This is a genomic window from Kitasatospora phosalacinea (genome assembly GCF_000716545.1).
Taxonomy (GTDB): domain Bacteria; phylum Actinomycetota; class Actinomycetes; order Streptomycetales; family Streptomycetaceae; genus Kitasatospora; species Kitasatospora phosalacinea.
Window position 1 is genome coordinate 1 of sequence record NZ_JNWZ01000063.1, and the last position, 40,529, is coordinate 40,529.

34 protein-coding genes are annotated in these 40,529 nt (G+C 75.1%); 8 read left to right on the forward strand and 26 right to left on the reverse strand.

The features are described from left to right. Positions 1 to 14: 14 nt before the first annotated feature. The gene (locus OO48_RS26500; RefSeq protein ID WP_051732843.1) at positions 15 to 1,784 is read right to left on the reverse strand and encodes a S1 family serine peptidase; all 1,770 of its coding nucleotides are present in this window, start codon (positions 1,782 to 1,784) and stop codon (positions 15 to 17) included. Between the two features lie 348 nt (positions 1,785 to 2,132). On the opposite strand from OO48_RS26500, the gene OO48_RS26505 reads away from it, so the two are divergent. Then, positions 2,133 to 2,642 carry a GNAT family N-acetyltransferase gene (locus tag OO48_RS26505; RefSeq protein WP_033220662.1) on the forward strand — a complete coding sequence of 170 codons (510 nt, stop codon included), beginning with the start codon at positions 2,133 to 2,135 and terminating at the stop codon, positions 2,640 to 2,642. A gap of 44 nt (positions 2,643 to 2,686) precedes the next feature. On the opposite strand, the gene truB is transcribed toward OO48_RS26505, so the two are convergent. The 8 genes from truB to rimP form a co-directional block, all read right to left on the reverse strand. Next, on the reverse strand, positions 2,687 to 3,592 hold the full coding sequence (gene truB / locus OO48_RS26510) for a tRNA pseudouridine(55) synthase TruB (RefSeq protein ID WP_033220663.1): 906 nt from the start codon (positions 3,590 to 3,592) through the stop codon (positions 2,687 to 2,689). 78 nt (positions 3,593 to 3,670) lie between these two features. Continuing rightward, positions 3,671 to 4,864 (reverse strand): DHH family phosphoesterase, encoded by a 1,194-nt coding sequence (locus OO48_RS26515; RefSeq protein ID WP_245194814.1) that lies wholly within the window; start codon positions 4,862 to 4,864, stop codon positions 3,671 to 3,673. A 2-nt stretch (positions 4,865 to 4,866) separates the two neighbouring features. Then, positions 4,867 to 5,304, reverse strand: coding sequence for a 30S ribosome-binding factor RbfA (gene rbfA / locus OO48_RS26520; RefSeq protein WP_033220665.1), 438 nt, complete (start codon positions 5,302 to 5,304; stop codon positions 4,867 to 4,869). A gap of 139 nt (positions 5,305 to 5,443) precedes the next feature. Beyond that, positions 5,444 to 5,740 carry a DUF503 domain-containing protein gene (locus OO48_RS26525; protein WP_033220667.1) on the reverse strand — a complete coding sequence of 99 codons (297 nt, stop codon included), beginning with the start codon at positions 5,738 to 5,740 and terminating at the stop codon, positions 5,444 to 5,446. A 126-nt stretch (positions 5,741 to 5,866) separates the two neighbouring features. After that, positions 5,867 to 8,980: a translation initiation factor IF-2 gene (gene infB / locus OO48_RS36690; RefSeq protein ID WP_081952402.1), complete on the reverse strand. Its 3,114-nt coding sequence runs from the start codon at positions 8,978 to 8,980 to the stop codon at positions 5,867 to 5,869. 190 nt (positions 8,981 to 9,170) lie between these two features. Continuing rightward, on the reverse strand, positions 9,171 to 9,473 hold the full coding sequence (locus OO48_RS26535) for a YlxR family protein (protein ID WP_081952407.1): 303 nt from the start codon (positions 9,471 to 9,473) through the stop codon (positions 9,171 to 9,173). Positions 9,474 to 9,542: 69 nt separating this feature from the next. Then, positions 9,543 to 10,544 (reverse strand): transcription termination factor NusA, encoded by a 1,002-nt coding sequence (gene nusA / locus OO48_RS26540; protein WP_033220670.1) that lies wholly within the window; start codon positions 10,542 to 10,544, stop codon positions 9,543 to 9,545. A gap of 2 nt (positions 10,545 to 10,546) precedes the next feature. Next, complete coding sequence (gene rimP / locus OO48_RS26545; protein ID WP_033220672.1) at positions 10,547 to 11,089, reverse strand: ribosome maturation factor RimP; 543 nt, start codon at positions 11,087 to 11,089, stop codon at positions 10,547 to 10,549. A 225-nt stretch (positions 11,090 to 11,314) separates the two neighbouring features. On the opposite strand from rimP, the gene OO48_RS41075 reads away from it, so the two are divergent. The 3 genes from OO48_RS41075 to OO48_RS26560 all read left to right on the forward strand — a co-directional run bounded on the left by OO48_RS41075 (position 11,315) and on the right by OO48_RS26560 (position 13,878). Next, the gene (locus OO48_RS41075; protein ID WP_081952403.1) at positions 11,315 to 12,286 is read left to right on the forward strand and encodes a DUF4439 domain-containing protein; all 972 of its coding nucleotides are present in this window, start codon (positions 11,315 to 11,317) and stop codon (positions 12,284 to 12,286) included. Between the two features lie 91 nt (positions 12,287 to 12,377). Then, complete coding sequence (locus OO48_RS26555) at positions 12,378 to 13,277, forward strand: aminoglycoside phosphotransferase family protein (protein WP_081952404.1); 900 nt, start codon at positions 12,378 to 12,380, stop codon at positions 13,275 to 13,277. Positions 13,278 to 13,326: 49 nt separating this feature from the next. Beyond that, positions 13,327 to 13,878, forward strand: coding sequence for a GNAT family N-acetyltransferase (locus OO48_RS26560; protein WP_033220675.1), 552 nt, complete (start codon positions 13,327 to 13,329; stop codon positions 13,876 to 13,878). Between the two features lie 7 nt (positions 13,879 to 13,885). Here the strand turns inward: OO48_RS26560 and OO48_RS26565 are convergent, their stop codons facing one another. The 7 genes from OO48_RS26565 to OO48_RS26595 all read right to left on the reverse strand — a co-directional run bounded on the left by OO48_RS26565 (position 13,886) and on the right by OO48_RS26595 (position 24,097). After that, on the reverse strand, positions 13,886 to 14,761 hold the full coding sequence (locus OO48_RS26565; RefSeq protein WP_051732847.1) for a GNAT family N-acetyltransferase: 876 nt from the start codon (positions 14,759 to 14,761) through the stop codon (positions 13,886 to 13,888). An 81-nt stretch (positions 14,762 to 14,842) separates the two neighbouring features. Beyond that, positions 14,843 to 16,003 carry a flavodoxin-dependent (E)-4-hydroxy-3-methylbut-2-enyl-diphosphate synthase gene (ispG, locus tag OO48_RS26570; RefSeq protein WP_033220676.1) on the reverse strand — a complete coding sequence of 387 codons (1,161 nt, stop codon included), beginning with the start codon at positions 16,001 to 16,003 and terminating at the stop codon, positions 14,843 to 14,845. Positions 16,004 to 16,130: 127 nt separating this feature from the next. Next, positions 16,131 to 17,438 carry a M50 family metallopeptidase gene (locus OO48_RS26575; protein ID WP_106970420.1) on the reverse strand — a complete coding sequence of 436 codons (1,308 nt, stop codon included), beginning with the start codon at positions 17,436 to 17,438 and terminating at the stop codon, positions 16,131 to 16,133. Between the two features lie 19 nt (positions 17,439 to 17,457). Then, positions 17,458 to 18,687: a 1-deoxy-D-xylulose-5-phosphate reductoisomerase gene (gene dxr / locus OO48_RS26580; protein ID WP_033220677.1), complete on the reverse strand. Its 1,230-nt coding sequence runs from the start codon at positions 18,685 to 18,687 to the stop codon at positions 17,458 to 17,460. 104 nt (positions 18,688 to 18,791) lie between these two features. Continuing rightward, complete coding sequence (locus tag OO48_RS26585) at positions 18,792 to 20,234, reverse strand: aldehyde dehydrogenase family protein (protein WP_033220678.1); 1,443 nt, start codon at positions 20,232 to 20,234, stop codon at positions 18,792 to 18,794. Between the two features lie 125 nt (positions 20,235 to 20,359). Further along, entirely contained in the window at positions 20,360 to 21,925 is a 1,566-nt protein-coding gene (locus tag OO48_RS26590; RefSeq protein ID WP_033220679.1) for a PucR family transcriptional regulator, read from the reverse strand. 156 nt (positions 21,926 to 22,081) lie between these two features. After that, positions 22,082 to 24,097 (reverse strand): hypothetical protein, encoded by a 2,016-nt coding sequence (locus OO48_RS26595; protein WP_051732848.1) that lies wholly within the window; start codon positions 24,095 to 24,097, stop codon positions 22,082 to 22,084. A gap of 220 nt (positions 24,098 to 24,317) precedes the next feature. Here OO48_RS26595 and gabT point away from each other — a divergent pair, with 220 nt between their 5' ends. From gabT to OO48_RS26610, 3 genes are all read left to right on the forward strand, one after another. After that, positions 24,318 to 25,673 (forward strand): 4-aminobutyrate--2-oxoglutarate transaminase, encoded by a 1,356-nt coding sequence (gabT, locus tag OO48_RS26600; RefSeq protein WP_033220681.1) that lies wholly within the window; start codon positions 24,318 to 24,320, stop codon positions 25,671 to 25,673. A 363-nt stretch (positions 25,674 to 26,036) separates the two neighbouring features. Beyond that, positions 26,037 to 26,672: a phosphatase PAP2 family protein gene (locus OO48_RS26605; protein ID WP_033220687.1), complete on the forward strand. Its 636-nt coding sequence runs from the start codon at positions 26,037 to 26,039 to the stop codon at positions 26,670 to 26,672. A gap of 121 nt (positions 26,673 to 26,793) precedes the next feature. Beyond that, on the forward strand, positions 26,794 to 27,891 hold the full coding sequence (locus tag OO48_RS26610; protein WP_033220689.1) for a glycoside hydrolase family 18 protein: 1,098 nt from the start codon (positions 26,794 to 26,796) through the stop codon (positions 27,889 to 27,891). Positions 27,892 to 27,919: 28 nt separating this feature from the next. On the opposite strand, the gene OO48_RS26615 is transcribed toward OO48_RS26610, so the two are convergent. Further along, complete coding sequence (locus OO48_RS26615; RefSeq protein ID WP_033220691.1) at positions 27,920 to 28,252, reverse strand: DUF2218 domain-containing protein; 333 nt, start codon at positions 28,250 to 28,252, stop codon at positions 27,920 to 27,922. Positions 28,253 to 28,390: 138 nt separating this feature from the next. On the opposite strand from OO48_RS26615, the gene OO48_RS26620 reads away from it, so the two are divergent. Then, positions 28,391 to 28,864: a MarR family winged helix-turn-helix transcriptional regulator gene (locus OO48_RS26620; protein ID WP_033220693.1), complete on the forward strand. Its 474-nt coding sequence runs from the start codon at positions 28,391 to 28,393 to the stop codon at positions 28,862 to 28,864. Between the two features lie 13 nt (positions 28,865 to 28,877). On the opposite strand, the gene OO48_RS26625 is transcribed toward OO48_RS26620, so the two are convergent. The 9 genes from OO48_RS26625 to OO48_RS26665 all read right to left on the reverse strand — a co-directional run bounded on the left by OO48_RS26625 (position 28,878) and on the right by OO48_RS26665 (position 40,286). Continuing rightward, the gene (locus OO48_RS26625; protein ID WP_033220711.1) at positions 28,878 to 29,627 is read right to left on the reverse strand and encodes a ZIP family metal transporter; all 750 of its coding nucleotides are present in this window, start codon (positions 29,625 to 29,627) and stop codon (positions 28,878 to 28,880) included. Between the two features lie 213 nt (positions 29,628 to 29,840). Continuing rightward, positions 29,841 to 30,278, reverse strand: coding sequence for a DUF6278 family protein (locus OO48_RS26630; RefSeq protein WP_033220695.1), 438 nt, complete (start codon positions 30,276 to 30,278; stop codon positions 29,841 to 29,843). Positions 30,279 to 30,375: 97 nt separating this feature from the next. Continuing rightward, entirely contained in the window at positions 30,376 to 32,052 is a 1,677-nt protein-coding gene (locus OO48_RS26635) for a restriction endonuclease (protein WP_033220696.1), read from the reverse strand. Positions 32,053 to 32,247: 195 nt separating this feature from the next. Continuing rightward, positions 32,248 to 33,756 (reverse strand): hypothetical protein, encoded by a 1,509-nt coding sequence (locus OO48_RS35440; RefSeq protein WP_051732850.1) that lies wholly within the window; start codon positions 33,754 to 33,756, stop codon positions 32,248 to 32,250. Between the two features lie 253 nt (positions 33,757 to 34,009). Further along, the gene (locus OO48_RS26645; protein WP_051732852.1) at positions 34,010 to 34,657 is read right to left on the reverse strand and encodes a YigZ family protein; all 648 of its coding nucleotides are present in this window, start codon (positions 34,655 to 34,657) and stop codon (positions 34,010 to 34,012) included. A 156-nt stretch (positions 34,658 to 34,813) separates the two neighbouring features. Then, positions 34,814 to 36,097: a DUF6986 family protein gene (locus OO48_RS26650; protein ID WP_033220697.1), complete on the reverse strand. Its 1,284-nt coding sequence runs from the start codon at positions 36,095 to 36,097 to the stop codon at positions 34,814 to 34,816. A gap of 173 nt (positions 36,098 to 36,270) precedes the next feature. Further along, positions 36,271 to 37,941: a DUF2637 domain-containing protein gene (locus OO48_RS40230; protein ID WP_081952406.1), complete on the reverse strand. Its 1,671-nt coding sequence runs from the start codon at positions 37,939 to 37,941 to the stop codon at positions 36,271 to 36,273. A 315-nt stretch (positions 37,942 to 38,256) separates the two neighbouring features. Then, complete coding sequence (locus OO48_RS26660) at positions 38,257 to 38,925, reverse strand: response regulator transcription factor (protein WP_033220698.1); 669 nt, start codon at positions 38,923 to 38,925, stop codon at positions 38,257 to 38,259. Next, positions 38,877 to 40,286 carry a sensor histidine kinase gene (locus OO48_RS26665; protein ID WP_342449665.1) on the reverse strand — a complete coding sequence of 470 codons (1,410 nt, stop codon included), beginning with the start codon at positions 40,284 to 40,286 and terminating at the stop codon, positions 38,877 to 38,879. Before OO48_RS26665 ends, OO48_RS26660 begins: the two co-directional genes overlap by 49 nt. Between the last annotated feature and the right edge of the window lie 243 nt (positions 40,287 to 40,529).

The window sequence follows — 40,529 nt, forward strand, 5'->3', positions numbered from 1 at the left end:
TATCGTCGGCAGCGTCAGATGTGTATAAGAGACAGCTCCAGCACCAGTCGCAGCGCCGCGTCCAGGTCCAGGTGGAGGCTCTGCAGCCACTCCGCCCACTCCTCGTGCCCCGCCCGGTACCCCGTCCCCGCCGGCACCAGCAGCCGTTCCTCCCGGACGGCCCGCGCCCACCCGCCCGCGTCCGGGAACAGCCGCGCGAACTCCTCGGCGGGCAGCGCCCCGTCCCCCGCGCCGAGCATCAGCCGCGCGGCCTCGTGCAGCCGACCCGCCGCGACGGCCGCCAGCCGCCGCACCTGCCGGGCGTCCTCGCCGGGCGCGGCCGGCCCGCCGCGGCGGTGCCGGCGCGGGCCGCCGGGGGTGAGGGCGACCCGGCGGGCGACGGTGAGGCAGGCCAGGTCGAGCCAGCCGCCGAAGAGTTCGGCCCGGCTGCCGACGGGGCCGTGCACGCCCGCGCCGCGCAGTTCGCCGGCCAGCCGCAGGGCCAACGGGTGGCCGCGCTCGGCCGGGCCGAGGAACGCCTCGGGCAGCCCGTAGCGCCGCCCGGCCCGGGCCGCGGCGTCGTCGGTGAGCGGGCCGAGCCACAGCGCCCGGGCGGCGGAGCGCCAGGGGCCGAGCTGGTCCCAGCCGTCGGGCCGGCAGGCGACCAGGGCCCTGGCCCGGTGGGCGCGCAGCCACTCCAGGCCGGCGGTCAGCCAGCGCGCGGACAGCGCGAGCGGGGCCTCCTCGGGCCCGTCGAGCACCACCAGCAGCGGCCGTCCGGCGTCGGCGCACAGGGCCGCGAGCTCCCCCGGTTCGACCTCGGGCACGCCCGACTGCCGCGCGGCGGCGGCGAGTCGGCGGCGCAGCGGGTCGCCGAGCGTGCGGTCGCCGGGGGCGAGGTCGGCGCCGCGCAGCCACAGGGTGGGCAGCGGCCGGGCGGCGCCGGCCCGGCGGACGGCGAGGGCGGCGAGTTCGGTGGTGCGGCCGCTGCCGCTCTCGCCGAGCAGCACGGTGAGGACGTCCTGCGGTTCCTCGCCGCTGAGGCCGTCGGGGCGGTCGACCCGGTCGGCGGCGAGTTCGGCGATCCGGCCGGGCCCGGCGGCGGCGCCCTCCAGTTGGGCCCGGGCCAGGCGCAGCGCGCCGCCGAGGTTGAGCGCCCGCCCGTACGCGGGGGCGTCGGCGCCGTTGCGGGCCAGCAGCCGGCCGAGCGGGGAGTCCCCGGGGGGCGCGGTGTCGGCGGTGAGCGGGACGGCGGCCACGCCGGGGCCGGGGACGGCGCGCACCCGGGGGGCGATCACGGCGAGCACCGCGCCGGTCTCCGGGTCGAGGACGGGCGCCCCGGCGAGCGGGGTCGCCGACAGGTCGAGCAGCAGGACGCCGGGGACGGTGCGCACCAGGGCGCCGTCGCCGCAGCGGCCGTTCTCCCGGCCGATCGGGCCGCCCCGGGCCAGCGCGGGCGCGCCGTCCTCCCAGCGCTGGTGGGGCACCGCGAGGGGGCCGGTGGCCGGGCCGCGCCCGATCGGCAGGGCGGGGCCCGGCACGCCGCCGACGGCGGCGGTGCGCAGCAGGGCCAGGCCGCGGTCGGGGAGCAGGTCGACGCTCTCCGGGCCGAGCACCCGGGACTGCCCGCCGGGGGTGTGCAGCACCAGCCGGGGCAGTCCGGCCACCGCCTCGTGCGCGGTGACCACGGTGCCGTCGCGGTCGGCGACGAAGCCGAGGCCGCACAGCCGGCCCTGCTGGTCCCTGATCCGCAGCAGCGCCTGTGCCGGATCCCCCGCGAAGCCGGCGCCCGCACCCTCGCCCATCCGCCAGTCCTCCCGCCGGGCCGCGCCCGGCCCCGCGCGGGACCGGGGTACGGCCGCCGTACACGCCGCGGTCAGCCTGCCCCCCACCAGTCACACGGCACCCCGCACGCCCCTCTCACCACACCGCTTCACTCCGCGCGCCCCCCGCCACCCCGCCGGGCGCGCACCCCGCCCCGAACCACCCGGCCCACCCCCGACCGCCCCAACTCCCGCGCCGGCCGAAGCACTTGGCCGACGCACCTGGCCGGCGCACCTGGCCGATCCGCCCCACCGCCCCGGGCCACGGCCGGGACCGCCCGCCGGAAAACCGCTGGCGCCCCGCCCGCCCCGGGGGCCACCCTGCCCGTCATGGACGTCCGCCTGGAACCCTGGTCCGACTCCCGCCTCGGCCTGCTGCGCCGCATCAACACCCCGCTGATGCGCCGGCACGTCGGCGGCCCGGAGACCGAGGAGCAGGTGCTGCTGCGCCACCGCCGCTACCTCGCCCTCCCGTCCCTGGGCGGCGCGATGTACGCGGTGCTGGTCGACGGCGCCGAGGCCGGTTCGATCGCCCACCACCGGCGCGAGTGGCGGGGCGCCGAGGTGCACGAGACCGGGTGGAACGTGCTGCCGGAGTTCCAGGGCCGGGGCGTCGCGCTGGCGGCCGGCCGGGCGATGCTCACCGCGCTGCGCGCGCTGGTGGCCGCCGACCCGGCCGCCCCCGGCGTGCTGCACGCCTTCCCCGCCGTCGACAACGCCCCGTCCAACGCGCTGTGTTCGCGCCTGGGCTTCACCGACGGCGGCCCGTGCGACTTCGAGTACCCGCAGCGCTCGGGCCGCTTCCTGCGCAGCAACGACTGGCACCTGGCGCTGCGCTGACGCCGGGGCGGCGCCGGGAAGGCCCCGCCGCCGCCCGGCGGCCCTCAGCCGACGAAGACCGCCACCGGCTTGGCCTTGCCGCCGCTCTCCTCGATCAGCGCCAGGAACCGCCCGTCCGGGTCGAAGACCGCGACCGGCCCGTCCGCGCCCAGCCCGGGCGCGTCCAGCCGCATGCCGTTGGAGAGCAGCCGGGCCTGTTCGGCGTCCACGTCCCAGCGCGGGAAGGCGGCCGCCGCGGCCTCGGCGATCGGCAGCACCTCCAGCTTCTCCTCCAACTGCTCCAGGGTGCGCGCGGATTCGACCGAGTACGGCCCGACCCTGGTGCGCCGCAGCGCGGTCAGGTGCCCGCCGACGCCGAGCGCCGCGCCCAGGTCCCGGGCCAGCGCCCGGATGTACGTCCCGGAGGAGCACTCCACGGTGACGTCCAGGTCGAGCACCGGCGTGCCGTCCTCGGCGACGGCCGGGCGCACCTCGTGCACCGTGAAGGAGTGCACCGTGGTGGGCCGGGCGGCGAGCTCGAAGTCCTCGCCCTCGCGGACCCGCGCGTACGAGCGCTTGCCGTCGATCTTGATCGCGCTGACCTTGGACGGCACCTGCATGATCTCGCCGGTGAGGGCGGCGACCCCGGCGTCGACCGCCTCGCGCGCCACCCCGTCGGCCGGGACGGACGCGGTGACCTCGCCCTCCCGGTCGTCGGTGACCGTGGTCTGCCCGAGCCGGACCGTCGCCTCGTACGTCTTGGCGGTGAGCATCAGGTGGCCGAGCAGCCGGGTGGCCCGCTCGACGCCGATCACCAGCACGCCGGTGGCCATCGGGTCGAGGGTGCCCGCGTGCCCGACCTTCCTGGTGCCGGCCAGCCAGCGGAGCTTGGCGACCACGCCGTGCGAGGTGATGCCCTCCGGCTTGTCGACGATGACCAGCCCGTCGGGGCCCGTCCCTTTACGCTTCATCGCTTCATCATCATTTCGAAATCCCGCACGCATCCCTGCGCGGCCGCTCCGGCGGCCCGACCACCGAACCGCACGAGCCTAGCGCGCGCCCGGCCCCGCGGAGTCCGCCGCCGCCGCGACCTCGGCCAGCGCCGCCCGGAACCGCTCCACGACGGTCTCCACCGCCTCCCGCGCGCTGAACCCGGCCGCGTACACGTGCCCGCCACCGCCGAGCCGGGCGCAGACCGCCGCGACGTCGACCGCGCCGCGGGAGCGGCAGGAGCCGCGCAGCGTGCCGTCCGGGTCCTGCTTGAGCACCAGCGCGACGTCCGCCTCGGCGGGCTTGCGCAGCACGTCGATCAGGCCCTCGATCTCCTCGACGGTGACGCCGAACAGCGCCAGGTCCTGGTACGGCACCCAGGTCCACACCAGCCCGTGCCCGCGGGCCTCCTCGGGCTCGAACGCGGCCCGCTCCAGCGCCCCGGCGAGCACCTTGAGGTACCCGAAGGAGGTGGTGTCCCACAGCTGCCGGGAGATCAGGTCGTGCCGGATGCCGGTGGCCAGCATCCGCCCGGCCATCTCGTGGGTGGCGGGCGTGGTGGCCCGGTACTTGAACGAGCCGGTGTCGGTGGCGATGCCGGTGTACAGGCAGGTCGCGATGGACCGGTCGAGCGGCACCCGCAGCCGCCGCAGCAGCTCGTCCACCAGGACGGCGGTGGCGGGCGCGGACGGGTCGATCAGCCGGACGGTGCCGAAGCCGGGGTTGGAGGCGTGGTGGTCGAACACCACCAGCGCGCCCGCCGCGAACGCCTTGGCGCGCAGCAGGCCGAGCCGCTCCTCGGAGGCCGCGTCGAAGGCCAGCACCAGCGCGGGCGCGTCGGGCACCGCGGCGGCGGGGACGATCAGCTCCTGCCCGGGCAGGAAGGACAGCGACTCCGGGATGACCTGCGGGTCGTCGCCGAACGACACCCGCACCCGCTTGTCCAGGCCGCGCAGCGCCAGCGCGGCGGCCAGCGCGGAGCCCAGCGCGTCGCCGTCCGGGCAGATGTGGCAGACCAGGTCGATCTCGTCGGCGTCCGCGATCAGTTCGAGGGCGCGCCGCCACTCCTCCTCGAACCGGCCCCGGGCGTCCTGCTCGCCGTCCTCCGCCCCGGAGGCGTCCTGCTTGCCGTCCTCCGCCCCGGAGGCGGCCGGCGACCCGCTGCGAGGGCCCGGAAGCACCGCGAGGGCGGTCTCCACCGGTGTGGTGGAGACCGCCCTCGCGGTACCGGACTCGGCCGGCTCCCCGGCCACGGTCACTCGTCCTCGTCGTCGTCGCGGGCCGACCTGTAGGGGTCGGCCTCGCCCGCGAACGCGGCTCCGGCGGCGGCGGTGCGGACGGCGGCGTCGGAGAGCCGGGCCTTGTCCAGCAGGTCGTCGATGTTCCGGGCGTTGTCCGGCAGGGCGTCGGCGACGAAGGTCAGGGTCGGTGTGAACCGGACCCCGGTCTGCTTGCCGACCTCGGAGCGCAGGATGCCCTTGGCGCTCTCCAGCGCGGCCGCGCTGGACTCGCGCTCGGTCTCGTCACCGTAGACGGTGTAGAAGACGGTGGCCTCGCGCAGGTCCCCGGTGACCCGGGCGTCGGTGATGGTGACGTACCCCAGGCGGGGGTCCTTGATCCGGCGCTGCAGGGTCTCCGCCACGACCACCTGGATGCGGTCGGCGAGCTTGCGCGCCCTAGCGGTGTCGGTCACGTTGCCTCCTCGTGCAGTAGGCGCGTACCCCGGGTCATGACCTCACCCGGTGGGGCCCTCTCCCCAACGTACCCGCCCGCGCCCAGCCTTGTGGGCGCTCTCGGTCCTGTGCGGGTGTGACGGTGGTGACGCCCGCAGGTCATTCGTCGTCGTCGTGGTGGTGGCGCCTCCTCGCGGAGAGCAGCACCACCTCGGGGCGGCCGGCGACGAGCCGCTCACAGCTGTCCAGGATCTCGCTGACGTACCCGGCGTCGCCGGACACCACCGCGCAGCCGATCTCGGCCCTGCGGTGCAGCTCCTGGTTTCCTACCTCCGCGGCGCACACGCTGTACTTGCGCTGCAGTTCGGCCACGATGGGCCGCACGATCGACCGCTTCTCCTTGAGCGAGTGCACGTCGCCGAGGAGCAGGTCGAAGGTGAGTGTTCCTACGAACATGTGGGACAGGCCTGGGCCGGCCTGGGAGCCTCGAAGGAGTTCCGACAGTCCCCGACCCTAACAAGCGCGGCCGGGGCCGGTCGACGGGATAAGACACCCCGCCGGCCGGCCCCGGTCGGTCACCCGTTACGAGCGCGGCTTCTCCCGCATCTCGTAGGTCTCGATGACATCCTCGATCTTGATGTCGTTGAACGAGCCCAGGGTCACACCGGCCTCGAAGCCCTCGCGGACCTCGGTGGCGTCGTCCTTGAAGCGGCGCAGGCCCTCGATGTTGAGGTTCTCCGCCACGACCTTGCCGTCGCGCAGCAGGCGCGCCTTGGTGTTGCGGCGGATGATGCCCTCGCGGACGAGCACACCGGCGATGTTGCCGAACTTGGAGGAGCGGAACACCTCGCGGATCTCCGCGGAGCCGAGGCGCACCTCCTCGTACTCGGGCTTGAGCAGGCCCTTGAGCGCGGCCTCGATCTCCTCGATCGCCTGGTAGATGACCGAGTAGTACCGGATGTCGACGCCCTCGCGCTCGGCCGCGGTACGGGCACGCCCCTCGGCGCGCACGTTGAAGCCGATGATGATGGCGTCCGAGCCCATCGCCAGGTCCACGTCGGACTCGGTGATGGCACCCACACCGCGGTGCAGGACCCGCAGCTCGACCTCTTCGCCCACGTCCAGCTTGACGAGCGCGTCCTCGAGGGCTTCGACGGAACCGGAGACGTCACCCTTGATGATGAGGTTGAGCTTCTCGATGTTGCCGGCGGCCAGCGCGGCCTCGAAGCCCTCCAGCGAGACGCGGACGCGGCGCTGGGCCATCGAGGCGTTGCGGTCGCGGGCGGCGCGCTTCTCGGCGATCTGGCGGGCGGTGCGGTCCTCGTCGACGACGATGAAGCTGTCGCCGGCGCGGGGCACCGAGGTCAGACCGAGCAGCAGCACCGGACGGGACGGGCCGGCCTCGGAGAGGTTGTTGCCGTTCTCGTCCAGCATCGCGCGGACGCGGCCGTAGGAGTCGCCGACCACGATCGAGTCGCCGACCCGCAGGGTGCCGCGCTGGACGAGCAGCGTCGCCATGGCGCCGCGGCCCTTGTCCAGGTGGGCTTCGATCGCGATGCCCTGGGCGTCCTGCTCCGGGTTGGCGCGCAGGTCGAGGGAGGCGTCCGCGGTCAGGACCACGGCCTCCAGCAGCTCCTCGATGTTGAGGCCCTGGCGGGCGGAGATGTCGACGAACATGGTGTCGCCGCCGTACTCCTCGGCCACCAGGCCGAACTCGGTGAGCTGGCCGCGGACCTTGGTCGGGTCCGCGCCCTCGACGTCGATCTTGTTGACCGCGACCACGATCGGCACGCCGGCGGCCTTGGCGTGGTTCAACGCCTCGACCGTCTGCGGCATGACGCCGTCGTTGGCCGCGACCACCAGGATCGCGATGTCGGTGGACTTGGCACCACGGGCACGCATGGCGGAGAACGCCTCGTGACCCGGGGTGTCGAGGAAGGTGATCGGACGGAGTTCGCCGTTCACCTCGGTGGCCACCTGGTAGGCACCGATGTGCTGGGTGATGCCGCCGGCCTCGCCCGCGACCACGTTGGTCTTGCGGATCGCGTCGAGCAGGCGGGTCTTGCCGTGGTCGACGTGACCCATGACGGTGACCACCGGCGGACGCGGAGCCAGCTGCTCCTCGTCGCCCTCGTCGACACCGAAGTCGATGTCGAACGACTCCAGCAGCTCGCGGTCCTCGTCGTCCCGGCTGACGATCTCCAGCACGAAGCCCATCTCGTCCGCCAGCAGCTGCAGCGTGGCGTCGGAGACCGACTGGGTGGCGGTGACCATCTCACCGAGGTTGAACATCACCGAGACGAGCGCCGCCGGGTTGGCGTTGATCTTCTCCGCGAAGTCCGTCAGCGAAGCGCCGCGCGAGAGGCGAACGGTCGAGCCGTTGCCGCGCGGCAGCATCACGCCGCCGACGGACGGGGCCTGCATGGCCTCGTACTCCTGGCGCTTCGCGCGCTTCGACTTCCGGCCGCGGGCCGGACGGCCACCGGGGCCGCGACCGAACGCGCCCTGCGTGCCACCACGGGCACCCGGGCCGCCGGGACGACCGCCGAAGCCGCCGGGACGGGCACCGCCGCCACCGAAACCGCCGCCGCCACCGGCACCGCCACCCGGACGGGGGCCGCCGAAGCCGCCACCGGCCGGACGCGAGCCCGGACCGGCCGGACGGCCCTGGAAGCCGGGACGGGCACCGCCCGGAGCACCCGGACGCGCACCGGGGCCACCCGGACGCGCACCGGCACCCGGACCCGGGCGCGGGCCCGGACGCTGCGGCATCATGCCGGGGTTCGGACGGGGCATCCCGGACGGGCTGGGCGCACCGCCCGGACGCGGAGCGGCCGGACGCGGCATGCCGTCGGGACGCGGAGCACCGGCACCCGGACCACCGGGACGCGGGGCGCCACCGGGACGGGGGCCGCGCTCACCGGACGGCGCGCCGCCCGGACGCGGGGCACCGGCGCCCGGCGCACCGGCCGGACGGGGGCCGCGCTCGCCACCGGGACGGGGACCGCGCTCGCCACCCGGCGCACCGGCCGGACGGGGGCCGCGCTCGCCGGCGGGACGCGGACCGCGCTCACCGGCCGGGCCGCCCGCACGCGGGGCGGACGGACGGGCCATGCCCGACGCGCCGCCCGAGGTGAAGGGGTTGTTGCCCGGACGCGGACCGGCCGGACGCGGGCCCGGACGGGCCGCGGGGTTGGCCGCGGCCGGCCGCGGGGCGGCCGGACGCGCCGGAGCCTCGCCGGCCGGGGCCGGGGAGGAGAACTCCGCCGCCGGAGCCGCCGCGGGCGCCGGAGCGGCCGGGGCGGGCGTCGCCGGACGCGGACCCGGGGTGGGGCCGCCGGCCGGCTTGGGCGCGGAGGGACCCGCCGCGGGCGCGGGGGTCGCGGGGGTCGGACGGGGGCCCGGCGTCCCGGTGGGACGCGGGCCGGGGGTGGGGGCACCCGGCTTGGGTGCCGCCGAACCGGCACCGCCGGTCGGCTGGGGCGCCGCGGGCTTCCGCGGGCCAGGCTTCGCGGAGGACGCGCCGCCGGACGGCGGGGTCGCTCCCAAAGCGTCAGTCAGTTTGCGCACGACCGGCGCCTCGATCGTCGAGGACGCTGAACGCACGAACTCGCCCAGCTCGGTGAGCTTGGCCATGACGGCCTTGCTCTCCAAGCCAAGCTCCTTGGCGAGTTCGTATACCCGGACCTTAGCCACTTCGCTCCTGTCTATGCGTCCGGGGTATTCGTCCGCCGGACCGCTGTTACTTCATGGGCGTACTCATCGCGTACTCATCGAGTGCTCATCGCAATCTCGACCTACTTCCATCTCGCGAGGTACCTGACTGGGGCGCACGGCGGAGTTCGACGTGCCGTGCGCTGGTGCGTGTTGCCGGGCGCGGGGCCCGTCAGTGGGCCGACTGCCGATCGGCCGGACCTGCTCCCGCCCCGACGTGCTCCCGCAGGGCGCCGGGGTCGAGCGCGCCCTGGACCCGAAGGGCCCGGGGGAACGCCCGGCGGCGGACCGCGAGGTCGAGGCAGTTCGGGTCGGGGTGCAGGTACGCGCCCCGGCCCGGCAGAGTGCCGCGGGGATCGGGGACGCATCCGTCCTCGCCCGCCACGACACGCAGCAGCTCGTGCTTGGCCGCGCGCTTGCGGCAGCCCACGCAGGTGCGTTCAGGGCATGCCCGGACATGCGTCCGGCCAGACACGTTCAAGTCTACCCCTCCGAAGGGACTCACCGCCGCCGAGTAGATCTCCGGAGGCACATGACAACGTTGCTAGCGGGCCGGGGATTCCTCGGACGGGGCCTCGGTGTCCGGGCGGATGTCGATCCGCCAGCCGGTGAGCCGGGCGGCCAGGCGGGCGTTCTGCCCCTCCTTGCCGATCGCCAGCGACAGCTGGTAGTCCGGCACGATCACCCGGGCGGAGCGCTGGGCCAGGTCGACGATCTCCACCTTCGTCACCCGGGCGGGCGACAGCGCGGCGGCGACCATCTCGGCCGGGTCCTCCGACCAGTCGACGATGTCGATCTTCTCGCCGTGCAGCTCGGCCATCACGCCGCGCACCCGCATGCCGTTCGGGCCGATGCAGGCGCCCTTGGCGTTCAGGCCCTGGCGGCGCGACCAGACCGCGATCTTGGTGCGGTGGCCGGCCTCGCGGGCGATCGAGGCGATCTCCACCGAGCCGTCCGCGATCTCCGGGACCTCCAGCGCGAACAGCCGCTTCACCAGGTTCGGGTGGGTGCGCGACAGCGTCACCGACGGGCCGCGGACACCGCGCCGCACGCCCACCACGTAGCACTTCAGCCGGGTGCCGTGCCGGTAGTCCTCGCCCGGGACCTGCTCCTGCGGCGGCAGGATGGCCTCCAGCTTGCCGATGTCGACCAGCACGCTCTTCGGGTCGTTGCCCTGCTGGACGACACCGGTGACGATGTCGCCCTCCTTGCCCGCGTACTCGCCGAAGGTCTGGTCGTCCGCGGCGTCCCGCAGCCGCTGCAGGATGACCTGCTTGGCGGTGGACGCGGCGATCCGGCCGAAGCCCGACGGGGTGTCGTCGAACTCCTTCGGCTCGACGCCCTCGTCCAGCTCCGAGGCGTCCTCCAGCGCCCAGACCGTCACGTGGCCGGTCTTGCGGTTCAGCTCCACCCGCGCCCGGCGGCGCGAGCCCTCGGTGCGGTGGTACGCGATGAGGAGGGCCGACTCGATCGACTCGACCAGCAGGTCGAACGGCACGCCCTTCTCGGTGACCAGCCCGCGCAGGGCACTCATGTCGATGTCCACGACTACGCCTCCTCTTCCTCTTCGTCCACGTCCGCGATGTCGGCGGCGGCGTCGAGCAGTTCCTCGTCCTTGCGGTTGAACTCGACCTGCACCCGGGCCCGCGCGATCTCCGCGAACTCCAGTCGGCGCTCCTTGGGGCGGCCGCGCCCCTTCACCGGCTGCACCTCGACCAGCGCGCCGTCCTCGTCGCTCTCCAGCACCCGCGCGGTCAGCTCCGCGCCGTCCACCAGCTTGACCGCCGCCAGCCGGCCGGTCGCCCGGCGCCAGTGCCGCGGCTCGTTCAGCGGGCGCTCGGCGCCCGGGGAACCGACCTCCAGCAGGTACGGGGCCTCGCCCATCAGGTCGGAGGCGTCCAGCGCCTGGCTCACCAGCCGGGAGAACTCGGCGATCGCGTCGAGGTCGACGCCGCCGTCGGCGTCCACGTCGATCTGCACCTGGCGGCGGTTGCCGGCCTGGGTCACCTTGACCTCTTCGAGGTCGAGCCCGGCCTCGGCGGCCAGCGGCTCCAACAGAGCGCGCAGCCGGTCAGTGGGGGTGGTGCTCATCCGGGTGACTCCTCGGCCGCGTCTGCTGTTGTCGAAGGTGCTAACTCACGGCGAAGCCTATCGGGTCGACCCCCGAACCGCCGATTCCGACCCGGGCGCCCGCGCCCCCTGCGAGGAACCTCACAGCGGTCGGATACCGTCCAAGCTCCGTACGGAGCGCGTGCGTCTCCGGTAAAGATTCTCCCGACGGGGGACACCGGCCCCCACCGACCCGCTGGAGCACCGATGCCCGCGCCCGCACGCCGGACCTTCCTGGCCCTCGGGGCGCTCGCCGGGCTCCAGTCGCTCACCGGCTGCACGGGCGGGCACCCCGCGCAGCCCGCGCGACCGCAGGCCGAGGACCCGGACCGCCCGCTGCGGCTGCGTCAACTCGCCGCCACCGACGCCCTGCTGGCCGACTACGACGCCGTCCTCGCCGCGGGCCCCGCCGACGCCGACCGGCTCGGCGCCCTGCGCGAGGACCTCCTCCAGCACCGCGAGGCGCTCGCCCGGACACCGCCCCCGCCGTCCCCGTCGGCGTCGGCGTCCCCCGCCGCCGCGGCCGCCTCCCCCTCCACCGCCGCCCGGACCTCCGCCGACCTCGCCGCCGCCGAACTGCGCACCGCCGACCTGCGGCTGGCCGACCTCGCCGCGGCCTCCCCCGGCCTGGCCCGGACCCTCGCCTCGGTCGCCGCCTCCGGCGCGGCCCACGCGGCGGCCCTCGGCGACACCACCGCCCCGCCCTCCCCCGCACCCTCCGCTTCGGCTTCGGCTTCGTCCTCGTCCTCGCCCGGCCCGCTCCCCGCCGCCGACGCCGAGGCCCTGCAGACGGCGCTCGCCGCCGAGCACGCGGCCGTCTACGGCTACGGCGTGGTCGGCGCGTTCCTCCCCGCCGGGCCCCAGCGGGAGGACGCCCGGGGCGCGTACGCCGCGCACCAGGCCCGCCGGGACGGCTGGCAGCGCCTGCTCACCGCCGGCGGCGCCTCCCCCACCGCCGCGGCCGCCGGCTACCGCCTCCCCTTCCAGGTCAAGGACGCCCCGACCGCCGCCCGGTTGGCCGCCCACCTGGAGACCCAGCTCACCGCCGCCTACGCCGACCTGGCCGCCACCCCCGCCCTCCGCGCGCAGGCCGCCGCCGCCCTGCGCGAATCCGCCCTCCGCGCCGCCCACTGGGGCGCCGACCTCCCCGCCCTCCCGGGCCTCGCCGTGGAGCAGTGAGGCCCCCCGGACCAGAACGGCGGGAGGCGGGACCGGGGCCCCGCCGCTGCCCGGGCCCCTGGATCCGCCCCGGCCCCGGATAATCGCTCCCATGGCACAACCTGCGCAGTTCGACATCCCCCCGCGCCTCGTCGAGTCGGTGCGGGCGGAGGGCACCCCGGCCGGACGGTCCTGGCTGGCGGAGCTGCCCGGGCTGGCCGCACGACGGCTGGCCGACTGGGGCCTGGTGCCGGAGCGGGTCGTGGAGCCGGGCGGCCGGAGCAGCCTGGTGCTGCACGCGCACCGGGCCGACGACCTGGCACCCGTGGCGCTGAAGCTCTCCCGGCCGTCCGCCGAGGCGGCCGCGCTGCGGGTGTGGGCGGGCCGGGGGGCGGTGCTGCTGCTGGACGAGGCCGACGGGGCGCTGCTGCTGGAGCGCCTGCACGGGCAGATCCCGCTGCGTTCGCTGGCGGAGCCGAAGGCGATGCTGGAGGCGACCAGCCTGCTGCGCCGGCTGTGGGTCGAGGTGCCCGCGGGGCACCCGTTCCCGACCCTGGCGGAGCACGCCGGGCGGCTCGCGGAACGGCTCGCCGAGCGCCGCTCGCTGCCGCCCGCCGCCGACGCCGGTCCGCTGGTGGACGAGGCGCTGGAGGCGACGGCGCTGGCGGCGGACGGCGGCGGGTGGCTGCTGCACGGGGAGTTCCAGCACGGCCGGGTGCTGGCGGCGGACCGTTCGCCGTGGCTCGCGGTGGCGCCGCGCCCGCTGGTCGGCGACCGGGCGTACGACCTGGCGGGCCTGGTGCTAGACCGGCTGGACACCCTGGCCGCCGCCCCGGGCCCGCGCGGGGAGGCCAGGCGCCGGGTGTCCCGGCTCGCGGAGGCGGTGGAGCTGCCCGCCGACCGGGTCCGGGCCTGGACGCTGCTGCGGGCGGTGGACACCGCGCTGGCGGCGTTCGCGGCGGGCGACGCCGCGACGGCCGAGCTCCATCTGGAGTTCGCCGCCTGGCTGTGAGGCCGGGGCGCTCGGCCGTCCGTGGCGGCAGGTAGTAACGTCCCGCTTCATGGAGCAGCACACCGGGGTGACGATCGAGGCCATCGACCTGGCGGCGTGGGCGCCCGCCGTGCTGGAGGTCCAGGCGGTCGCGTTCGGCCTGGCACCGCACGAGGTGGCGGTGCGGCTGCCGATCGTGGGGCGGCACGCGATGCAGCCGGGGGTGGTGGCGCTGGGCGCGATGGCGCGGGGGCGGCTGGTGGGGTTCGGGTACGGGATGCCGAACCAGCGGACGCACTGGTGGTCGACGGTGATCGAGCCGTACCTGGCGGCGCGCGGTCACGAGGGCTGGCTGGACGGCGTGTTCGCGGTGACCGAGCTGCACGTGCTGCCGGAGTTCCAGGGCCTGGGGGTGGGCACCCGGCTGATCCGCACCCTGTGCGGGCACTCGGGCCTGGACCGGTCGATCCTGTCGGCGATCGACGCGGAGACCCCGGCCCGCCGGCTCTACCGCTCGCTGGGCTACCGGGACTTGGCCGCGGCGGTGCGCTTCCCGAACACGGCCCGCCCGTACGCGGTGATGGGCGCGCACCTGCCGCTGCGCGACCCGGCGCAGCGCTGACGGCCGGTCAGAACAGCACGCTCATGAACGCGCCGACCTCGCGGAAGCCGACCCGGCGGTAGGCGGCGCGGGCCCGGACGTTGAAGTCGTTGACGTACAACGAGACGACGGGGGCGACCTCGGCCAGCGCGGTGTTGACGACGGCGGCCATGCCGGTCTCGGAGAGCCGCTTGCCGCGGTGCTCGGGGGCGACCCAGACGCCCTGGATCTGGCAGGCGCTCGCGGTGACGGCGCCGATCTCGGCCTTGAAGACGACCTTGCCGTCCTCGTCGAAGCGGGCGAACGAGCGTCCGCCGGAGACCAGTTCGGCGACCCGGGCCTGGTAGAGCAGCCCGCCGTCGCCGGCCAGCGGGGAGATGCCGACCTCCTCGGTGAACATGGCCACGCAGGCGGGCATCAGCGCCTCGATCTCGGTGCGGCCGACCCGGCGCACCAGCGGGTCGGGCCCGATCTCGGTGACGGGCGTGGAGGTGGCCATCAGCGGCTGGTGGGCGCGGACGTCGCGGGCCGGGCCCCAGGAGCGCTCCAGCAGCGCCCAGAGCATGGCGGTGGCCTCGGCGGGGCCGACGATGGAGGAGCAGCGGCGGCCCTGCCGTCGGGCGCGTTCGGCGAAGGCCCGGACGGCCTCGGGGCCGGCGCCCACCGGGACGAGGTTGGCGCCGGCGTAGCAGAGCGCGTCGAGCCGGCCGTGGGCGTCGTACCAGCCCCACATCTCGCCGCCGAGCCGCCAGGGGTCGAGGCCGACGGCCTCCACCCGGGTGGCGACGAAGGCGTTGGCGACCGGGTCGCGCTGCAGCACCTCCAGTGCGTCGTCGAGGTCGGGGGCCTCCAGCACGCGGGTGGCGGCGAGCGCCCGGGCGGCCTGGAAGGGGCCGGGCAGCATCACACCTCGGTCGAGCACGGGGGCACCTCTCGAACGGGCGGGGCCGCCCACCAGGGCGGCCCCGCCGGGGGTTTCAGACCGTCACTCGGCGGCCACGACGACGGGGGCGCCGGAGGGGGAGCCCTCCTCCTGCATCTGCTCGGCCAGCTTCATGGCCTCCTCGATCAGGGTCTCGACGATCTTCGACTCGGGCACGGTCTTGATCACCTCGCCCTTGACGAAGATCTGTCCCTTGCCGTTGCCGGAGGCGACGCCGAGGTCGGCCTCGCGGGCCTCGCCGGGGCCGTTGACGACGCAGCCCATGACGGCGACCCGGAGCGGCACCTCCATGCCCTCCAGGCCGGCGGTGACCTCCTCGGCGAGCTTGTAGACGTCGACCTGGGCGCGGCCGCAGGACGGGCAGGAGACGATCTCCAGGCCGCGCTGGCGCAGGTTCAGCGACTCCAGGATCTGGATGCCGACCTTGATCTCCTCGGCCGGCGGGGCGGAGAGCGAGACCCGGATGGTGTCGCCGATGCCCTCGGCGAGCAGCGCGCCGAAGGCCACCGCGGACTTGATGGTGCCCTGGAAGGCGGGACCGGCCTCGGTGACGCCGAGGTGCAGCGGGTAGTCGCAGGCGGCGGCGAGCTGCCGGTAGGCGTTGATCATCACGACCGGGTCGTTGTGCTTGACCGAGATCTTGATGTCGCGGAAGTCGTGCTCCTCGAACAGCGAGCACTCCCACAGCGCGGACTCCACCAGCGCCTCGGGGGTGGCCCGGCCGTACTTCTCCAGCAGCCGCTTGTCGAGCGAGCCGGCGTTGACGCCGATCCGGATCGGCACGCCGGCGTCCTTGGCGGCCTTGGCGATCTCGCCGACCTTGTCGTCGAAGGCCTTGATGTTGCCGGGGTTGACCCGGACCGCGGCGCAGCCGGCGTCGATCGCGGCGAACACGTACTTCGGCTGGAAGTGGATGTCGGCGATCACCGGGATCTGCGACTTCCTGGCGATGATCGGCAGCGCGTCGGCGTCGTCCTGGGAGGGGACGGCGACCCGGACGATCTGGCAGCCCGAGGCGGTCAGCTGGGCGATCTGCTGCAGCGTCGCGTTGACGTCGGAGGTGAGCGTGGTGGTCATCGACTGCACCGAGACGGGCGCGTCGCCGCCGACCGGCACGTTGCCGACCATGATCTGACGCGAGTGGCGGCGCTGGGCCAGCGGCTTGAGCGGCAGGGAGGGGATACCGAGCGAGATCGCGGTCATGTGCGCAGTTTTTTCCTCTGGAGAGGTTCGGTGAGTCGGGGCGCTCACGCGGTGGCGGGGGCGCCCGGCGTCCAACGGTACGCCACGGCCGGGTGGCGGAGCACACCCGGCCGTGGGTGGCGCGCGGTCAGTTGATGCGCACCGGGTTGACGATGTCGGCGGCCATCACGAGGCCGGTGAAGCAGATGAAGATCCCGGCCACCACGTAGGCCAGCGGCATCAGCCGGGCCACGTCGAACGGCCCGGGGTCGGGCCGGCGCAGCACCCGGGCGGCGGTGCGGCGCACCGACTCCCACAGCGCGCCGGCGATGTGGCCGCCGTCCAGGGGCAGCAGCGGCAGCATGTTGAACAGGAACAGCATCAGGTTGATCCCGGCCAGCAGCTGCACCGAGAAGGCGAGCCGCTGGGTGGCGGGCAGGTCCATCGAGAACACGTCGCCGCCGAGCCGGGCGGCGCCGACCATGCCGATCGGCGAGTCGGTGTCGCGGGGGGCCCCGTCGACCACGGCGTGCCACAGGCCGGGGATCTTGCCCGGCAGCTGGGTCAGCGACTCGACGCTGTGCCGGACCATCGTCCCCATCTGGTCGGCGCTCTCGCCGAGCGTCATGTGGTGCACGCCGGTGGCGGGGGTGATGCCGAGGAAGCCGGCGTCGACGGTCCGCCCTTTGATCGGGTTGTTGTCCTCGTCGTACGCCTGGAGCGTGTTGGTCTTGATGTCGGCGCGCAGCGTCTGCTCCTCGCCGCCCCGGTGCCGGACCTGGATGTCGACCTGCTTGCCCGCGGAGTCCCGGATCAGGTTCTGCAGCTGCGGGTAGTCGTGGATCGGGACGCCGCCGAAGGTGAGCACGGTGTCGCCGGCCCGCAGGCCCGCCAGGTTGGCCGGGGACTTCTCGGCGTCCGGCGCGCAGTCGTCGGTCTTGGCGCTGACCGGGACGACGCACTCGCTGACCTCCTGCACGGTCGGCACGGCCCGCTGCACGCCGATGCCCATGAACAGGGCGAGGAACAGCCCGATCGCCAGGACCAGGTTCATGCCCGGGCCGGCGAACATCACGATGACGCGCTTCCACGGCTTGCGGGTGTAGAACAGCCGGGTCTCGTCGCCGGGCTGCAGTTCCTCGTAGGAGGCGGCCCGGGCGTCCTCGATCATGCTCCGCCAGGGCGAGGAGGACCGCTTCGTCAGCCGGCCGTCCGCGCCGGGCGGGAACATGCCGATCATCCGGATGTAGCCGCCGAACGGGACGGCCTTGAGGCCGTACTCGGTCTCGCCGCGCTTGGTCGACCAGATGGTCCTGCCGAAGCCGACCATGTACTGCGGCACCCGGATGCCGAACAGCTTCGCGGTGGAGAGGTGGCCGAGCTCGTGCCAGGCGATCGAGAAGAGCAGCCCGACCACGAAGATCAGGACGCCCAGCACCCACATCAGCTTGTCCACCGCGTCGCCTCCGTCGTACCTAACCTGCCGCCAGTTCCCGGGCCCGCGCGCGGGCCCAGTGCTCAGCCTGGAGTACGTCCTCCACCGTGAGCGAAGTTCCCGCCGCCGGGGCGCCGTGTTCGGCGACCACCTTCGCCACAGTGTCCACGATTCCGGTGAAGGGCAGTGCGCCCTTCAGGAAAGCGTCCACACATTCCTCGTTGGCGGCGTTGAAGACCGCGGGGGCCGTCCCGCCGAGCGTACCCACCTCGCGGGCGAGCTCGACGGCCGGGAAGGCCTCGTCGTCGAGCGGGAAGAACTCCCAGGTCGCGGCCTTGGTCCAGTCGCAGCCGGGCGCCGCGTCGGGCACCCGGTCGGGCCAGCCGAGGCCCAGCGCGATCGGCATCCGCATGTCCGGCGGGCTCGCCTGGGCCAGCGTGGAGCCGTCCGTGAACTCCACCATCGAATGAACGACCGACTGCGGATGGACCACCACCTCGATCCGGTCGAAGGGCACGTCGTACAGCAGGTGCGCCTCGATCACCTCCAGGCCCTTGTTCACCAGGGTCGCCGAGTTGATCGTCACCACCGGGCCCATCGCCCAGGTCGGGTGCGCCAGCGCCTCGGCGGGGGTGACGCCCGCCAGCTGCTCGCGGGTGCGGGTGCGGAACGGGCCGCCGCTGGCCGTCACCACCAGCTTGCGGACCTCGGCGCGGGTGCCGCCGGCCAGCGCCTGGAACAGCGCGGCGTGCTCGGAGTCCACCGGCACGATCTGGCCGGGCCGGGCGGCCGCCTTGACCAGCGGGCCGCCGACGATCAGCGACTCCTTGTTGGCCAGCACCAGCACCCGGCCGGCCCGCAGCGCGGCCAGCGTCGGGGCCAGGCCGATCGAGCCGGTGATGCCGTTGAGCACCGAGTGGCACTCCAGGGCGGCCAGCTCGGTGGCCGCCTCCGGGCCCGCCAGCACCCGCGGCAGCGGGGCGCCGCCGGCCTTCGCGGCCAGCGCCTCGCGCAGCGGCCGCTCGGCGGCCGGGTCGGCCACCGCGACGGTGTGCACGCCGAGCGCGACGGCCTGCTCGGCGAGCAGTCCCACCCGGCCGCCGGCCGCGGACAGCGCGACCACCCGGAACCGGTCGGGGTTGCGGAGCACCACGTCGATGGCCTGGGTGCCGATCGAACCGGTGGAGCCCAGGATGACCAACTCCCGGGGGCCGTCCGGGTCCTGGACCGCCGGGGTGAAGCGCGAGTGCGGATGGGCGAGCGAGTTCATGCCCCCATTGTGTCCTGCCGCCGGGCCCGTCCCGGCTCCGACGAGCCGGTGCCCCGCCGCCGCGACGGGCGCGACGACGGGGCACCGGGGGCCGTGCGGGGGCCTCAGAGGTCGAGGCCGGTGAGGACCAGCACCTTCTCGAAGGTGAAGTCGTCCATCGCGTAGCGCACGCCCTCGCGGCCCACGCCGGAGTCCTTCACGCCGCCGTAGGGCATCTGGTCGGCCCGGTAGGACGGCGCGTCGCCGATCACCACACCGCCGACCTCCAGTTCCCGGTGGGCCCGGAAGGCGGTCTGCACGTCGTGCGTGAACACGCCCGCCTGCAGGCCGAACGCCGAGTCGTTGACCGCGGCGAACGCCTCCTCGGTGCCCTCCACCCGGTGCAGCGACAGCACCGGGCCGAACACCTCGGCCGTGGCCAGGATGGCGTCCGCGGGCAGCTCGGCCAGCACGGTCGGCGCGTACGCGGCGCCGTCCCGGCCACCGCCGGTCAGCACCTTCGCGCCCTTGGCGACCGCGTCCTCGACCCAGGACTCGACGCGCTTGGCCGCGTTCTCGTCCACCAGCGGGCCGACGTCGGTGGCCTCGTCGTACGGGTCGCCGGTGACCTGCGCCCGGACCTTCTCGACGACCTTCTCCACCAGGCGGTCGTAGACGCTCGCGTCGGCGATCACCCGCTGCACCGAGATGCAGGACTGGCCGCCCTGGTAGTTGGCGAACAGCGCGATCCGGCTCGCCGCCCAGTCGAGGTCCGCCTCGGAGTTCCAGTCCGCCAGCACCACGGCCGCGGCGTTGCCGCCGAGCTCCAGGGTGACGTGCTTGCGCGGCACCGAGTCCATGATCTGGTAGCCGACCTTGTCCGAGCCGGTGAACGAGATCACCGGCAGGCGCTTGTCCTGCACCAGGGCCGGCATCTTGGCGTTCTCCACCGGCAGCACGCTCCAGGAGCCGGCCGGCAGGTCGGTCTCGGCCAGGATCTCGCCCAGCACCAGGGCGGACAGCGGGGTGGCCGGGGCGGGCTTCAGGATGATCGGCGCGCCCACCGCGATCGCCGGGGCCACCTTGTGCGCCACCAGGTTCAGCGGGAAGTTGAACGGGGCGATGCCCAGCACCGCGCCGCGCGGGAAGCGCCGCACGATCGCGTACCGGCCGGTGCCGCCCGGGTCGGTGTCCAGCCGCATGGTCTCGCCGTTGGTGCGGCGGGCCTCCTCGGCGGCCCAGCGGAACACCGACACGGCCCGGCCGACCTCGCCGCGCGCCCACTTGATCGGCTTGCCGTTCTCCGCGGTGATCAGCTTGGCGATCTCCTCGGTGCGCTCCGCCAGCCGCTTGGCGACGTGGTCCAGCGCCCCCGCCCGCTGGTGCGCCGGGGTCGCGGCGAACACCGGCACCGCGGCGGCGGCCGCCGCCACCGCCTCCTCCACCTGCGCGTCCGTCGGCACGCCGACCGTCGCCACCAGGCTGCCGTCGTGCGGGTGGCGCACCTCGAACGCCGTCTCGCCGCTCGCCCGCCGCCCGGCCAGCCAGAACTCATGAGTGGTGGTCACGGTCGCACCGGCCCCTTCCCTCGAAAGACTTGTCGCCTTCACGGTAGGGGGCGCCGTCCGGGTTTCCGATTGGACGGACGGGACGAAACCGGTGGGCCGATTAGTACGCCGCGGACACGCCGCGGCTACTCCTCGCCGGACCTGAGCGCCAGCCACAGCTCCATCCGGACGTCGGTGTCGTCCAGCGAGCGCCCGAGCAGCTCCTCCACCCGCCGCATCCGGTAGCGCAGCGTGTGCCGGTGCACGCCCAGGTCGGCCGCGGCGGCGTCCCACTGGCCGTGCCGGGAGAGCCAGGCGCGCAGCGAGGCGACCAGGTCGCCGCGGGCGGTGCGGTCGTGCTCGCGCAGCGGGCGCAGCAGGCCCTCGGCGAAGGCGGTGACCGCCTCCTCGCCGAGCAGCGGCAGCAGCGAGCCGGCGCCGACCTCCTCGTGGTCGACGGTGCGGCGGCCGCCGCGCTGGGCCACCGCCAGGGCCCGCTCGGCCTGCGCCTGGGCGGTGCCGGCGTCCTCCAGGGCGGCGGGGGCGGAGACGCCCAGCGACAGGCCCTCGTGCTCCTCGACGGCGCCCAGGCAGGCCCGGTGCACCGAGCCGTTGTCCAGCGCGAGCACCGTCAGGCGCGGCCCGTGCGCGCCGTCCTCGCGGGCGACCAGCAGCTTCTCGCCGACCTTGCCGCCGGCGTTCTCGGCCCGGTCGGCGAGCTCGCCGAGCGCCTCCGCGGCCTCCGGGCCCGGCCCGGCGGCGGCGACCAGCACCCGGACGGTGCCCTCGGGCAGGCCGCCGAACAGCCCGGCGGCGACCTGCCGGGCGGTGCCGACCTCGCCGGCCAGCACCATCCGCAGCAGCGCGGCGCCCATCCGCTCCTCGGCCTGCCGCAGCTCGCGCGAGCGCTCCAGGGTGAGGGTGAGCAGCGCGACGGCCGCGTTCAGCACGTACCGCTCGGTCGGGGTGATCCGGTCCTCGGTGCCGACCGCCAGGAAACCGCGCGGTCGGCGGTCGGCGCCCAGCGACTGGACGACGACGTAGTCCTCGTCCGCGGTGTCGATGGTGCCCGCCCGGCCCTGCAGCGCGGCGCTGGACGGGGCGGGGCGGCGGCGCAGCCGGTCGACCTCGGCGGCCAGCCGGCCGGCCCGGCGGGCGGCCCAGTCGGGGGCCACCGCGGACAGCGCGCCGGAGCCGTCGTACAGCGCCGCCCAGCCGCCCAGCCGGGCCGCCAGCCGGCGCACCACCGCGGTGGTGCCGTCCTTGCCGAGCGCGGCCCGGGTCAGCTCCTCCTGCGCCTCGAAGCTGGTGGTGACGGCCTCGTACTGCTCGGCGGCCAGCGCGGCCGAGACGGTCTTGGAGATCGCGATGAACGGCGTCGCCTCGGGCACCCGCAGCAGCGGCAGCCCGCGCTGGGCGGCGGCCTCCACCAGCGCCTGCGGCACCTCGCTGTGCGATAGGCCGACGCCCAGGCCGAGGCCGACCACGCCCGCGTCGGCCAGCCGGTGGACGTACGCCTGCAGTCCGGCGGCGCCCTTGCCCAGCTTGATGCCGGTGGTGAGGAGCAGCTCGCCCCCCTCCAGGAACGGGGTGGGGTCGTCCAGCTCACTGGTGTGCACCCAGCGGACCGGGCGTTCCAGGTGGTCCGCGCCGGCCAGCACCGTCAGGTGGAGCGCGCTGGTGCGGACGACGGAGGCGAGAGTGGGGGGCATGGCACCTTCGGTGGTTCGACCTGGCCGCGCCGTTGCGGCCGGGCGAGTGAGGGATCTCTCCCCATTATGTACGCTCCGGACAAGCCGGAGTGCCGAAATCCGCCGGTCCGTAGCTTCCGTGACCCAATGCTGACCAGGGCCCGGCCTGACGGGGCCTCAGTGCCGCAGGTCGACCAGCAGCGGCGGCACCTGCTCCCCCGTCACCGAGGTCAGCGAGACCACCGCGTGCCCGGACGGCAGCGCGTGCGCCAGGTCGGACGGCGACCAGCGGTGCCGCTCGACGTCCCGGGTGGTGACCGACTCGGTCTGCGCGGTGGTGCCCGACAGCGCCTTGCGCAGCAGCCGTCCGGCCCGGCGAACCGTTCCTCCCGAGGTGTCCGGGACGTGCGTGACCGCGGTCTCCCGGACCAGGTGGGTGCCCCAGGCCTCGGAGAACAGCCGGCCGTCCCAGGGCGCGATGCCGGGGAACGCCATCCGGTTGCCGACCGCGCCGAACAGCGGCGCCCGCAGCGCCTCCGGCAGGTCCGACAGCGTGCGCAGCAGCAGCACCACGCCGGCGTTGGCGCCGCGCAGCCGCTGGACGCCCCGGATCGCCTGCGCGTCGACGGCGGCGGTCGCGTCGTCCAGCACCATCCCGGCGAACAGCTCCCGGTCCCGGCGGTCGGCCGCGGCCTGGGTGAACTGGCCCAGCAGCAGCCGCGACAGGATCCGGGCCGCCTCCGGGTGGCTGCGCTCGGGCAGCTTCACCCGCACCCGCAGCGGGTGCTCCAGGGCCCGCATCGCGAAGGCCGGCTTGGCGTCCGGGCCGCCGGAGAACCCGGCCGCCAGCGCCGGCCGGTCCAGCAGCGCGAGCCGGTCCGCGAGCAGCGCGCCCGGGTCGTCGGCCCGGCCGTGCATCCGCTCGCGCTGCTGCAGGTCCGCCTCGAACTCCGGCCACCGGCCCGACTTGCGCAGCCGTTCGCCGAGCTCCGCCCAGCCCTCCCCGTCCCCCGCCAGCAGCGCCCGCAGCGCCCGCACCCCCGGGTAGCCGCCGTACGCCGCCCGGTACGGACCGACCACCTGCTGCATCGCGGTCCGGGCGCTCTCCGCCCGCGGCGCCAGCTCGTCCGGCAGCAGCGCGTCCGCCAGCCGGGCCGCCGCCTCGTCCGAGTGCGGCGCCGCGCCGTACAGGTCCAGGCCGTACGGGGCGTCCGGGTCGCCGGGGGCGATCACCACGTCGTACCAGTCGTCCGGCCCGAGGTCCGCGTCGGACGCCCCGACCACCACCGCGCACGCCGCGCCCGCCAGCGCCTGCAGGCACAGCGCCTCGGCGACCGGGCGGGCCAGCGACGCGGTCTTGCCGGTGCCGGCCGGGCCGACCGCCAGCAGCGAGGTGCCCAGCACCCGCGGGTCCAGCGCGAAGCCGGCGTTCCGGTGGGCCACCGGGTTCTTCGGCACGTCCTGCGCGGTGCCCAGCCGCACCTGCCGCACCAGCAGGTCGTGCCGCGCCGCCCGCCCGCCCGGCAGGTCCCGCTGCTCCGAGGGGTGCGCGCACGCCGCCGCGCCCCGGGCCGCCACCTGCCCGGCGAACTCCTGCCACGCGGCCGGATCGCTCCCCACCGTCCGCCACGCCTGGTGCAGCCGCACGTAGTCCACGTCCCCGACCTGCTCCCCCTCCAGCCGGCGCACGGCCTCGCCGGCCGGCCGCAACTCGGCCCACACGTCGACGACGGGGGGCTCCTCGGGGGCGGCGGGGATCTCGGTGACGGTGTGGGAGAGGACGGGGACGATCCAGCGCCGCCACACCTCGCCCCAGCGGCCCATCCGCCCGAAGACCATCAGCACCACGATGATCAGCGAGGCGTTGACGGCGGCGGCGATCAGCAGGGAGATGACGAAGGAGTTGGGGACGGTGAGGCCGAAGGTGGTCAGCAGTCCCTGCACCAGGGAGACGCCTTCGAGGTAGACGAAGAGTCCGACCGCCAGGTTCAGCGCCGCCCGCAGCAGCAGCGGCCCCGCCGGGGTCCTGGCCTGTTCGGCGGCCTCGGGGTCGTGCGGGACGTGGTGCTGCCGGTAGATGCCGGGGGCGGCTTCGGGGCGCGGGGCGGTGGCCCAGGTGAGGAGGTGGAAGGGGGCGCGGGGCGGGGGGAGACGGGGGTGGGTGTGCTGGGTTCTCGCGTCGTTCAGTTCCACTTCGGGCCCCTCCTACGTTGCCGGCGGTGCCATACCCGCATCGCCGTCCCACCGACACACCCGGGGGCCAATGTAGTGGAGTGCGCGGGCGCGCAGCCGATCTTCGGCCACTGGCCGCGTCGGACAACTGGAGCGGTCCGGCAGTACCGAGTGGCGCATGCCCGCGCCGTGCGGGCGGTCGTAGCCTGCGGTTACCGCGTCAAGAACTTGGAGAAGACAGATGAGCGCTGCAACCCCGCTCCCGCAGGAGCGCCGACTGGTCACCGCGATCCCCGGCCCGAAGTCGCAGGAGCTGCAGTCTCGCAAGCTCGGCGCGGTGCCGGCCGGCGTGGGCACCACGCTGCCGGTGTACGTGTCGCGGGCCGGCGGCGGCGTGCTGGAGGACGTGGACGGCAACAGCCTGATCGACTTCGGTTCGGGCATCGCCGTGACGAACGTGGGCAACAGCGCCGCGGCCGTGGTGGCGCGGGCGACCGAGCAGCTGGCCGCGTTCACGCACACCTGTTTCATGGTGACCCCGTACGAGGGCTACGTGGCGGTGGCGGAGCAGCTGAACGAGCTGACCCCGGGCGACCACGACAAGCGCACCGCGCTGTTCAACTCGGGTGCCGAGGCGGTGGAGAACGCGGTGAAGATCGCCCGCGCCTACACCAAGCGGACCGCCGTGGTGGTGTTCGACCACGGCTACCACGGCCGCACCAACCTGACCATGGGCCTGACGGCGAAGAACATGCCGTACAAGCAGGGCTTCGGCCCGTTCGCGCCGGAGATCTACCGCGTCCCGGTGGCGTACCCGTACCGCTGGCTGACGGGCGCGGAGAACTGCGCCGCCGAGGCGGCCGCGCAGGCGATCGAGATCATCAACAAGCAGATCGGCGCGGAGAACGTCGCGGCGGTCATCATCGAGCCGATCCAGGGCGAGGGCGGCTTCATCGAGCCGGCCAAGGGCTTCCTGCCGGCGATCGCGGAGTTCGCGAAGGCGAACGGGATCGTGTTCGTGGCGGACGAGATCCAGACCGGCTTCTGCCGCACCGGCCAGTGGTTCGCGTGCGAGGACGAGGGCGTCGTCCCGGACTTGATCACCACCGCGAAGGGCATCGCGGGCGGTCTGCCGCTGGCGGCCGTGACCGGCCGGGCCGAGATCATGGACGCCGCGCACTCGGGCGGCCTGGGCGGCACCTACGGCGGCAACCCGGTGGCGTGCGCGGCCGCGCTGGGCGCGATCGAGACCATGAAGTCCGAGGACCTGAACAGCAAGGCGCGGCGCATCGGCGAGGTCATGCTGGCCCGGCTGCGCGAGATCCAGGAGAAGTTCGCCGACTCCGACCGGGTGCGCATCGGCGAGGTCCGCGGCCGCGGGGCGATGATCGCGGTGGAGCTGGTGAAGCCGGGCGGCAAGGAGCCGGACCCGGAGGCGACCGCGGCGGTCGCGAAGGCCTGCCACGCGGAGGGCCTGGTGGTGCTGACCGCCGGCACCTACGGCAACGTGCTGCGCTTCCTGCCGCCGCTGGTCATCCCGGAGCACCTGCTGGCCGAGGGCCTGGACATCCTGGAGTCGGCCTTCGCGGGCGTCTGAGCCCGGTTCGGCACACGGAAACCCCTGGTGAGCGGCGCGGGGGCCGGGCGGGGCGGATCCCGTCCGGCCCCCGCGCGCCGGGCCGCCGGCCGGGTGGGTGGAGGTTGCCCCGCCGGTGGTGAAGATGCTGTGCACGATGGCGGGTCCGCCGTCGCGGGCCCCGGCTTTGACGTACTGTCATCACAGATGGACAGCGAACAGCACCCACTGCCCACCACCCCGTCCGCCGTCGAGGCGGACGCACAGGACCGATCGACCGGCCGCCCCGCCCACACCCCCCGGGCCGCGCGGATCGGCGATCACCTTGGCCGCCCCGGAGCTCTCCCCCCTGCTCCGGGGCGGCCGGTTTTTGCTGTCCTGGCCATGACACTGACGGTGGTGCTGGCCGTCGTCTCCTGGCAGGTGGCGGTGGACGGTCCGCTGCTGGGGCTGGACACGGCGGTGCGCGACGGGGTGCGGCACCTGCGCCGGGCGATCGGCTCGGCGCCGCTGAACCACCTGGGCGTGGCGCTGTCGGACCTGGGCGGCGCCCTGGTCGCGGTCCCGGTGCTGCTGGGGTGCGCGGGCCTGGCGGCCCGGCTGGCCCGGCGCGACGGCCGGCCGCGCTGGTGGGTGCCGGTGCCGGTGGCGGTGGTGGCCGCGGTGCTGGTCCCGCTGCTGGTGGTGCCGGCGAAGACCTGGTTCGCCCGCCCGGGCCCCTACGGGGTGCCGCTGGCCGGGGACCAGTGGGGCTGGTACCCGTCGGGCCACACCGCGACCTCCTCGATCGCGTACGGGACGGCGGCGCTGCTGCTGGCCCGGGTGCTGCCCGCGGCGGCCGGGCGGCTGGGCGCGGCGGCCGCGCTGGTGTGCCTGGGGGTGGGGGCGGGCCTGGTGTGGAGCGACTTCCACTGGCTGCTGGACGTGGTGGCGAGCTGGTGCCTGGCCGGTCTGCTGCTGCTCGGGCTGCACCTGCTGCTGCCGCGCCTGCTGCCCGACCGGCCCCGACCTGCCGACTGACGGTCCGCCGGTCGGCACTTCGGTCCAGACCATTGACGCCCTCCCGGCCCGCGCGCACCCTGTTCCCCACCCAACAGCACGCGATCGCCGGGAGGCGGATGTGCGTTCCCCAGCCATGCCCATGACACGATCCACGGTGGCGGCCTCACTGCTGGCCCTGGCGGTGACGGCCCTGCCGGTCCAGGCCGCGACGGCGGCCGCGACGACGACGGCGGCGGCCTCCCCGGTGCAGGTGTACGGCGCCTGGCACTGCAGCGACGACGCCTGCACCTGGGCGAAGGTCCGCGACATGGCCGCCTTCGACGCCGCCAACCACTGGCTGGTCGACCGCGGCGACGGCCGGCCCTCGGTGAACGTGGTGGTGCTGAGCTTCGTCAACCCGCTGCGGCTCCTGAACGGCACCACCGACGCCGGGAACGCCGCCGGAGTGCCGGTGGGCATGGACCAGCAGGTGGTGGACTACTTCACGGCGCACGGCATCCGGGTGATGCTCTCCATCGGCGGCATCACGTACACCGGCGACTGGGACACCGCGCTGGCCCAGAACGGCACCCTGCTCGGCCAGAAGGCGGCGGCGCTGGCGAGCAGGCTCGGCGTGGGCATCGAGATCGACTACGAGAACAGCAACAGCCCGAACCTGACCGGCCTGCAGGCGTTCGTGGACGCCTACCGGGCCGCCCACCCGTACGACGCCTCGGGCGCGGACCCGGCCGCCCGGCTGACCATCGACGTCGCGGCCGGCGACCGCTGGCTGATCGGCATCGACCAGTACGCCACCGCGCACTGGATGACCACGGCGAACCCGGTGCTGGACTACGCCAACGCGATGGTGCCGAGCAAGCAGCCGTCCGCCTCCTCGGCGGTCGCCAACTGGCAGGAGCACCTGGACGGCAAGCCGACCTACAACCCGGCGATCCCACCGCTGGCCCCGGCGAAGTTCACCGGCGGCCTGTACATCGCGGAGGGCTCGCAGGTCCGCCCGGAGTGCACGAACTTCGCGAACTCGGTGCAGAAGGCCACCGGGAGCTGGGTGCAGAGCGCCGCGCCGAACGGGGCGGGCAGCACGACCGGGCTGCTGGGCTTCATGTTCTGGGCGGCCGAGAAGCCCTCCACCCGGGGCGTGACCACCGCGCCGCCCAACAGCTGCGAGGGCGGGGTCGGCGCGGGGGCCACCGCCTTCGCGGTGCCGGTGCCGATGCCCCCGCTGCGCCAGGGCTGAGCCCCGCCGGGGAGGAGGGCCGGACGGCTCAGCCCTCCTCGCCGGTGAGGCGCTGGACGGTGCCGGCCGCCCCGCCCTCGCGCTGCCAGGCGACGACCAGTTCGTCGCGGGTGCCGAAGCGGACCAGGTGGCGGCCGACCACGTCCTCCAGCTGGTCCAGGGACTCCTCGGCACCCTCCACGGACAGCAGCAGCGCGCCGTCCTCGGCGGCGAGCTCGGCCCGTCCGGCGCCGAAGGCGAGCGAGCCGCGGCCGGTCTCCTCCGACCACTCGGCGGGGACCTTGCGGCCCATGTGGGCGGCGAGCTGCTTGGCGTAGCGGGCGGGACGGTCGGTGCTGACGCGAGCGGTGGAGCGGGCCATGACGGACTCCTCGGATCGAAGGCGCGGGGCACTTAGGCTCGCCTAAGCTACTCGATTGCTGAGCCAAGCTCAACAAGTTATCGAGGCGAGATCGGTCACCCTCCGTACCGGCCCCGACCCGACCGCTAACCTGTGCCCATGACCTCCCCCGGCCCCGCCGACACCGCAGCGGAACTCGCCGACGCGCTCACCCGGGCGATGAAGCGGATCCGCCGGCGGACCATGCAGCGGCTGGAGCCGTACGGCATCACCCCCGCCCAGGGCCGGGCCCTGCGCACCCTCGCCCACGCGCCCGGCTGCGAGAGCGCCGAGACCATGCGGCTGAGCGAACTCGCCGAGCGGCTGCACATCGCGCCGCGCTCCGCCACCACCGTGGTCGACGCCCTGGAGGAGGCCGGCCTGGTCGCCCGCACCCCCGACCCGGCCGACCGCCGCGCGGTGCGCCTGGTGCTCACCGAGGACGGACACGGCGCGCTGGAGCGGATCTCCAAGGTCCGGCACGAGGTCGCCCAGGAGTACTTCGGCCCGATCGGCCCCGCCGAGCAGGACGTCCTGCTGCGCGCCCTGCGCCGCGCCGAGGAGGCCTACGAGGCCGGGCCGCCCGCCCCGTGACCGTCCCGGCCGGTTACGCCAGCCCCACCACCAGCCACATGAAGCCCACCCCCAGCAGCGTGCAGGCGAGCGTCGCCTTCGACGGGTGCGGGCTGTGCGCCTCGGGCAGGATGTCGGAGGTCGCCAGGTACATCAGGAACCCGCCGAAGAACCCGAGGTAGAGCCCGAGCAGCTGTTCCGGGATGGTGAACAGCAGCGTGATCCCGGCCCCCGTGACGGGCGCGAGCGCGTCGGCGAACAGCAGCCCGACGGCCCGCCGCCGGTCGTTCCCGTACAGCCGGGTGAGGGTGTACGTGTTGAAGCCGTCCGCGAAGTCGTGCGCGACGACGGCGACGGCCACCACCGTGCCGACCGTCGTCCCGGCCTGGAACGCGGCGCCGATCGCGAAGCCGTCCATCACGCTGTGCAGGACCAGCGCGGAGGCGGCGGCGATCCCCACGCCCTGCTCGCGCTGCCGTTCGCCGGGGGCCGACCCGCGCACGTGACCGTGGCTGTGCGTGTGGCCGTGGCTGTGCGCGGCGTACTCGCCCTCGTGGCCGCGGTGGATGGCGACGGCGCGCTCGACCACGTGGATGGCGAGGAAGCCGGCCGCGAACATCAGCAGCGCCTCGGGGACGCCGTGCAGTTCCTGCGGGGCCTGTGCCATCGCCTCGGGCAGCAGGTCGAAGGCGACCACGCCGAGCATCAGACCCGCCGCGAGGCCGAGGACGAGGTGGCGGCGGTCCCCGGTGCGCTGGGCGACGAAGCCGCCGAGCAGGGTCATCAGGAACGCGCCCGCGGCGACCAGCACGGCGGTCAGTTTCGGCCTCCCCCGTCACGGTGCCGGGGGCCGGACGGCTGTGCTGACCGCTGCCCACGGGCATCCAGTCCGTCCGGCCCGGGCCGGAACGGTGCCGGACCCTGCGACCAGCCTGCGGGAGGCGTGGGCGGCGCGCCGCCCGGGCGGACCGTCGGGGTGACGGGCGCGGCGGGGCGCTCAGCCGTCGCCGGCCGCCCGGTAGACCGCGGCGAGCTGCGGGGCGCCCTGCTCGGCCCAGTCGCGGCCGATCGCGGTGGCGTCGAGTTCGAAGCCGGTGCCGAGCACCATCAGGGGCCGGCCGTCGGCGGCGAGGCGCCAGCGGGCGCCGGGCACCCGGTGGCGGATCACCGTGCCGAGGTAGAGGCCGGCGTCGGTGCCGAGCCACTGGGACACCTGCGGGTCGTCGCGCCAGCGGGGCAGCAGCTGGTCGAGGGCGGTCAGCGAGTCGACGGTGTCGTCGAGCCGGACGCCGGCCGACTCGGCGAGTTCGCGCAGCAGCCCGCACTCGGCGTACATCTCGGCCATCGCCAGTTCGCGGTCGTGCTCGGACGCCTGCCCGGCCGCCCGGGCGGCCGCGCGCCGGGCGTCCCGGTGACCGGGGAATCGGTTCTCCACTCCCCCAGCCTGACAGCCCGTCGGGCCGTCCGCCGGGCGAACCCGCCGTTTCCCCGCCGACCCCGCGGATCCGGGCCGGACGGCGCCGGGCCCGGCCTCACAGGGTCAGCGGCAGCGCCAGGTGGGTGCGGGCGAGTTCGCGGATGCCGGGGCCGTCCATCAGGTGGATGCGCTGGTGGCGCTCCTCGCCGGTGAGGTCGAGCGCCTCCTCGGTGAACCGGCCGCAGGTCATCCGCAGGCCGCGGTCGGCGCCCTCCTCGCGGACGGCCTCGGCGAGGGTGGCGATCTCCTCGGCGGTGACGGGGCCGGGGCCGCGCGAGGCCCACACCACCCAGCGCCCGGGCAGCCCGCTGTCCGGTTCGCCCTTGGCGGTGGCGACCAGCCCGGCCGGTCCGCGCAGCCGCACGCTCCAGTCCCGCAGCCCGCCCGCGGTGAGGACGGCGCGCACCAGCAGGGCGAACTCGCCGGGCGACAGCTCGCCGAGCGAGGGCACCGCCGAGGAGGCGCTGCCCCAGGGCAGCACGGCCTCGCCCGCGTACGGGTCGGGGGTGATCACGGCGGCCAGCGCGCGCAGCCGCAGCAGCGACTCGTCGTGCTCGGCCTCCGCGTAGACGCCGCCGTCCGCGTCCCCGTCGCCGAGGTGCTCCGCGTCGGGGACGAGCCGGGTGCGGGCCAGCGCGTCGCGGTCGGCGTCGACGCTGAGCAGGCACTGCGGGGGCTGCCCGGGGACGCGCAGCCAGCCGTTCAGGACGACGCCGGCCAGCACCTCGTCGGTGTCGACGGCGTCGGCGGCCTGCAGGGCGCGCAGCGCGAGCCGGGCGGCCAGCCGCAGGTAGTCGGTGCGGACGTCGGCGGCGGGGCGGGGCACCGGTTCGATCTCGCCGGCCTCGGTGAGCCGGTAGCCGGACAGCGCGGGGACGGTGTCCAGCGGCGGCAGGTCGAGGTCGAGGACGGCGGTGCGGGTCAGGGCGCGGAACACGGCGCGGCAGGGGGCGGGCAGGTCCCGGGTGGCGCCCTCGGCGGCGGCCAGGGCGCGTTCCAGCAGGGACTCGACGGCGGCGGGCTCGGCCTGCCGGTAGGCGCGGCGGCACTCCTCCAGGCTGTCGTTGTACTCCTGGACGGCCCGGGCCCGGGCCCGCTCGGCCTCCTCGTGGGCCTGCCGGGCGGCGACGGCACCGCTGTCGGCGAGCTCGGCCTGCCGGGTGCGCCACTCGCGCAGCGCGCGCTGGTGGCGCAGCCGGGCCTGGGCGAGTTCGCGCTGGTAGCCGGAGTCGAGCAGGCGGCGCGAGCGCGGCTGGTCGGGGTCGGTGCCGGCGGGCTCCGGCGGCGCGAAGTCGGCCCAGGCGGGCTCGGGTTCGCACGCCCCGGATCCGGCGTCCGGGAACGGCCTGGGCTGGTAGCTGCGCAGCTGGCTCTCGAAGTCCATCGCGGAGACCGGCTGGGCGGCCCGGCGCAGCAGGTCGGCCAGGTGCCGGTGCTCGGCCTGGACGGCGAGGGTGCGGTGGTGGGTGAGCGCGGCGGCCCGGCCGTGCGCGGCGACCGGGTCGTCCGCCTGCGCGGGGGTGTCCGCCGCGTCCGCCGGGCCGGGCTGCGGCGGCACCGCGGTCGGAGCGGTCGCCGCGGCGGGGCGTGCCGCGGCGCTCGCGGCGGGATCGGGCGCGGTGGCCGGTTCCTCGTCCTCGTCGGCGCCGAGTTCGCGGAACAGCGAGGCGAGGAATCCGGGCTGGAGCACCGTGGTGGTGCCGTCGGCGCTGCCCTCGGCTGGATGCTGCATCGGCGGTGGTTCCCCCTGCTCGTCCGGTCGTCCGGTCGCCCGGCGCACGTCGGCGGGCCGCCGCGGCGGGGCCCGAGCAGCATTGTCCCCCGTCCGGGGTCCGGGGGCGGCCAACACCGGTGGTTTGGCCGACCCTTGACGTCCCTCCAGTGCCGTCGGCGGGGGGCGGAAGGCTCACCGCCCCCCACCGGACGGTCAGTTGGTGCGGGTGTTGGTCAGGTGCAGTCCGATGTAGCCGACGTAGATCCGGCCGCTGCCGGAGCAGTCGTCCAGGTAGTGCACCCGGGGGGCGGTGCCGCCGCCGCCGATCCGCAGGTGGGCTCCCATGAACGCGCGGCAGGAGGCGTCGACGGCGGCGGGGACGGGCAGCATCCGCTGGCGCTTCCACTTGCCGTGGCTGGCGACGGTCCGGGACTCGCCGCGGACCGCCTTGCGCGGCGGGAAGCGGTGGCAGCCGGGCGGGGTGTGCTCGCACCACTGCTTGAAGTCGCCGCCGGCCTCGCCGCGGACGGCGGCGGCCGCGTACTCCTGGAGCGCGGTCAGGCCGTCCCAGGTCAGCCGGGCCCAGCCGTCGGCCTCGCTCTGGCCGTCCAGGGCGAGCGTCTCCTTGCTGTCGCCGGTGAACTCCAGCAACGGGAACTCGCCGAAGCGGTCGACGAGTTCGCCGAAGCTGACGGGGCCGGTGCCGCAACGGGAGCGGCGCGGTTCGCGCGGGAGCTCGATCCGCAGCCGGCAGCGCTCCAGCCGTACCGGCGGGCGTTCGACGACGGCCCTGGGCGCGGCGGGGGCCTTGCGGGCCTCGGGCGGCAGCCGGAGTTCGGGAACGGCGTCCAGCGGCGCGGGCAGCGGCAGTTCGGCGGCGATCCGGCGCGGTTCGCGGGCCAGCAGGGCGGCGGCGCGGCGCGGGTTCTCGTCGATCCGGCCGCGCGGTAGGACGGGGTGGCGGGCGGCGTCGGCCCGGGACGCCGGGTCGACCTCGGGCAGGAAGGTGCGCACCGCGCCGCCGTACACCTTGTGGTACTCCAGCGCCAGGTTGAACCGGGGCAGCGCGCCGTGCCCGAGCACGTACAGCGAGGCCAGGCCGGGGAGTTGGCGCAGCAGCGGGTCGAGCACCTGGTGCTGCCACTGCTCGACCGGCACGGCGGGCGGCACGCTGGCCACCACGGTGGGCAGCGTCCGTTCCGGGTCGCAGAGTTCGTCGATCAATCCGTCCAGGTCGGCGGGGGCCAGCAGCCGGGGGGCGACGGTGAGCGGCACGGGGCCCTCGGCGGCGTCGAGCAGTGGCAGCAGGTGGCGGACCAGGTCCGGGACGGGCGTCCGGCCGGGCGGGACGGCGGTGGCTCCGGCGGGGAGGTGCTCGGCCTCGATCCGCAGCCGGGTCGGGCCGTCGGCGGTGTCGGAGGCCAGGGTGAGGGTCAGTTGGTCGGTGCCGGGCTGGACGGCGGGTGTGCGCAGTCTGCGGCGGCTGTAGCGGGCTCCGGGGCCGCGGCCGGGCAGTGGGCCGTCGTCGCGGTCCAGCAGGACCCGGTCGCCGAGCCGTAGTCGTTCGGCGGGCGTCTGCCGTGCGCGGGGCGCGGGCTCCTCGCGGCCTTCCGACTTCAGCCAGTCGGAGAGCAGTTGGTCGGCGAGGGCGGCGGTCTCGTGGTGCGGGCGGGGTGTCGCGGCTGTCAGCCGGTACGGTGGCTGGACGTGGTCGGTGGGCATGCGCGGAACCTCCCGTGGTGCGGTGCTGGGCTCTGCGAGTCCTCCTCCCGGAGGTCGATGGCGAATCGTCGTTCCTGTTACCCAAGGAGACGAAACGACCAGGAGCGGAAGTTCCGCATCCGGGCCCATTTCCTTCGATCGGGTGTCATCCGGCGGCAACTGGAACACCTCCGGCGCCGCCTCTGCTACCCGCTCGCCCGCGATGGATGCGGAGCTTCCCCGGCGTCTTCCACCGGGCGGGGTTGACCCGGCGTCAGACCTCGACCTCGACGTAGGTCCGTCCCGCCGGGCGGGCCCCGGCCGATCCGCCGGTCGCCTCGGCCAGCCAGGCGTGGAACCCGGCCGTGTCCGGCTCGGGGACGCCCACCTCGATCCGCACCCCGTCCGCCAGGTACTCCAGCCCGGCCACCGCGTACCCGGCCGCCCGCAGGTCGTTCTCCAGCCGGCCGGCCCGGGTGTGGTCGACGGCCACCGACAGCAGTGCGACCGGCCGCCGCTCCAGCAGCCCGACCTCGTCCAGCGCCTCCGACACCGCCGCCCCGTACGCCCGCACCAGGCCGCCCGCGCCCAGCTTGATGCCGCCGAAGTAGCGGGTCACCACGGCGGCGGTGTCGGTCACCCCGCGCCGCCGCAGCACCTCCAGCATCGGCACCCCGGCCGTCCCGGCGGGCTCGCCGTCGTCGCTGGAGCGCTCGCGCGGCTGCTCGCCGCCGACCACGAACGCGGTGCAGTTGTGCCTGGCGTCCCAGTACTGCTTGCGGGCGCCCGCGATGAACGCCTGCGCCTCGTCCTCGTCGGCGACCCGCGCCAGGTGGCAGACGAACCGGGACTTCTTGATCTCCAGTTCGCGGCTGACGGGGCCCCGGACGGTCAGGTACGGCTTGGGGCTCTGCTCCGCCATGGCGCTGGTGCTCTCCGCTGTCGGTCTCGTCTCGGCGCCCGGCCCGTCGCCGGTCTCCCGCCCAGCCTATGCCCGCCGCCCGGGGCTCCGGGTCGGCGGCCGGGTCAGCGGCCGGGGCTCCGGGTCAGCGGCCGGGTCAGCGGCCGGGGTTCCGGGTCAGCGGCCGGCCAGGGCGTCCAGCCGGGCCCGGTCGAGGCCGGTGCGCCCGGTGACCTCGGCGAGGTCGACGGCGCCGCAGTCCAGGCCGCGCAGCAGGTAGCCGCTGAGCGCGCGGGCGGTGGCTGGCTCGTCCATCACGTCGCCGCCGGACTTGGCGACGTACCCGGCGAGCCGGGCACAGGCCGCGTCCAGGCCCTCGCGGTAGAAGGCGTACACGGCGGCGTACCTGGTCGGCAGGTGGGCGGGGTGCATGTCCCAGCCCTGGTAGTAGGCCCGGGCCAGCGAGCGGCGGACCAGGCCGTGGTGCAGCCGCCAGGCGGCGTGCACCTGCTCGGCGGTGCCGGCCGGGACGACGTTGGTGGAGCCGTCGGAGAGCCGGACGCCGGTGCCGGCCGCGGCGACCTGCATGACCGCCTTGGCGTGGTCGGCCGCCGGGTGGTCCATGCTCTGGTGGGCGGCGGAGACCCCGCAGGCCGCGCTGTAGTCGAAGGTGCCGTAGTGCAGGCCGGTGGCGCGGCCCTCGGCGGCGTCGATCATCAGCGCGACGGTGGCCCGGCCGTCCGGGCCGAGGACCGCCTGGGTGGTCTCGATCTGGATCTCGAACCCGATCCGCCCGGCGGGCAGCCCGGCCCGCCGCTCGAAGTCCTCCAGCAGCCGCACCAGCGCGGTGACCTGGGCCGCGTACGTGACCTTGGGCAGGGTCAGCACCAGTCCGTCGGGCAGGCCGCCGCACGCCAGCAGGGTGCCCAGGAACAGTTCCAGGGTGCGGATGCCGCGGGCTCGGACGGGGGCCTCCATGCACTTGGTCCGGATCCCGACGTACGGCGGGGCGCTGCCGTCGGCGACCGCCGCGGCCACCAGCAGCGCGGCCCGGACGGCCTCGGCGTCCTCCTCGGCGTCGGGGCGCGGGCCGTAGCCGTCCTCGAAGTCGATCCGCAGGTCCTCGACCGGCTCGCGCTCCAGCTTGGCCCGCACCCGGGCGTGCACGTCGGCCAGCAGCGCGTCGTCCGCGACCCCGAGCGCCTCGGCGAGCCGTGCGGGCGTGCCGGCGTGCTCGTCGAACGCCGCCAGCGCCTGCGCGCCCCACTCCCGGACGGTGTGCTCCCCGAACGCGTCGGCCGGCACGTACACGGTGTGCACCGGCTGCCGGGAGCCGGGCTCACCCGGGTAACGGCGCGTCAACTCGGCGTCCACCGGTGCCAGCAGCGCCTCGACGGCCGAGCGGGCGGCGTCCGAGAACGAGACGGACTGGGCGGCACCGACCTGAGCAGGCTGCGACATCCGGGGGCTCCTCCACTCACCGCGCGACTTCAACAATTTGTTGAGGCGAAGGTAGTGGCGGCTCCGCGGAACCGTCAATGGCCGCCCGGCCGGAAGGACCGGCGGACGGCCATCGCGTTTCTGTACGTGTCTCCGAACGGCGGGGGCGGATCAGCGCCCGGACCGGCCCCGGATCACTCCCCCCGGCCGGACTCCATGTACCGCTCCTGTAGGTCCTGCCAGACCTTCTCCACGTCCTTCACCGCGACCCCGCCGTCCGGCCGCGAACCCGCGACGCCGCGCTGGCTCAGGTACTCGGCGAAACGGCGCTCGTCGGGCTGCCGCTGGTTCTCCTCCATGTAGCTGACCAGCGCGTCGAAGCACTCGTCGGCGTCCAACGGCTCGGCCGCGCCCGGGATCGGACGGCGCGCCGGCACCTCCTGCTCCTCGAACGGCAGCGGCTCCGGCTCGGGCGCCATCATCGTCTCCAGCCGCACCGGCCGCCCGGGCACCAGGACCGGCTCCGCCGGCGCGTACCGCTGGGCGTGCTGCTGCGCCTGCTGCCCGCGGGGCGCCGGGCCGTGCCCGTTCGCCACCGGGTGGTACTCCTCCTGCCGGTACTCCTCCGACCGGTACTCCTCCGGGTGGCCCCCCTGCTCGGCGTACGCCCCGGCCTGCGGCGGCTGGTAGCCCGACTGCGGGTGGGCCGCCTCCTCCGGGCCGCTCGGGCGCGGCGCCTTGAACCACGGCGAGGCCTGCCCCGGCACCCGCGCCGTGTGCACCTGGCCCGGCTCCTCCACGTGCGAGCGCACCGGGCGGGCCGTCCACACGTTCAGCTCCGCGGACGAGTCGATCACCGGCGCGGCCTGCGCCGCCTGCGGGTCCTGCTGGTCGCGCAACCGCAACGCGGCCAGCTTCGCCAGCGTCGGCACCGCCACCGCCGCCGACACCTGCGGCACCGCCTGGGCCTGTGCCTGCGTGGCCTGCGCGGCCGGTGCGGGCTGCGCGGCCGGTGCGGGCTGCGCGGGCGGCTGGGCGTGCGGGCCGGACGCGCCCAGGGCCACCGGCCGGGCCGTCGTCGCCGTCGCCGCCGCCGTCGTCGTCGGCTGATCCTGCGTCACCTGACCGCCCCGCACCGCCGGAACCTCCTGTCCGGCTCCCTCCACCGCGCCGGCCGACACCACCAGCGGGCCGTCGATCCGGTCCAGCACCGTCGGGTCCAGCGGGACGCCGTACTTCGCCAGCTTCAGCGGCAGCAGGGCCTGGAACGGCGCCGACCGCCGCCAGCCCCGCCCGTACCTGAACCGCAGCTGCGCCCGGTACACCAGCCGGTTCTGCTCCAGCCGCACCGTCTCGTCGTACGAGCGCAGTTCCCAGAGCTTCATCCGCCGCCACAGCCGGAAGGTCGGCACCGGCGACAGCACCCAGCGCATCAGCCGCACCGACTCCATGTGCCGGTCCGCGGTGATCGCCGCGATCCGCCCCACCGCGTGCCGCGAGGCCTCGACCACGACCACGAACAGCACCGGGATCACCGCGTGCATCGCCATGCCCAGCGTGTCGCCCCAGGACGCCGCCGCGTTGAACGCGATCGTCGCCGCGGTCAGCAACCACGCCGTCTGCCGCAGCAGCGGGAACGGGATCCGCAGCCAGGTCAGCACCAGGTCCAGCGAGAGCAGCACCACGATGCCCGCGTCGACGCCTATCGGGAAGGCGTAGGAGAAGCTGCCGAAGCCCTTCTCCATCGCCAGGTCGCGCACCGAGTTGTAGGACCCCGCGAAACCGATGCCCGAGATCACGCACGCGCCGACGGCCACCACACCCAGCAGTGCCCGGTGCGCGCGGGTAAGGGAAGGACGTGCCATTCGTTGATCAACCCCTGGGACTCGGCAGCTGCCGTATACGACCTGTAGCCGCCGAGTACACGTCCCCGCCCCGGGGCGCACACTTCGCGTCATCGCGTCGGGACGCGATGACGGTGCACCGTCGACAGACTCGGCCCACCGGATACTACTCGCACGGGCGTTCCCCCTTGCCGCCAGCCCGGATCGCGGCCCCCGATCGCCACCACACCTCCACTGGTCCACACCAATGACGGCACCGGGCACGGCTGTGCCCGCGGCCCCGCGCCCCTCGACCTCCGGCGCCCTCCGCCCCGACCACCCCGGCAGCTCGCCGCCTCAGCCCTCCACCGACCGCTCCGCGACCCCGTTCAGGTACGCCAGTACCGCGAGCACCCGCCGGTTGCCGTCCTCCGTCGGCGCGAGCTCCAACTTCCCGAAGATGTTGGCGATGTGCTTGGCCACCGCACCGTCGCTGACCGTCAGCCGCGCCGCGATCGCCGAGTTCGAACAGCCCTCCGCCATCAGCCCGAGCACCTCCCGCTCCCGCGGCGACAACCGCTGCAGCGGCTCCGACCCGGCGTTGTGCTGCAGCAGCCGGCCGATCACGTCCGGATCCATCGCCGTCCCGCCCGCGGCCACCCGCCGCACCGCGTCCACGAACTGGTCCGCGTTGAACACCCGGTCCTTGAGCAGGTATCCCACCCCGCCCGTCCCGTCCGCCAGCAACTCCCGCGCGTACAACTGCTGCACGTGCTGCGACAGCACCAGTACCGGCAGGCCCGGGATCTCCCGGCGCGCCGCCAGCGCGGCCTGGAGCCCTTCGTCCGTCAGCGTCGGCGGCAGCCGGACGTCCACCACCGCCACGTCCGGCCGCTCCGACAGCAGCGCCGCCAGCAGGTCCGGCCCGGTCTCCACCGCCGCCGCGATGGTGAAGCCGTGGATCTCCAACAGCCTGGTCAGACCTTGGCGGAGGAGGTAGAGGTCCTCGGCGAGGACAACGCGCACGGCAGCTCCATCGTGATCGTGGTCGGCCCGCCCACCGGACTGTCGAGCGAGATCATTCCGTCGAACGTACCCAACCGCTTCTCGATCCCCCGCAGCCCACCGTCCGCCTCCATCCGTGCACCCCCGTGCCCGTCGTCCGTCACCACCACCCGTAGCCGGCCCGCCCGGTGCAGCACGTCCACCCACGCGTGCCGGGCCCGGGCGTGCTTCGCCGCGTTCGCCAGCAGCTCGCTCACGCTGAAGTACACCGCCGTCTCCAACGCCGCCTCCGGGCGCCCCGACAGACTCACCGTCACCTCCGTCGGCACCACCGACGTCAACGCCAGCTCGCGGACCGCGTCCGGCAGCCCGCGCTCCGCCAGCACCGGCGGATGGATGCCCCGGACCAGATCACGCAACTCCTGCAACGCCTTCGCCGAAGCCTCCCTGGCCTCCGCCAGCAGTTCCCGGGCCGCCGACTGGTCCGTGGCCATCAGGTGCTCGATCGCCCCCAGCGTCAGCCCGATCGTCACCAGCCGTGCCTGCGCCCCGTCGTGCAGATCCCGCTCGATCCGCCGCAACTCCGCCGCCTGCGCGTCCACCGCGTCGGCCCGGGTCTCCGTCAGGTGCGCCACCCGCTCGGTCAGCTGCGCCCGGCTCTGCTGCGGCCCGCCGCCCAGCACCCGGCACGCGAACGCCCCGTGCATCCGCACCGCCCACGGCATCGCCGACAGCCCGGCCGCCGCCAGCACCGCGCCGATCAGCGCGGAGAACAGCAGGCTCACCGGCTGGCTGTTCAGCCCGAAGAAGTGCCGCGAATCCACCGTCGCCGAGACCGCGAACACCAGCCCGCCCCACACCAGCGCCATCGGCACCCCCAGCAGCACAGCCACCCCTACCGGATTGGCCAGCAACCACACCCCCTCCCGCTGAACCTGGTGGTCCCGCACCGCCCACCGCACGAACTGCACCAACCGCGCCACCTCCCGGCTCCGGTGGTACGACGCCCCCGTCCACCAGAACCCCCGCACGTCCTGCTCCAACGCCTCCCGCGGCGAATACACCACCCACCACCGTTCGCCGGCCTCGCGCTCCACCCGCTGCCGCGTCCACGCCGCACCGCGCCGCACGAACCAGTACAGCGACAACACCCCCACCAGGGCCGTACTCGGCACCGCCGCGTACAGCCCCAGCGGCCCGTGATCGAACAGCTGCCCCACGGCCAGAGCCGTGAACACGACCGCCAGCACCGGCACCACCAGAGCAGCCGCAGCCGCCACCGTCATCACCAAGGCCTGCCCGCCGGCCCGCACCGCCACCCGCGCCCGCTCACCCAGTACGGACCTGGCGGCCCCAGCACCGAACCACACCGTCGTCGCCAAAGCCCACTCCCCGAGAAGTCGAAGCCGTCCCTCGAACGCTCCCAGTCTCTCTTCGGCACCACGGCCGGCACATTGGCCGTGCCACCCCTCTTTGAGGTGGACCTAAGTCCACCCTGCTTGCTGGCGTCTACTTCCCCCGAAACGCAAGAAAGCCCCCCGACGTCCCGTCGGGGGGCTTTCCCACAATGATTGTTCGGCGGCGTCCTACTCTCCCACAGGGTCCCCCCTGCAGTACCATCGGCG

Bases quoted from the DNA above. Each gene is read 5' to 3' on its own strand.
- OO48_RS26500 (WP_051732843.1), bottom strand. From the start codon at position 1,784: ATGGGCGAGGGTGCGGGCGCCGGCTTCGCGGGGGATCCGGCACAGGCG.
- OO48_RS26505 (WP_033220662.1), top strand. From the start codon at position 2,133: ATGGACGTCCGCCTGGAACCCTGGTCCGACTCCCGCCTCGGCCTGCTG.
- truB (WP_033220663.1), bottom strand. From the start codon at position 3,592: ATGAAGCGTAAAGGGACGGGCCCCGACGGGCTGGTCATCGTCGACAAG.
- OO48_RS26525 (WP_033220667.1), bottom strand. From the start codon at position 5,740: ATGTTCGTAGGAACACTCACCTTCGACCTGCTCCTCGGCGACGTGCAC.
- rimP (WP_033220672.1), bottom strand. From the start codon at position 11,089: ATGAGCACCACCCCCACTGACCGGCTGCGCGCTCTGTTGGAGCCGCTG.
- OO48_RS41075 (WP_081952403.1), top strand. From the start codon at position 11,315: ATGCCCGCGCCCGCACGCCGGACCTTCCTGGCCCTCGGGGCGCTCGCC.
- OO48_RS26555 (WP_081952404.1), top strand. From the start codon at position 12,378: ATGGCACAACCTGCGCAGTTCGACATCCCCCCGCGCCTCGTCGAGTCG.
- OO48_RS26560 (WP_033220675.1), top strand. From the start codon at position 13,327: ATGGAGCAGCACACCGGGGTGACGATCGAGGCCATCGACCTGGCGGCG.
- OO48_RS26565 (WP_051732847.1), bottom strand. From the start codon at position 14,761: ATGCTGCCCGGCCCCTTCCAGGCCGCCCGGGCGCTCGCCGCCACCCGC.
- ispG (WP_033220676.1), bottom strand. From the start codon at position 16,003: ATGACCGCGATCTCGCTCGGTATCCCCTCCCTGCCGCTCAAGCCGCTG.
- dxr (WP_033220677.1), bottom strand. From the start codon at position 18,687: ATGAACTCGCTCGCCCATCCGCACTCGCGCTTCACCCCGGCGGTCCAG.
- OO48_RS26590 (WP_033220679.1), bottom strand. From the start codon at position 21,925: ATGCCCCCCACTCTCGCCTCCGTCGTCCGCACCAGCGCGCTCCACCTG.
- gabT (WP_033220681.1), top strand. From the start codon at position 24,318: ATGAGCGCTGCAACCCCGCTCCCGCAGGAGCGCCGACTGGTCACCGCG.
- OO48_RS26605 (WP_033220687.1), top strand. From the start codon at position 26,037: ATGACACTGACGGTGGTGCTGGCCGTCGTCTCCTGGCAGGTGGCGGTG.
- OO48_RS26610 (WP_033220689.1), top strand. From the start codon at position 26,794: ATGACACGATCCACGGTGGCGGCCTCACTGCTGGCCCTGGCGGTGACG.
- OO48_RS26615 (WP_033220691.1), bottom strand. From the start codon at position 28,252: ATGGCCCGCTCCACCGCTCGCGTCAGCACCGACCGTCCCGCCCGCTAC.
- OO48_RS26620 (WP_033220693.1), top strand. From the start codon at position 28,391: ATGACCTCCCCCGGCCCCGCCGACACCGCAGCGGAACTCGCCGACGCG.
- OO48_RS26625 (WP_033220711.1), bottom strand. From the start codon at position 29,627: ATGACCCTGCTCGGCGGCTTCGTCGCCCAGCGCACCGGGGACCGCCGC.
- OO48_RS26635 (WP_033220696.1), bottom strand. From the start codon at position 32,052: ATGCAGCATCCAGCCGAGGGCAGCGCCGACGGCACCACCACGGTGCTC.
- OO48_RS35440 (WP_051732850.1), bottom strand. From the start codon at position 33,756: ATGCCCACCGACCACGTCCAGCCACCGTACCGGCTGACAGCCGCGACA.
- OO48_RS26645 (WP_051732852.1), bottom strand. From the start codon at position 34,657: ATGGCGGAGCAGAGCCCCAAGCCGTACCTGACCGTCCGGGGCCCCGTC.
- OO48_RS26650 (WP_033220697.1), bottom strand. From the start codon at position 36,097: ATGTCGCAGCCTGCTCAGGTCGGTGCCGCCCAGTCCGTCTCGTTCTCG.
- OO48_RS40230 (WP_081952406.1), bottom strand. From the start codon at position 37,941: ATGGCACGTCCTTCCCTTACCCGCGCGCACCGGGCACTGCTGGGTGTG.